This window comes from Bacillus sp. GBSW19 (assembly GCF_002998655.1).
In the GTDB taxonomy this organism is placed as follows: Bacteria; Bacillota; Bacilli; order Bacillales; family Bacillaceae; genus Bacillus.
Genome location: NZ_PVRF01000001.1, coordinates 115111 through 172781, shown reverse-complemented (window position 1 = coordinate 172781; position 57671 = coordinate 115111). Strand labels below are relative to the sequence as shown.

Here is a 57671-nt window from a genome sequence, read left to right as displayed (position 1 = left end):
GCATGGCATCATTCAAAAGCAAACACAACAAATTATGATGCTTGAAAAAAGGCTTAACGAACTTCAGCAGGAAATGCAAATGATCAAAGATAAACCGACAACGACGATTGAACGGATTGATTATCAATTTGATCAACTGAAAATCGAGCGGCTTGAAGGCACACTGAACATCGGCCTCAATCCATCTGATCCAAACAGTGTTCAAAACTTTGAAGTGGGCCAAACAACAACCCCGGGTATTGGAATGATGCAGCAAGAAATGGCTGATCAATTTTTCAATCAAACACGCCAGCTTGTCGACGCATTCTTAAATGAAGAAGCGCCAGAACTTCTTGAAGAGCTAGAGCAGCGATATGAAGGGTCTCTTGATGAGAGCAACAAACACCACATCATTGAGGACATTCGCAAGCAAATTGACAGCAGAATCAAATACTATGCAGGACAGCTCCCGCACCGGGAAGATATGACCCCGCTGCAGCGTTCAGAGCAAATTGCTGAATATGTGAAGCATGATGTCAAACGAGCGATTGAGCATTTCTTAGCCCATATTCCAAATGAAACGAAAGGAGAGGAAAACGGATGAATTTCACAGTCGTCAACCGCAACATCGAGACCGGATGCATTAAAGTAGTTGGGGTTTCGTCCTCTTCCCTATTTATCATCGGGGACACAGATCATGTACAATTATCCTCCATTTTTGATACACCGCCAGAATCTCTTATCATTGGCCCGTTTGTTCCTCTGGCACCTCGATAATGATAAAGCGCACATCTCAAGTGAGTTTCACGAAGGTGAATTCTGTGGGGATTTCAAGTGTTGTTCAAATCGGTGATACGCAGGAGCTATGCCCGAAGGTTAAGGTGTTAGCTGTTCAACGAACCATTAGTTTGTTTTATGGCAATGAAGCAGAAAACTTAAATGCGAAAGAATTTGAAGTGTATTATGAGCCTATTCCATTGATGCTGCCGGAACGATCCGTCAGAACAGCATTTTACCATGAAAAGCCTGTGATTAAAGTGTCTTCAATACATGTAGAAGGGGTGTCTTCCTCCTCTGTGTTTCAAATTGGCTCTACGTGTGGAGTGAATGGCGTTGCAAGAGTGAAGCATATTCGAGAGTTATTTAGCAACGACGAAAGTCCGCCAAACTCACAAATGGACCTACCTACGCATATGATGGTGATATGACTTCGAATAAAGGATGTCGATTATGCCAGCAATTGTCGGACCCATTTACATTAACTCTATTTCTGGAGGCGTCGTAAACGTCGGTGACTCATTCTACCTGTCGCCTAAAAGTTCGTCAAAATCTGCTTTAGGCTCTGGAGCGGGAAATACCGGAGATTTCTTGATATTAAATAATGGCATCAGCGCCACCAACTATGTGGATCCTGACTTAAATGATCAGAATATGGTAGGCAATGCATAAAGCAGCTCCTCTACAGTCATTTCATTTAGAGGAGCGCTTTTTATGCTTATTTTTTTCTGCGTTGTCTCGATTTTTTTGTTTTAACCAGCTTGCTTGCCGGCTGTTTTCGAATCCATTTGATGTACGAAGCAAGCTTTTCATCCTGCCTTAGTGCATCAAGTGTGTTCAAGCGTGCGGCAAGCTCCTGGTTTGTAAAGAGTGCATGCACTTGTTTATGGCAGGGGATACACAGGAAGGCAGTCGCTAAAAAAGCCCCACCTTCTTCTCTTGGTGTTAAGTGGTGTTCTGTGAGCAGGACATTTTGTCTTCCGCACAGCTCACATAATCCAATGGTTTGCTTTGCCACCCTGTCATCACCTCAACAATTACATTAATTCCATTGAGACCGTTGTCCCTTTCCCGCTTGGATCTGCTGGATGGACAATCAGTTTCTTCGGCAGTCTCATTTTCAATTCTTCCACGTGGCTAATCACACCAACTGCTAAATTGTGAGACTGCAGTTTCTCTAATGCGGTAATGACCGTATCAAGCAAGTCTTGATCGAGCGTACCGAATCCTTCATCAAGGAAAAAGAATTGCAGCGGGAATTCACCTCTCAGCTGAATTTGTGCAGAAAGAGCAAGGGCAAGCGCCAGCGATGTCAGGAAGGTTTCCCCGCCGGACAAGCTGGACACAGGACGCCTGACACCACCATTTGCATCATCACGCATAACAAAGCCGCCTTCTGAGTCGACCTCAATCGCATATCTTTGTCTCGTCAACATACCCAAGCGGGCGGATGCATCACGACTGACACTTTCCAGCTGTTCTTCTGCTAAAAATTCAACAAACGTATTCCCTTTAAAAACGGTTTGCAGTTTATCGAGGCGATCAATTTCTTGCTGCAGTGCTTCCAAGCGTTCGTGAATACTTGCAAAGCGCTGATGATTTTCTTCAATCACACGCAGGTGTTCATGTGCGGACCCACTCATTGCTGTCGCTTCTTCCAATGCTTTTTCAGCTGCATCTTTTCTGTGCTGAATGTCAGTCCACTGCTTTTCATCCAGTGACTCTTCTTTCAGTAATTCAGAAATTCGCTTTAAGTTTGCGGCACATTCCTTTCTTTTATCCTCAAATTCCTCCATTTCCTGTTTGACCGATTGACGTACTGCCTGTTCCATTGAAGCAGACTCAATTTCCTGCGGCATATGAAAAGGAGAGGATTCTGTTTCTTTTTCCCATGCTGCTTCTGCTTCTTGTTTTCGCCGGTTCGCCTCTTGAAGCTGACGCTCACTGCTTGAAAAATGGCTTTGCGCCTCACTAAACAACTGCTGCGCGTGCTGCAATTGCTTGTACGATTGCTGTTCTTTTTCATTAAGAAGAGCAAGAGAATGTTCAACCTCAATAAGTTCATCAGAAATAGAGGCAGCTTTTAATGGATATCGGCCTAAATCTGTTTCATATTGATGGATAAGCTGATGCTGACTTTCTAGCTGATGCGCTAGTTTATCAAGTTCTTTCTCGACATTGTATATCGCTGTCTGCAGCTGCTCTTTTGCTAGCTGTTTTTCTTCCAAAAACGAAATGCTTTTCTCAATACGTTCTTTATAGCCTTCCGCTTGTTGGTCCTTTTCATCGATTTGCTTTTGCAGCTCTTGTACTTGATTCAATGTAAAATGAGGGAAGGCCTGTTCAAATTGAGTCGTTTGCTCTGAAAGCTCAGATTGAAGCTCTTTGATCAGCACCTCTAATTCTTCGATGCGCTGCTGTTCAAAAGTCATTTGCTCTTTCATCTTGCTCATCTCTGCTGCTTGATTATGCGTTTCATCCATTAAACGAGCTCGTTTACGTTCAACTTCTTGAATATCCTGCTTTATGCCTCTCCATTCTTGCATCAGATCCTGCAAAGACTGCGGATTTTGTACGGTTTCTACTGCTGCAGCTACTTCTGCTCCCGGGGCTTTCTGAGATAAGAAAGCGAATTGTTTCACTAATTGATTGGCATTCGTTTCGAGGAGCTGCTTTGCGGCATACATGTCTCTCGCATACTCCTCTGCCTGCTTGAGCTCTTTGTCCATCCGTTGAATGACTTCATCGACTTGTGCCACGGTTTCTTCATGGTCATTGGATTCCAAAGCCTTTGGATCATGATGAATTGATCCACAAACCGGACATGGCTCACCATCTACTAGCTCTGCCGCTAATTCTTTTCTTAATTCAGCCGCCCTTACAACATCACGCTGTTTTAATTTTTCGAGCTTCTGATGTTGTTCTTTTTTACTCCATTCTGTTAGAGCTCGTTCGAATTCACATACATAAAAATAGAGGTGTTCAATTGCTTGAAACGATTGGTCTATTTTTTCATGATGGTCGTTTTGCTGTTTTTGAAGCTTTTCATATGCTTCTGAAGTCTGTGAGGCTCGCTTTTTGAGCTCCTCCAGCTTTTGCTTTTCTTTTTGAATGCTGCGGTTTATTCTTTCAACATTTTCACTTAAACGTAAAGCATCCTGTACACTTTTCCGTTCTTTTACTGAGACTTGTAACTGCTCCAGCTCATGCTTCAGCTGTGTTTGTTTCGTCAGTGCACGCTCTAATAGAGATTGAAGATTGTCCGCTTCTTTTTTCTTTTGTATGAATTGCTGCGTTTTTTCATTTTTTTGCTGTTCTATTCCTGTCTTTTCCTGAAAAGCTGTCTCTTTTTTTCGTTCAATTTCCTTTAGATGAATCAGCTGCTCTTTCTTTTGGAGAAGTTCTGGCTCAGTCTCTATTTTCTTTTGCCGGGCTTGCTCATACTCATGCGTCATTTGATCATAGATCGTTCGTTGATGCAGCAGCTGTTTTTCTGCTTCCTGCTTCTCCTTTGATGCTTGAGAAAGCTGTTTTTCAGCCTTTGTTAATGCATCCGCATAGGGCTTTAGCGCCTCTGCCTGCTCTGCGATATTGAGCTTGGCCTTTTTCTCTTCCATTGATGGTGCCAGTAGATTCAGTTTGTTTTGTTCAGTCTCATAAGCTTCTTGTTCCTTTTGATACTGCCAGATCGCTTGCGCCTTTGTAAAAGCAGTGAACGCTTCGTCCCGCGCTTGTTTTTTCTCATGAAAAATGGCTTTTGCCTGCTCTGCTGCTTCCTTTGCTTTTGCCAGCGCCTCTGGGCCAGCTTCCCCTAAACCATTCAGTTCAGCCAGCAGTTCATTTTTTTGCCCATATTGATTCTGAGCTTTTGCACGCAAACGCTTGACGAGCTGATCCCCATACTTTTCCAAGTTAAACAACCGCTGAAGCATTTGACGTCTGTCTGCCCCTTTTAGGGAGAGAAATTCTGCAAATTTCCCTTGAGGTAAGACAACCGCTCGCGTAAAATCATCAATGGTTAATCCGAGTAATTCTTCTACTTTACGATTGACCTCACTCGCTTTATCTGCGAGAACGGTCTGCGTATCACCGATTTCAATCAGGCGGCATAATGTCGTTCTGACTTTCATTTCATCCGCTCGTTTGAAAGCACGTTCAACTTTATAAGAAATATGGTGTTCCTTTTGCAAAGCAAATGTAAAGGAAACCGACAGCTTTTCTTCCGCTTGGTTCAAAATACCATGTGTATTATTTAACGCACGTTCCACTTTGCCATAGAGTGCCAGGGTCATGGCGTCTAATATGGACGACTTTCCACTTCCTGTCGGTCCAAATATGCCAAACACACCTGCATCACATAATGAGCTAAAGTCAATTGTTTGTTCTTCTCTGAAGCTATGAAGTCCTTTAATGCTCAGCGTAATCGGCTTCAAGTCGCTTCCTCCTCTTGCATTTCATTGGCTAGCTCTAAAAACAGTTTGACTGTTTTTTCATCGGGTAGACCGCCACCTGTCTGGCGCTCATAAAATTTCACGAACCGCTCTTCGATCGAGAGCTTTTCCACTTGCTTTTGCTCTTCTATTTGCTGTAGTTCTTTGAACTTTGGTCGAATGTGAACAAACCCACTATGCTGCTTACGGAGCTGATGAATCTCTTCAATAGAGAGCTGGTCTGTTAAATGAATCTCTAAATCAATCCACGCCTGAAGATCACGTTTTTCATCCAGCCACTCGTGCACTTGACTCAGTCCCTCAGTCGCCTTCCATTTCACAAGTGGTTTTCCGCTTGATAAAAACACTTCTTTCCAGCTTGCCTTTTCATTAGGTTTTGCCTCTACAATTGTGACTGATTTGGCATAGCCTGATTCAGAAAAGCTATAAGCAAGAGGTGATCCAGAATACCGGGCAATCGTTTTGGCACGTTTGATCGTTTGCGGGCGGTGCAAATGACCAAGTGCAACATAGCAAGCTGCTTCTGGCAGGCTTTCAGCCGCAACGGTATATGCGCCGCCTACTTCAATCGGTCTTTCTGAATCTGTTTGACTTCCTCCTGCCACATAAATGTGGCTTGTTGCAATATTAACTGTATCCGGCTGGAATTGAGTACTTAAATGTTGAAACGCTTGTTGAATTTTTAAATTGTAATGATCACGAAGCACTTTCTCTTCAAATGTTTCAGCCAGCACCTCATTTAGTCTAGCCTCAGACGGATAAGCGAGTGCTGCAATGGATAAACGTTCACTCGAAGAAGGAACATCGACACGGATGATGTCATTTGTCGGATATCCAATTAAATGAATACCCTGATCATTTGTTAAAGGAGATGCGGCTGATAAGCGATCCGGATTATCGTGATTGCCTGAGATGACCACTACCTGCCGTTTTCCTTTATCAGATAAGGCAGATAGACTTTCATAAAAAAGCTGCTCTGCTCTAGCAGGCGGATTCACTGTATCAAAGGCATCACCGGCCATCACAATGACATCAATGTGTTCGTCTTTCACGATTTGATACAGTTCATCTAAAAACTGTGCTTGCTCATCAAGCCGGCTTCGACCTTCAAGGGTTTTCCCTAAATGCCAATCCGCTGTATGCAGAATCCTCATGTGATTCACCTCTCATTCCGATACATTTATAAAGAGATTTCTAAATTCCCATCGAAGAAATAGAGAATTTTCTCCTCTAATGTTCTGTTTGTCAAACGCTCTACTGCTTTTGCATATAACGCTATTTGGGTTTCATAGCGCTTTTTCAAGATAGGTTCAGCAGCGTCAAGTCCACCTGTATATCTGCCTTGCACTCTATCCGTTTTATAATCTAGTAAATATAGCTTTCCATCTGTTTCAAATAAACAGTCAATCATTCCTTGAATCAGAACAGGCTCTCCCTCAGTATCAATATGACTGTATACCTCTTTAACAGGTAACACCATACTAAATGATACCTCTCGTTTTACCCAGTCCGCTTTCAGCAGTTTTTGACCAATTGAAGTAGAGAAGAAAGCAGCAATTCCTTCTTGATCAATTGACTGGACTTGCTCATCTGTTAGCAAGTCTCGCTGCTGTAAGGATTCGAGCAGGTGCCTTATACGTGATTCATCATAGGGCTCCTCAGAAGGAAGCGTGATATGCTGCATGACTGTATGCATTGCGGTGCCTTGTTCTGCGGCAGTGAGTGTTTTTTTCTTCATGAAAGCCGGCCGGTCATACAATGTTGCACGAGCTTTTCGAATAGAAGAAGGAACACTGTACTCATCCTGTATTTCTTTCATCCTTTTTATCTCGGAAACAGACTGCTTTGTGCCGACTTGCGAGGCCGCTAGATATGGATATTTCCATGAAAGTCTCTCTGCCACCTTCTCATCAGCATCACCATATCCTTCAACAGGCAGACCATCCATCAATGCTTGTACTACCTCGTCTTGCTGCTTCTTTTCAAGTGACATATCTTCCTTTAGAAGATCAGAAGCTTGCGTAAACGAGATAGTGAATGTAGACGGATGCGAAAGAACAACATCGCCTGTTTCTTCTAAAACAGATGACATCGCTTGATGACGGATAAGGGCAGGGCCAATAAAATCTAAGTATGTTTTCGATTGATAACGTTCAAAATCAGGGAGCAGCCACTCTTCTCCAGTCGCGGCATTTTGCCATTTGCTTAATGCTTTCACCTGATTTTTGACAGAGCCGACCAGAAATAATTTTTCCTTAGCCCTTGTGAGCGCCACATATAAGACCCTCAGCTCTTCAGATAATAACTCTTTTCTCATCTTTTTTTTCATCGCCACAAGCGGTAATGTCGCATAACTAATTCTCAGCTCTGGATGGATATACTTGCTTCCAAAGCCTAGCTCTTTATCAAGTAAGTAGGACTGGTTTAAGTCCATCATATTAAAGTTCCTGCCGAGTCCTGCAGTAAAGACGACTGGAAATTCTAATCCTTTACTGCTGTGGATCGTCATCATGCGCACAACGTCCTCTGTTTCACTGAACGTTTTTGCCGCACCAAGATCATCTCCACGCTCCTGCATTCTTTCAATAAAACGAAGGAATCGAAATAGCCCTCTAAAGGCAGCTTTTTCATATTGCTTGGCTCGATCATAAAGGGCACGAAGATTCGCCTGCCGCTGCTTACCTCCAGGCATCCCGCCAACATAATCAAGATACTGCGTATCTCGGTATACTTCCCAAATTAATTCTGCCACCGAATGATTGATGGAGAAATCACGCCACTTACGCAGCAATTGGAAAAATCGCTCTAATTTTTTGCATGTAGGGTGATCAGAATGCGTCACACTCATGAATGCCTTTACAGCATCATAATAAGTGCCTTTTTTATCACTCGTTCGAATAAGTGCCATTTCATTTTCATCTAAATGAACAATAGGTGATCTTAAAACAGCTGCAAGCGGAATATCCTGATACGGATTATCGATGACTTTTAACAAAGAAAGAATGACAGACACCTCTGTTGCTTCAAAATAACCAGAGGAAAGATTCGCATATACTGGGATTCCCTGCTTCTTTAATTCTTCCATCATTTGCGGGGCCCACGGCATAGACCGAAGCAAAATGACAATGTCACGATACTGCAAGTTACGGGTCATTTGCTGTTTTGCATCGTACACTTGAAATGGCTGCTCCACCAATTCTCTTATTTTTTTAGCAATGATTCTCGCTTCAAATTGGACGGTCTCAAGTTCTTCTCGCTCTTCGCCGGTTTCTGCTTCCTGCTGATCTAAGTGGACAAGGAGCATTTCTGTCGTTGTATCTTTGCTTTCTGGATAACTCGCTCCAAGCTTTAATTCAGCTTGTTCATCATATTCAATTTCTCCAACTGTTTCCCCCATCAGCTGCTTGAACAAAAAGTTCGTACTATCTAAAACATCTGAACGGCTTCGGAAGTTTTTATTTAAATCAATTCTCTTCCCTGTTTCTTTGCCGTCTGGTTGAAAGTGTTTATATTTGTTTAAAAAGAGCATGGGCTCAGCCAGTCTAAAACGATAAATGGACTGCTTTACATCACCAACCATAAACAGATTGCCCTCTGCAGAATGTTCCCCTTTAGACACAAGCTTTAAAATCGTTTCTTGTACGAGGTTTGTATCCTGGTATTCATCAACGAGCACTTCTTCAAACTGCTGTTGATAGTACTTGGCAGCTTCTGTTTCGATCAAATGTCCTTCTGCATCCTGCTCCGCTAAAATGCGTAAGCAATAGTGCTCTAAATCCGAAAAGTCGACAATTGACTTTTCCTGCTTCGCTCTCTCGAAACGCTCACCAAATTGGATCACAAGCTCTACAAGCGTCTCCACAACTGGCTTCATTTCAGCTAAGCTTTTTAAATGCTGGGCAGGACTGCGCATGAAGTATTCATCTTTTAGTTTTTCTAATTGTTTTTTTGCTTGATTACGTGCATCAGTGGCTTTTTCTAATAAAGCAGGGTCATATTCGTCACCTTTGCACGTTTTGAGCCTTTTAAAATTGACGTTCGGCAAAAGCTCATAAAGCTTCTCAAAATCATCTTGATGACGGATTAATTCATTGACTTGCTCTAAATCATCTATAAAATTCGCTGCTCTCGGTGCTGGGCCATCCGGCTCTTTTGATAGCGAAAGAGCTCGTTCAAGCAGCTCCTGGCAGCTCCGGAGAACGAGAGAAAGATCTTCTTTGATATATGGATAAAACGGTAATTCTTCTACTTTTGTTTGTGCATCTACATCATAAAGTGAAAGGAATGCCCTCATCCATTGCTCAGGTAAAGGATGAGACCTAGAAAACTCATAAATTCTCTTCACAAGCCATTGCAAATCTAAGTCATGGCGGTCAGAAGTGTAACGATCAACCAGTTCAAAGAATGATGGCTTTCCAGCCTTATATTCATCCTCGAACAGTTCATCTAACACTTCATCTCCTAATAATTCTCCTTCTGTTTGATCTGCCAAACGAAAGCCTGGGTCAAGATCAATTTCATAGTAAAAGGTGCGCAAAACCTGCAAGCAAAAGGAGTGCAAGGTAGAAATATTGGCACGATTCATGAGGGACAGCTGCCTTCTCATATGAAGGGACCCAGGGTTTTTGGCTAATTCTTTTTCAAGTGCTTCTGTAATCCGATGCTTCATCTCTGCCGCAGATGCATTTGTGAAAGTCACAACGAGCAGACGGTCCACATCAACTGGATGTTCAGGCCGGGTCATTTTTCGAATCAGCCGTTCAACCAAAACAGCTGTTTTTCCTGACCCTGCCGCCGCCGCAACCAAGATATCTTGTCCTTCTGAAACGATGGCTTCCCATTGGTCATCCGTCCACGTACTGTTATTCGGTTTTGGTATTTGCATACTGATCCCCTTCTTTTTTGATCCGGTCTATCACAACATCATCTTTCTCAGAGGTGAGCACCCTAAAATCATTATCCTCTATTGATTCATCGAATTGGCAAATAGACTTGAATGAACAAAAGCGGCAAGGTGTTTGATCCTTCAATTTATATGGATTAATTGCGACCTCTCCATTTGTAATTCTTTCGCCTGCTTCTTCAAATGTGCGCCGAACGTGTTGTGTGAGTATATGGAAATGATCTTCACTTAAAACTGCAGAGTCAGAACGGAAAGACCCATCCTTTTTCAAGCCGGCTTGAATGACTTGTGATCTACCTGAATCAAGCGTTTGATCCATGAGTTTTACTGCTTCTACATCTTCAAGCAATAAACCCTTCATTTTAAATTTCTTGAATATTTCCTGCTCAATGTCATCCTCCGCAAGCGGAATAGGTGCTTGAATAAGCGGATCATGGATATGGAAATATAAAATGCCAGCAGGCGTCGCTTCAACCCCGAGCCACTCTTTCGAATACGTAATGGTCAGGTCTAAGTAAGTGAGCATTTGCAAGGCCAGCCCATAGTATACTTCTGCTAAGTCAAGACCTTTCTCACTGGATTTGTAGTCGACTATTCTCAAGAGCAGCCCTTTTGAACCTTCTGCTTTATCTACCCGGTCAATTCTTCCGACAAGCTCCATCGTGCAGCCATTCTTTAATTGAAAAGTAAACGGCGGCAATGGCCCTTGCCCCCCAAAACCTAACTCTAACCCTACTGGAGAAAATCCACTCACTTTGGCATGTTCACTTAATATAGAAGAGACTCGAATCAAGATTTTCTGGAGCTTTTCTTTAATATAAGCATGCCGATTAGAGCTTAATAGAATTTCCTTTTGAAGACGCGGAGCAAGCTGTTCAATCGCATGTTTTGAATAAGTGACACAATCTTCCTTCGTTAGGTTTTTCCAATCCTTTTTTTGTTCAACAAGCGTATCTGAAATATGTTTTAAAGCCGAGTGGAACAACTGGCCGATATCAGGTGCTTCCAATTTGTAAAATTGTCGATCCTTTAGTTTTAACCCATGGGAAGCAAAGTGAGAAAATGCACACGCATTGAATTTCTCCATTCTTGAAACACTGCCCTGAATATGATCACCATAAAGCTCTTTTGTGACATTAGGCTTTAATGGCTTCGCTCGATTTGTAAAAAACAAACTTGACATGATGTTTTTTGATACATCCCGATGAGGAGATGTCATTAAGTAGTTATAGACACTCCACCATACACCACTAATGGGATATTGATTGAGCCATTGCTGCAGCTGTGAGACGGTATACGATAACGAAACATGCTCATTCGCTACAAATTTTAATTGCTCCTCGTCATCCAGTTGTTCTGGATCTAACACATAAAGAGCCTGCTGATGATTTGGCATAAGCTCTTGGCAATACTTGATAAGTGTCGAAGGCAAAAGAGAACGTCCTTCTGCATCAGCAGCCGAATAGGATAGATACAAATGACGTGATGGACTCGATAACGCTTGGTAAATTAAAAATTGCTCATCTAGCAGCCGTTCCTTTCCTGTCTCTGCCAGCTCTGCTCCTGCTCGTTTTAACCATTCACGGTCATCCTCAGACAATACACTCTCATCAGAGGGGCGTGCGGGAATAACGCCATCATTTACACCAACGATAAACGTACACTTCACTTGATACATTCTCGATAAATCCATACTTCCAATAAATACTTGGTCGAGTGAAGGCGGAATCAAAGCGAATTTTAGAGAAGCTAATCCTGTATCCATCATTTGTTGGAATAAAGGAAATGAGAGCTCTTCTTCACCTAGCATTTCAACAAATTCATCCATTAATTGAATAACCGCATCCCATACTTGTCCGTGCTGCATTGCTTCAGCTAATCTACCTGCTTCTTCAGCCTCAAGCCTCGCTTTTTCAAGCTTATCTGGTACTTGTATCTCTTCTAAAAAGACATAGACAGCCTCTACCATGTCTCTTACCTTTTGCGCTTTTTTGAGCCTTTTCTGCAACTGGTAAAGCGGGGGCACGATCCATTCTTTGACGTCATTTAGCATTTGTTCCATTTCAATTTCTTGATCTGTTTGTCCAAAATCCTCATCTAATGATTGGAAGCGCCTGTAATGAAACCGGGAACCGTTTGTCCAGCGTTCTCCTTTTACACCATAAGCAATACAATAGTTTTCAAGCTGATCTGCCTGCTCTCTCGCTTTGTTCTTAGCGAGTTCAAGCGGAAATAAGAACTCTGTTTTCACGCAGCGAAATACCGCTTCATACCGCCAGTTTCCTTTTATGACATCCAAGCTCGAACGAATCAATTCAATGAGCGGATGATACTGCATCGATTCATTTCCATCAATAAAAAAAGGAATATCGTAATCTCGAAAAACCTCTTTTAATGTATCTTTATAGTCGTCTACATGTCGTGCAACAATCGAGATATCTCTCAATCTAAGTCCTTTTTCTCTCACTAAATCAAGTATATCTCTGGCTACACCCTCAATTTCAGCTCGTTTATTTGCACTTTTAGACACTGTGAGATGAGGGGTGTTTTCCTGATATGGCTGCACTGGTCTCTGCTCATATTGGTGTTCTAAATAAGCAAGATCTGGTGTATAAATGTGCCGTTTATTTCTTTCCAAAACGTTCTCAGAAATGTCAGCTCCGCACTCTCTAGCAAGCTGATAGAGCTGGAAATACGTTTTCCCTGTCATACGAAATAAATCAAGTTCATTTGGCTGCCTATCATGATAGGAGCGATCCACTGTGAAAGCAGCAGTTATTTTTGCTGCATGCAGCAGGAGCTGTTCAATGACAAGAAGCTGCTGCGGTGTAAATTGATAAAAACCATCTATATAAATGTGTGCTCCTTTTATTTCTTCAGATGAAGGAATTTGCTGCGTGAGAAGTGTCAAATAGTCTTCTGAGTGCACATATTCATCTTGTAAATGCTGCTCCATCTGCTGATAAAGAACATGCAGATCATGCAATTTTTCGGCTGCCCGTCTTTCTTCTGTATACTCTGAATACATGCTCGACATTGAAATTTTTTCAATATCCTCCGGCAACATACAATACCTTTTGAATTCAGCCATCGTCTTTTCAATTTGCTCCACAAATCCCGGCTTATCACTCGCTTTTTTGAACACTTTAAACTTTTCTTTCTGCTCTTCAATCACTTTTCTTAAAAGCATTTGAATTCCTGTGCTTGTCACAAATTGCCGGTTCGCTCCGCCAGTCTGCTGTAAAATAGACCAAGCAAGACGTGTGAAACTAAATACTTTGGCCCTGATCATTCCGCCAGCTTCAGACGTTTTTGCAAGCTCATATTCCATTAAAAATGTCATTTGATCCGGGACTAAAAAAATGATTGGCGGACCCAACGGATCAAGCCGAAGCTGTTCTTTGATTTCCTCTAAGATTGCAGTCGTTTTTCCACTCCCCGATCTGCCTGCTAAAAACTGAATCTCCACGTTCCACAACACCTTTCTTATGTACTCATATTCTAGCGAAAATAAAGGGAAATAGCTATTTTCCTATCACGTTCCCGTTCTCCTATCTGATTGAAATAACATAGGCACCTTTCCTCACTCTTTTCATATCATAAACCATCATGAACAAAAAGGAGGCTGGCAATATCATGTATTACGATTACTATGACTACTCGCCATATGACATGCGCCAAAACACAAGGATCATTTCAGACCTTGAGAAGGCGATCAATGGTGAATATTCTGCGATCCAATGCTACGAAAAACTTGCCCAAAAAGCAAAAAACCCTGAGGCGAAAAAGGTCATTCAAGAAATACGTCAGGATGAAGTCAGACACTATCAACTATTTTCAAAGCTATATTATTCTTTAACAGGTAGAAACCACAAACCAAGCGTAACAGAACCTTGTCCAGAACAATTCAGAGAAGGACTTATGTTTGCCTTTAAAGATGAACAAAAAACGGTCGATTTTTACTTAAGCGTATCAGACTATGTCCGTGACCAAGGAACAAAAGAGCTAATGAAACGTATCGCTCAAGATGAACAGCAGCATGCTGTATGGTTTTTATACCTTTTAACGCACCATGTGTCTTAGATAGTCCTATTTTAATAGGAGATCGTATGTTCCGTCAAAAAATGAAATCGATTTTTCGTTCCTTCAATATGTCAAAGTTAGCGCTAAATGCAGCAAAGTCTCACATCCCTTCCTCATTTTCAAACGAAAAAATGAGAATTTGACCATTAAAAAAACTCCTCTGCCACAAATGCAGAAGGAGTTTTTTCATGATCTTTTAATGAAATTTTGCTTCATTGCTTTGCTGCTGATGCTTGAGAACCCCATCAATTGACAGCAGCTTACTGCCGCTAAGTGTTAAATAAAGCGCCATGACGAGCAGCGAAAGTTCAAATTCATAACCGCCAACAAATCCTTTAGAAAAACCAACAGTAATAATCGCTACAGCCATAATTGGTACAAATAATGCTGCGAAAATACGTGTTCCTAGACCTAAAATCAAAGCGATACCCCCGACTAGCTCAATTGTCTTGACAATATAGGCCATAAATTCGGGTAAACCGATTTGCCCAAAGAATGCTGCTGTTCCTCCCAGTCCTCCTTGATATGCCTGAAGTCCATGTAAAAAGAAAATAATACCTAAAATAACGCGTACAAAAAGTGTTCCTATTTCTTGATTCGTTTTCATATAGTGAATTCCTCCTGTTTTTACACTACATAATGTAATGTTAATAAGTAAAAAAAATTAGTAATTTAAGTTGAGCATAATCATTAAGACCACCATCAGAATGGCTGATGTGACAATTGGAATAATTGGTACATTAAAAGGAATATTGTAAGTTGGATTTAAGATTTTTTGTATTCTTAAATTCAATGCCCGATCTCCAAAGGACACCGCAAACTTTGTTTGTTTTTGAAACTGGGTTTTCTTTTTAATCAGTTTCAAAAGGGCCTGCCCTACTCCAAGCTCAGTACCTGTCTGCTGAATGGCATAGTCATCTGCAATCACTTCGCGAAAAACAGAGTAGCTTTGTCTCATATGCTTTAACACTGGAATGTACCAAATGACTTTTGTGAGCATTGAGAACATGAAAGCTTTTAAGGGATCATAGCTGTATTTGTGATGCAATTCATGATGAACAACAGCGTCAATCTCCTCTTTATCCAGCATGTCCATGAGGGCTGTTGATAAATAAACCTTTGGGTGAAGCATCCCCATTGCAAAGGCAAGCGGTTCTTGACAGTGAAACACAATGATATCGTTTTGATATTTCTCTGACAGAAATTCGGTTGACTGTTGTTCGAATGCCAACATCATATGTCGTTTGAATTGAATGTACTTGCTGATTTGCTTTGCCATATAGAAAATTGCAAATCCCAATGTGTAGAGGACTAAGGCATCTAGAAAATACTTTAAAGGAGTGAATCCATAAAATTCGAGCACGGACTGGCATACATGGATCAGGTTATATGCTTGGTTCCAGCCAAAAAAGCTTGAAAGCACGTAATACCCCATCTGATAAAAAATGGCTAAACCAATCAATATACCGCCTAAAAACAGCAGACTCGACTTCATTTTATTCATTTTGCTGCTCCTCTTTTTTAGATGCTAGCCTTGCTTCTAGAACTTTGAGTAATTCAGGATCAGCACTTTCAATCGCATCCACCATATGATTCACTGCCAATGGACCGAAATCGTCCATCAATCCTTGCGTAATCCATTTTGTTTGCTCATTTAGAAATTCTTCTTTTGTTAAAATGGGATTATAAATAGATGAGCGCCCTTTTGTTTTTTTCTCCACAATTCCTTTTTCGGTTAAGCGGTTCAGCACAGTCATCACCGTGTTGAAATTAATCGGCTTTTCATCTGACAGCTTCTGCTGCACCTCTTTAATCGGCATATCCTCACCTTGATAAAGGATCTCCATAATTCTTCCCTCTAAAGGACCAAAAAAACGATTCAATCCCTTTTCATTATATTTAAAAGAAGGAATTTTCATGTTATCACCCCACACTAAGCATTGTAGTGTAATTGAAAATGATAGTCAACTGATAAGATAAATAGGGGAAAATCGTTGTATATTGACTTTGCTTTTGGTAAAAATTACTTCTTTCTTTATAAGAATTTGCTAACCATTTATTGATAAGATAATCTTATGAAAATGGTAAAAAAAATCGTATTTTATTTATAGAGACTTTTGTATTATAGTGAAGATAACAACATTTCACTTACTGAACAAACATATAGGAAGAAGGTTTACATGTGATGAAACAAGGAAACAGCCTTCGAACCGATCTCATTCTGATTGCGATAAGCGGTTTAGGTGGATTTCTTTTGTCTTTAACAGGAATGTCTATTGGCTGGATGGTTGGTACATTAATCACAGCAGCTTTTATTGCCATGCGCCGCCCCACCCTGTTTCAGCGTAAAGGAACCAGCACCTTACGTATTCACAGCAGATGGCTGCTCCTTGGTCAATTCATTCTCGGAATCGAACTCGGACAGAAAATGAATATGAAGGTCCTTCACATTTTCGCTGAAAATTGGCTCCCTGTGAGTTTCATGCTCGTCTTTTCTATTCTACTGGCGATGCTCTCAGGCTTTGTCTTATGGAAGCTGAGCAAAACAGATATGCTGACAAGCTTTGTCGGAACTGCCCCCGGCGGTTTATCCGCTATGCCGGGGATTGCCCAAGAGGTGGGAGCAAATACAGCTGTTGTGAGTCTCGTGCAAACGATACGTGTATTAATGGTTGTACTCACTATCCCTTTTACAGTGTTTTATTTAAATACAAAAAACGAAGCGGATGCGGTTGTAGCTACGCAAGGAAGTGCCTTCTCTTCGGGCGTTTTCACCCTGTCAAACATCTCTTGGACCGCTGCACTTATTTTAGGTGCCTGGCTCATGTCACGCCTGGCAGTTCGTCTTCATTTCCCTGCCCCTTGGCTGATCGGCAGCATGCTAGGCGTCGCAGCTCTTCAAGTTGGTGCGGGCGCACTCATAGGTTATGATTTGATTCCTTATTGGCCGGCACAAGCGAACATTGCGTCTCAAGTATTTCTAGGTGCAACCATCGGATCAAAAATGAATAAACAGATGTTTGTTGGACTAAAAAACACTCTCATTGTGGCTGTCGTCAGCTCAGCCGGGCTAATTGCTGCGACTGTCCTCAGCTCTATTGCCATTGCTGAGATCACAGGCATTTCTGTCATTACAGCCATTCTTGCCTTTTCGCCTGGCGGTATTGCAGAGATGGCAACAACAGCGGTCACACTTCACGAGGATTCTACCTTTGTTGTGGCTGTACAAGTCGTCAGAATTATTCTCGTCATTGCAATGCTGCCACCGTTTTTCCGGTTCTTACATCATGTCTGGGCAAAAAGGCAGCCTGATTATAAAGCCGCAAAATAAAAAAGAGACGCTTTGCATATGCAGAGCGCCTTTTTTATTCGCTGGTATTCCTTTTGACACCGACGACTTGATCCTTTGAAATGGTGCCAAAATGCCGGCTGTCAAAGCTATGTATTCGGTTATCTCCAACCACAAAGTAATGATTGTTTTTGATTTTATCGTCTCCTGTGATGGCTTTCAGCTGAAAATCTCCTGTCAGGACGTTCCCCATTTTATGTTTTTTCTGCTCTTTTAAATAAGGTTCCTTCTTTTTTTCACCATCGACAAATAACTGATCATCTTCATACTTGATCGTTTCTCCTGGGAGTCCAATGACCCGTTTGATCAAGATTTGATTTTTAGGTCCGTGAAATAACACATAATCAAACCGGCTAATTTTCGTGAGTTTTGGCGAGAACTTATTGATTAATAATTCTGTTCCATCTGTAAAAGTTGGGTCCATACTAACCCCTTCTACTTTGTACGTGACAAACATGAAATTCTTTACTTGGAACAATAAGACGATGCCTGTAATAATCATCAACCATAGCAATGGCTTCTTTTTCATTAAGAGCCTCCTTTGTCCTCACGCTTGCTCATTCGAATGTTCAACCTATTTTCTACTCTCTTTCCAACATACCATAATAACGCGATAACTAGAACCGCAAAAACACTTCTTAACGGATTCTTAACTAAAGCAGAAAGATCATAGCCAATAAAACTAATGATAAAAAGCATGACACACTTGCCAGATAAAGCAGCTAATGAGAATTGCCAAAAGCTAATTCTTGATAAACCCGCTACAACATTGACAGCAGCAGAGGGCGTGAAAGGAAAGCAAAGTAAAATAAATAACGGACCAAACCCTCGCTTCTCCACCCAAAGCATCAATTTTTTAATGGAAGGATGCCTACTGATAAAGTTGAGCATTCTCATCTGTCCAAATTTTCTGATCAGCAAAAAGACAAGAATAGACCCTGCACTTGCGCCAATCCAGGTCAATAAAAAGCCTTCCCAAAGGCCAAATGCATTTGCATTCGCTACAGCAAACGCAACGAGTGGTAAAAACGGAAGAAATGCTTCTATTAAGGGTAGCAATATGGCCACAATCGGTCCAAAGGCCTTGTAGCTTTCAAAAAATGATGTGATATTTTCATGAGTAAATAGGGAAAGAAATGATGTCAACTTCTTTGACTCCTTCAAGGTTTGTCTACTTTTCATTTTACATGGAAAACATAAAAATATACAAATGAATCCCCCCTGCCCCCTTGAGATTGGTTGACTCATCCGATATAATAAATAAGAACAGGTGTTCCATAAATAAAGAAAGCAGGCTTGGACATGACGAGACTATCAAGAATACAGCTTCAGATGATGGAACAGGCCATCTTTCTTCCAATGGTCATCTCCATCCTCAATCGTGATTTGACTCACTTAAAACAACATCAAACATTTAAACTAAATGAACCATACATTCAGCTTGTGACCTCTGCCTTAAAGGAAGCACAGAAAGCACTTTATGAACTGAAGCAGCATTTACGTAAAGAAAAAATGAAGGTACAGCAAATTGAACACGATGAAGGATTTACAACTTATCTATTTATCATAGATGGCTATGAAGAAAAGCATAAATACTTTAATCCACGTATACGCCACCGGGTAGAGGAACTGCTGACTCAGTATTTTCTTCATCAAGCGAACTGAATTTGCTTCATTGTCGCGCTTACCCATTCAAAGCAAAAAGCCTGCCACAGCGGCAGGCTCCTACTTATTTATGATAATTCAAGCTGTTCTCTCAGCTCTGTTCTCACTTCGTCTAATCCAGCGCCATCTAACTCAAAGTAATACACATTCCCAGGCTGATAATCATGGCCCTTCAGCTGAATGGTATCCACTGATTTCAATGAGCTCAATAACGGGAAAAGACCGATAAACTGCTTCATGGACAGATTGGTTGAAACATTATCACCAAGTGTATCAATGATGTTGTCATATGACGGGATCGAAGAAATAGATTTAGATTTTTCAAAGATGGCTTGAAGTGCTTCCATTTGGCGCTTCCCGCGCATGAGGTCACTGTCTGCCTTTCTCGTTCTCACAAAGGCTAATGCTTCTTCACCATTTAATGTATGGGTGCCTGTCTGCACATGAACTTTTCCCTTTGAATCCTTTTCCATTTGTTTTGCGATACCTTCATCTTCAATCGTGACGTCAATTCCATTTAACTCATCCACAATGTCTTGAAACGCCTTAAAGTTCCCTGAAATCACATAATCTACAGGAATGTTCAGCAAGTTTTCGACCGTTTTGACTGACAAATCTGCACTCCCAAACGCATGGGCGTGGGCGATTTTATCATATCCTCTTCCCGGTATATCAACATAAGAATCACGAGGAATACTGAGGAGCTTGATGGTTTTCTCTGTTCGGTTCACCGCCGCCAGTAAGACCGCATCACTTCTTGCTTCGTCTACCGTTTCACCTGGACGGCTGTCAATTCCAAGCAAGAGCACCGAGAAGCTGTCTTTTCCTGGATCAAAAGCTTTCACACGCTTTTGCGAGGTGTCTCCTCTTTCTAATGACACTTGCGCCTTATCCGACGCTTTTGAAATTTTATAGTAAGCATATCCTGTCACGGACACTGCCATCACCATGACAAAAGCCATGATAAACAGCACGGCTTTCACCCAAGGTCTCAGCCTTCTTTTTGATCTTGTTTTTTCCTTCATCCTTTCCGAACCCTCACTCTATCTTAGTCTATCAATGTAGGTTCCACTATAACATATTTTGATGAAAGTTTCCTGCACGCAACATATTTTTATGAATACAATAAAAAAGCCACTCAGTATGAGCAGCTTTTCTTCCATTATTTTTGGTCAATTCCTTGTTTTACTTCATCAATCATGGCAGTCAATGATTCAAGGCCGCCGCCAGATAAATACCACATGTCAGAGTTCAAATACACCACATGGTTGTTTTTGACCGCTTTGACTGATTTCACATAATCATTTTCAACAAGCTGTTTCGCAGAAGTTTCTTCTCCGATCGCTGCGCCTCGATCAATGACAAATAAGTAATCCGGATTCGTTTTGACCATGTACTCATATGAAATGCTTTGTCCGTGTTTGTCAGATGGCTCAAGCTTTTGATCTGCCGGCGTGATACCAAACACATCATGGATGAGTCCGTATCTTGACTTAGCACCAAAGGCTGTCATTTTACTGTCGTTGGCCATGATCATTAAACCATTCTGTTTCAACTCTTTTGCCTGTTTCTTTAATGCATCTACTTTTTGATCAATGGCTGCTAGTTCTTTTTTGACTTCGTCTTCCTTATCAAAAATTTCCCCTAACGTCGTGGCATTCTTTTTAAATGATTCCATATAGTTGGCAGTGTCTACATCCATCAAAATCGTAGGAGCAATTTCAGAAAATTCATCGAATGCATCTGATTGACGAGACTGAATAATAATCAAATCGGGCTTAATCTCTGCAATTTTTTCGAAGTTCGGCTCTTTTAAACCGCCGACATTCTCATATTTGTCACCTTCATATTTGGATAAATATTTAGGCACGACTTGTTTTGGTAAAGCTGTCACATCCACACCTAGTTTGTCCAGCGTATCAAGACTTCCCATATCAAACACGACGACTTTTTTCGGGTTTTTCTTGATCTTCACACCATCTTTATTCAGCATGTCTTTTACCGTGACGGTTTCCTCTTTTGTTCCTTCTGTTTTTCCTTGGTTCCCGCAGGCAGCGAGTACAACAATCGCTGTTAATACAGTCATCATCCATATCCATTTTTTCATACTTGATCACCTCTTCATTTTTTTAAGAAAAATATAAGCAAATACGCTCACCGTGAATGACTTCAATCGGTATGCGCATGTCATAAATTTGTTCAAGTGCATCTGTTTGAATCACTTCTTCTACTCCGCCTTCTTTGATCACCTGTCCATCTTTTAAAGCGACGATATGATCGGAATACACAGATGCAAAGTTAATATCATGGAGAACCACAACAATTGTTTTCCCAAGATCTTTGACGAGCTGCTTAAATAGCTTCATCATCTCAACAGAATGATTCATATCCAAGTTGTTTAAAGGCTCATCTAAGAAAATATAATCCGTATCCTGAGCCAGCACCATCGCAATAAAGGCTCTTTGCCTTTGTCCGCCGCTCAGTTCATCTACATATTGATGCTGGATATCGGCAAGCCTCATGTATTGAAGAGACACATCGATCATCTTCTCATCTTCTTTTGTCAGCTGGCCCTGTGAGTAAGGAAAACGGCCAAAGCTGACAAGCTCCCGTACGGTCAGGCGCACACTCATGTGATTGGCCTGCTTTAAAATGCTCATCTTTTTCGCTAGCTCCTGCGGAGGATACGCGCTATATGGTTTGTCCTGTAAATAAGCTGCACCTGTGTCTGGCTGAATCAAGCGGCTCATGATGGACAAAAGAGTGCTCTTACCCGCACCATTTGGACCAATGAGAGAGGTCAGCTGTCCTTTTTTCACACTGACAGTTGTTTTGTGAAGCACTGTTTTTCCGTTATATGTCTTACTGACTCCCTTCATTACGACCATGAACGACTCTCCTTTAAAAGTAAGTAAATAAAATACAATCCGCCTACTAAATCAATCAGGACACTCAGCGGCGTTTGAAAAGTAAATACCTTTTCTACAAGAAACTCCCCGCCTACAAGGGCAATCACACTGATGAAAAAAGAGCCTAGCAGCAAGTATGTATGCCGGTACGTCCGAAAGAGCTCTCGTGCGACGTTCACGACGAGTAAGCCAAGGAACGTAATCGGTCCGACAAGTGCTGTTGCGATGGACACAAGAACGGCTATCACGATCAGCATCTTTTTTGTGATGCTGTCATAGTCAATTCCCAGATTCACCGCATGCTCCTTCCCAAGTGACATGACATCTAATTTGGAGCGGAATGTCCAAATGTAAAGGCACAGCGCCGCAAATAAAACAGAAGCAATGAGTAAGATATCTGTGTTCATGTGATTAAAGCTTGCAAAGGATTTATCTTGTACGACCTGGTATTCATTTGGATCAATCAGCATTTCCATAAAAGAAGAAAGGCTTTTGAACAATGTCCCAAAGACAATACCAACAAGCAGAAGCAAGAAAATGTGTTTATTTTTCCGTTTGAACATCACCGTATATAACAGCACAGAAAATAGAATCATCAGCCCAACGCAAAGGAAAAAATTCAGGTTTTTATTGACGATCATAAAATTGGTCGAGCCAAACAGATAAATAATCGCTGTTTGCAAAAACAAGTACAGTGCGTCTAAACCTAGTATGCTCGGCGTTAAGATTCGATTGTTGGTCAAGGTTTGGAAGACAACAGATGAAAAGGCAATCGCGCCTCCCGTCAATGTCATCGCCAGCACTTTCTTTAAACGACTTGGCACTGTGTACGGCCAGTACCCCATTTGAAAGGTAATGAAAATCACGATCAGCACGGCTGCAATGGCTGCAATCAGGCATAATGTACGTTTCTTATGCATAGCGTTTCCTCCTTAATAACATGTACAGGAAGATCGCACTTCCGACGATGCCTACCATGAGCCCAACTGAAATTTCATATGGATAAATGATCACCCTTCCGAGCACATCACAAATCAGAACAAAAATGGCTCCTAGTAAGGCTGTATGCGGAAGGCTCTTTTTCAAGTGATCGCCGCGGTAGATCGATACAATATTCGGAATGATTAAGCCTAGGAATGGCAACATTCCGACAGTTAATATGGTGACAGATGTAATCATCGAAACGATCACCAAACCAACCGCCATCACACGTTTATACGTTAAACCTAAGTTGATGGCAAAGCTCTCACCCATACCCGCCACTGTAAAGCGGTCAGCATATAAATACGCGATGATCAATAGTGGAACACTCACATAGAGCAGTTCATAACGCCCCTGAACAATAAGAGAAAAATCCCCTTGAAGCCATGCAGATACGTTTTGGATCAGATCATATTTATAGGCTATAAACGTAGATATTGAACTGACAATCCCGCCAAACATTAAGCCGACTAACGGTACATAGATCGTATCGTTCACCTTAATATGCCGCAGGATTTTTAAGAAAAGAAGATTCCCAGCTAAAGTAAATAGAAACGCGATTCCCATTTTCATGAGCGGGCTCGCATGTGTAAAAACAAGCATTGCTGCTAAAATACCAAGCTTCGCCCAATCCATCGTTCCTGCAGTGGTTGGTGAAACAAATTTATTCCTCGTCATGCTTTGCATAATAAAGCCGCATAAACTAAGGCTCATGCCAGCAAGCACAATACTCATGAGACGCGGGATGCGACTTGAAACTAACGTATGTAATTGTTCATCTGTTAAATGAAACATCTGTAAAATGGACAGATCCTGTACACCGACAAACAGTGATACACATGCCAAACATACAAATAATAAACTTAATTGATACAACTTCATACTGGTTTCTCTCTTTCTATCAAGCTCTTTCCGCTAAAAATGATTATCATTATCAATTAAGCGACAGTTCATATATTATCATATCTAGTAAAATATTCAATAGCAGATTGAGAAAGACGGAAACTCATGAAAAAACAGCCTGCGGCAGCGGCTGCTTTTTCACCATTATTGAATGCTCACTTGAAATTGTCCTTTCAATTCCTCTTCTGCTTCTTGAAATAACTGCCTTACGCTTTCTGCATACTCGCCAAGAGCGTCTTTGCTCGTTTCAAAATTTACCCATGTCAGCTCTATTGGAAGATTTACTTCTCCTGTCAAACAGTCCCATAGGGCATCAAGATTTTTCCCGTAATAGTCAGGAAGGTGTAAAACTGTTTTTAGTTGGTCATGAAGCTCTTCTTGCGACCTGCACGATGCGCCGTCCAGCTGCACTTTTTTCATGTCATCTTCCCCTCTCATGCCTTTATTTTAAACGAACAGAAGGAAAAAGAGAAAGCGGGACTCCTCACTTTTGTTTCTGTCTGACACTTGAGATCAAAAGGATGAGGCAAGCAGCCAAAACGACCAAGAAAAAGACGGTTAACACCATCTGGGTCCCGTACAGATCAGCAAAAAGACCGATAAAAACACTCGGAATACCCAGGCCTAAATAGGCAAACAAGTAAAACCCTGCAACGGCTCTAGCTGCCTCCTTTTTCCCCCGTTCGACAATAAGCTGAAGACCACCTAAATAAGTAAATCCATAGCAGGCAGTACCCGCAAGCATCGTTCCGGCAAGCACAAGAAGGATGGACCCGCTATTTGCTCCAAATAGCAAAAGGCCGTATCCGCATGGAAGACAGATAAACCCGGCAAAGAGCGCTACTGTGCTATTCATCTTGCGAACAAAAGGCTGCATCAGGACACCTGCCATATTAATCAAAAAGAGTGCCGGCCCTACCCATAATTCATATCCATTCAATTTAAGCTGTGCTGGCAAAACCGAAATGACGAGGCCGCACACCGACCACGCGATGGCAATCGCTGCATTCGCCGGCATTGTTCCTTTTGGAAATGTTGGCATGTTCATCATCGGTTTACCTGAATCTCCTTGTACAGGCGGAACGAAAAAGAAGACACCCACGATGGTTAGGATTAAAAGGCCCAGCACAATCCAATAGCTAAGAGGCGCAAGCGACATACGCTGAAAAGAAAGCAGTGCCGTAAAAAGAGCACCGCCCCCAAAGCCAACCGAACTGCATAACGCAATAAAAGTTGGAATCCAGCTTGATTTTTCTGGATATAAAGCAATCAAATAAGCGGTGCATGTGCCAACACTCAGACCAAGCCCCACCCCTTGCAGCAGCCGGGCTGCAAAGAGCATTTGTATGGTAGGGTGCACGATCATCAATAGGGTAGCACATAACGAAAAGCTTAGCGCGACCAATAAAACCGGTTTGCGTCCAGCCCGATCAGATATGCCGCCAAGAAAAAGCAAGACTGGAATCAGTCCGAAGACATATGCAGCAAATACAAGTGCTGTAGCCGCCTTTCCGTACCCTGCTTGTTCCGCATACAACGTATAAAGGGGCACTTGCAGATTCACTGCGGTCGTAATCATAAAAAGACCAAATAAAACGAATATAAATGGAATGATGGATAGGTGTGCTGTTTCTTCTTTAGATGCAGGGATCATTTGACTCTCTCCTCTATGTCATAAGCATATGAGAACAGTGTACACACCTTTTGGCTTACTTCCTATATCCAAAAATGATGCTATTGACCACTCCATAATTCCGTGTCATCATCAAGTTATATGTGACAATGAGAGAAGGTGTCCGATGTATATTTATTTAGACCGCTCAAGTACAACCCCGCTCTGGCAGCAAATCGTGACTGGGATCATTCAACAAATTCATTCACAAAAACTGAATCCTGACGATCAGTTAACACCAACACGGGTATTAGCACAGGAGCTCAATGTATCAAGATCAACTATACAGCTTGCCTATGATGAACTGCTGGCAAGAGGATATGTCAGCACATCTAGAAGAGGCGGTACAAAGGTCATTTCGAGTGACCACTATGCAGCCTCCACTCCCCATCAAAGTGAGCCGCCTTTCCCTCTTCCGGTAAGACCACACTTTCAAGAGGCGGAGAAACAAATGGACCACTGGCTGTCGGCCAATCAATTTCATGAGAAACTCGATATTGATTTTCGACATCAGGAGCCAGCCATCGATGAACATTTTCAAAATATATGGAAACGGTCGCTCACGAAAGCATTACAGCGATTAGATATGAAAGATTGGGGCTATTCCTCCCCGCACGGATTATGGGAAGTACGTTCAGAAATACGCCAATACTTATCTGTAGAACGCGGAATCGATGTAGAAGAAGATCAAATGGTGTTAACAGGTGGCACGCAGCAAGCCATTGATTTGATTTCACAGGTATTGCTTAAAAAAGGAGATACAGTAGCTGTTGAAGATCCAGGCTTTCCTGGGGCAAGGCTTTCATTTATGCATCGTGAAATGAACATTTATCCCGCACCCGTCGATGAAGAAGGAATCATGGTGAATACATTGCCACGGCAAACAAAGCTGATTGCGGTGACGCCCTCCCATCAGCGTCCAACCGGTGTATGTATGAGTGTCAACAGAAGGCAGCAGCTGCTGAAATTTGCTGTCAGCCATCAGTCTTATATACTAGAGGATGATTTTGATGGAGATTATCGTTATCATGGCGGACCGCTTCCTTCATTATTTTCAGAAGCACCCGACCATGTGATTTACATCTTAAGCTTCTCCAAGGTGCTGACTCCCGGCATCCGCCTTGCTGCCATTATCGGCTCCAAAGCGGTCATAAAAGAAATCGCTTCCCTGCAATCACTCATTCAAAGACAGCTGCCCATTATGGAACAGATCACACTCGCTTCTTTTTTCAGAGAAGGAGAATTCACGCGATATGTCAGGCGAATGAGACAGCTGTATAAAAAAAGACAGGCTGCTATGATGGATGCCCTTTTGACACAACACTTTGACAAGCACTTTCATATCTATGGAACCGATACGGGTCTTCATGTCTTTTTAGAAGGAGCGCCAGACTTTGACGAAAAAGGCAGTATTGAAGCAGCCAAAGCAGCGGGCGTTGGCATTTATCCATTAAGTCCTTATTGTTTTGAGAGCAATCGAAAGGGATTACTGCTAGGCTTCGCCTGTACGGACGAAAACATGATTCAAGAGGGTGTCCGCCGCTTAAAGCAAATACTTTATATGTAAAAAAAGCCTGGAAGTCCGCCTTCCAAGCTTTTTTACGTTGATTGCTGAATGCGGCCTACTTCTTCAATAAATGCAGCTGTCTGCTGCAATCCATCTTGCAGATGATGGGTAGCGGAAATAAACAGCTTTTCTTGACCTGGGTGCTTTAATAGCTGCTCCACCTGACCGATTCCTTTTTCAAATGAATGAAGACCTGTCTTTAATTGTTGATCCGCCTTTTGATAAGCGGCTGGAACTTCTTGATGAGCAAGCCCCTTTTGAATCACACGATCAAAGGCTTTCGTCGCTTTTTTCAATTTTTTATTTACTTGGATCTTTCCATGTCCATCTGAAATAAATTGGTCGGTCATGTTTTCATAAGCTTCATTTAACTCATCCATATAACGCTGAACCCATTGTTCATACGCAGCTTCTTTTGTGTCTTGTTTTGAAGGCGATTGACCTGCTTGCTGACAGGCTGCTAGTAATATCACTGTCAAGGTGAATAACAGCATCAAATGCGATTGTTTTTTCATACAGAGCCTCCATTTCTTATTCCCATTCGTTCATATCGGTCAAAATAGGAGTATCCTTTACCACATACGAACACTTTGCAAGAAATGATTTCTTTTATTGTAACAGACGGCTCGTGTCACTTCTGCGATTTATGAGTAAATGGATGAAAATACGTCTAAGGATCCACATTTTCCTGTCATTTGATTGACAGTCTACCGATACACTTAATAGACGACTGGATATATGGATTTGGTTTCAATAAGTTCATGGTGGATGTTTTCTAATGAAAAGAAATACTTCGTTCGTGTCATCATGATGATGCCAAACGAAGTCGCCTTGTATTTTCCAAGTCTTAAATTATACATCCTGTTGATTTATTGAAGTTTACCTTTACAAGCAATCTCAAGCTCTTCGACTACTTCACCATCTTGAATGAGATATGCTTTTTCATGGAGATTGACAGCGGGACAAATATGATTTGGAATGATTTGCACCTTCTCACCGATCTGGACAGTCTGACGGAAGCCTTCGTGATAGATGATGGCATGCTCATCAAATACACTTGAAACAAATACATCATCATAGTCTTTTACTTTGCCTAGTCCTTTTGTTTTCGTCAGCCCTTTTGTACGGGTTTGAGCCGTGAGCCCTTTGGCTCCAACATCTGTAATGACACGGGCCTTTGTTGGCTTACTGATCACCGTCGTCAGCACAGCTGCCGCACAATGTGAAAAAGTGCCGATCACATTGGATTGAGAGGCATCCATGAAGATGTAAGTGCCTGGTCTGATTTCGGTGACTCCCTTTGGAATATCAAATTGAAATAAGAACGGCGGTGTTGATCCTATGCTCACTACCTCTAGCAGCATGCCTGTTTCTTTCGCAATCTGTGCAAACTGAAGCGTGCGATTCACAGCGTCTTCGTATAATGTGTGACAATGCGCTTTACTTTCCGCCTTATATGTATGTCCATCATGAGAAAAAATCCCCTTTAAATGAACGAAGTCACATGTTTGAATCGCCTGCAAGATTTGACGGAAATCACTCTCTTCAATGACACCAGATCTTTCTTCTCCAACTTCTATCTCAATTAGAACCTCCGCTTTTTTCTCTGCTCCACGAAAGACATGTTCAATTTGATGCACATGCTCTACACAATCTATTCCAAATGAAATTTGTATCGACTCTGCCAGCTTTCGAATTCGCTTGAGCTTTGTCTCGCCTACAATTTGATTGGCGATAAAGATATCTGTCAGCCCATGCGCCGCCATTACTTCCGCTTCTCCTACTTTCGCTACAGTTAAGCCAGATGCGCCCATCTCCTCCTGCACCTTCGCAAGACTAGGTGTTTTATGTGTTTTCGTATGAGGACGCAGTTTGACTTGCTGACGGTCCGCATACTGCTGCATAGCAGCTAGATTCTCCATCATTACCCGTTTATCAATTAATAGCGCCGGTGTATCTAGTTCATCATAAGTCATTATCATATCCCCTTTCACTGCTGCTCGTTATATAAATTTTTATACGTTATAGTTGAATTATATAATTTTTTATATAATTATCAATGTTTTTTTCTTCGAGAAAGAAAGACGATATGCTAAACCCTCGCTTCATAAGGAGTCCAGCGGCTGTCCTGCCGCTGGTTTTAGTTAATATCTGTTCCGAAGCTCCCTTAATATAAAATCGTATACAAGGTTGAGCTGTTGTTCCTTTGGATACAGCATAAATTCTTGTTTTTTAGGAAGACCTCCATCAAGGCGATCTTGAAATTTCGTTCGGAGATACGCTGTTCTGTGCACCTGACTCTCAAATGATTTATATGAGACATCGAGTTCGACGGTTTGCTCATTTGTAAAGATGACCACCGTGTCTCCGAGGGATGATTCCTGGAAGGTATGAATGTATTTGTGGGAGATCCAGCCGCACTGAGGACGGTTGGATGAATAGGTTGGGAAGAAATACAAATGATTGGATGAGTCAATCACAATTGGAGGCTTGTGAGATATTCCTGTTACTTCATATGTTCCCGCTTTTCTGCCCGCATAGCTTGAGCCGAAGAATCTGCAACTGCGTTCAATAATTTGCAGGGGCTTTAATTCAACGTAAAAGCTTGTCTCTCTTTCTATGACTTTTGAATATACTCTTTTTCCTTCTTCAACCGGAAGGACCGCCATTGTTGTTTGATTAATGACGTATGAATCTAAAGGTGTTTCACTAATTCCTGACACTTCATTTCCTCCTGTGTTAATTTTTGGTTATTTTAGATACTATTAATCTATCACCAACATATAAGAAACGACAGGATTTTTTCAAAATTTATTAAAAATCATCTTTTTATCGTATTTTTTAGTCCATTCGATCTATCGAAAAGCCTTTTTTAATGATATATCACATCCTGTCGATCGGACAAGAGATGTCGATTTCGCTCAAAAATAAATTGTCTAAAAATTATAAATTCTTGTTGATTTTTTCTCCGCCAATCCATATACTATAAAAAAGGCATCGGGGGGATTCTTTATGAAAGAGAAAAAAACGTATGCTGAGCTCATGAAGTCCCGCAACACCCAAAAAACCGAAGAAAACGGCGTCACTATTTTAGACATCTATATTCAAATGGTTTTAGATGAGGCGCTTTATAAACAGCGCTTAACCTTCCTTAGAGAAGAGATTGATAAGGCGCTGGATCAGCGTGATGTAAAGCGATTCAACGACCTGTCAGCTCAATATGCAGAACACTGCTTACATCAATCATGATGATTTTACTTGCGGCAAAGAGACAGCAACTCGTCTCTTTACCGCAAGTTTTTTGTTTATCCATTTAAAATGGTTCCGCCATTTACATGCAGGATTTGTCCATTCATATAAGAGGAGTCTTCGCTCGCTAAAAACAAATAGCTCGGCGCAAGCTCTACTGGCTCACCAGGACGTTCCATTGGAACATCTCCGCCAAATTCTGAGACTTCCTTTTCCGTAAAGGTCGATGGAATGAGCGGTGTCCAAATAGGCCCTGGGGCTACCCCATTCACTCTGATCCCCTGTTTAATGAGCGATAAAGATAATGATCTCGTAAATGTCACGACTGCCCCTTTTGTAGATGAATAGTCGATCAAGGTTTCATGCCCTTTATAGGCTGTAACAGATGTGGTATTAATGATACTGCTTCCTTTCTTTAAATGAGGAAGAACCGCTTTTGTTAAATAAAACATGGCAAAAATATTCGTTTGAAATGTTCGAAGAAGCTGATGCGAGGTAATCTGTTCAATGCTTTTTTGCGGATGCTGTTCCCCGGCGTTGTTCACCAAAATATCGATGGAACCGAAAGCATCTTTCGTTTTTTTGACGACCTCGTTTGAAAACGCCTCATCTCCTAAATCACCTGCAATTAAAATGGCGCGGCCTCCCGCCTTTTCAATATAGTCCTTCGTTTCCTCTGCATCGCGGTGTTCACTCAAGTAAACAATAGCGACATTGGCTCCTTCCTTCGCAAACAAGACCGAGACTGCTCTTCCGATCCCGCTGTCTCCACCTGTCACAATGGCTGTTTTCCCTGCTAACTTTTTATCCGGCACCTCTCGATCAAAAACAGGTCTAGGGTTCATTTTATATTCCAGACCTGGACGTTCATTTTGATGCTGAGGCGGCAATGTTTTCTTCGGCTGCTTTGTTGACACGTCTGTCCACTCCTTCCTTTTATCTTGTTTATTTTTATGTGTTGGCTATTTTTTTATGTATGTCAAACTAGTTTCCTTACGAATGTATGATTTTCATCATTGTGGAAAAATTATACACAACAAGTCACTAACTGGAGGCGACAATATGGAGCAAGAACATAAAGGATCGGAACAGGCAAAATCGTTATGGATAGCAGAAAGTCAGAAGCATTCTTTTCCTGCTGTACATGAGGATCTCACAGCAGATGTCATCATTGTTGGCGGCGGCATTACCGGTATCGCTACTGCGTTTGAAATGACAGAGCGCGGGCTGGATGTCATCATCATTGATGCCGATCAACTGCTGCAAGGTACGACCGGACATACGACAGCTAAGATTACCTCACAGCACGATGTGTACTACCATGAGCTGATTCAGCAAATTGGCATGCCCAAAGCTCGATTGTATGTAGAAGCAAACGAGAAAGCAAAAGAGCTGATTCAAGCTCGTGTCAAAGAGTACGACATCGATTGTCAGCTAGAGATAAAAGATGCTTACCTTTATACAAAGGAAGAAAGCGGTGTAAAAAAGTTAAAGAAGGAATTAGATGCCTACAAACAGCTTGGGATTGACCGAGAATGGAAAACAGCGCTTCCTTTTGATGCTGACATCAAAGCTGCCCTAGCAATGACGCAGCAGGCACAGTTTCATCCCCTTCATTATCTAAATGCACTAATCGACCAGCTCCTAGAGCGAGGTGTACGTATTTATGAACAGACAACTGCTGTTGACGTGAAAGAAGGAAACCGGCCTGCTGTCGTCACACAAGACGGCCATCACCTGACAGGACGCTATATCATTTCCTGTTCGCACTTCCCTTTTTATGACGGGAAAGGACTTTATTTCACACGAATTCACCCAGAACAATCTTATGTGGTAGCAGCCAAAACAACGAAGCCGCTTCCAGACGGGATGTATTTAGGAATCGACCAGCCTGCTCATTCTTTAAGAACCGCAGAATGGCATGGTGAGGAAGTGGTTCTCATCGGAGGAGAAGGCCATAAAACTGGACAAGGCGGGGTTGAATCTGCTCACTATGAAGGATTAGAAAGGTTTGGAGACGCCACCCTTGGAATTGAAGAGGTGCTGTATCGCTGGTCGACACACGATATGGTCACAATGGATCAAATCCCTTACATTGGCCGCCTGACCAAACACCACCAAAATATCTTCGTTGCGACCGGTTTTAGAAAATGGGGCATGACGACAAGCCATGTCGCAGCCACTCTTATCGGTGATTTGATTGAGGGAAAATCGAATCCATACGAATCGATTTTTACGCCATCAAGACCTGTTTCTGACTCTTTCGTCAAAGATTTTATTAAAGAAAACAGCAATGTCGCTGCCAAGCTGATCAGTGGTAAATTAAAACGAACCGATCAAACAATTGATGATTTAAAGCCAGGTGAAGGCGGTATTGTATCTTACGAACATAAAAAATGCGGCGCCTTTAAATCAGAGGACGGGAATATCTTTCTTGTGGATACAACGTGTACTCACCTAGGCTGTGAAGTCGCTTGGAATAATAGCGACCGCACTTGGGATTGCCCGTGTCACGGCTCACGTTTTTCCATTACTGGAGAGGTAGTAGAAGGCCCAGCAAAGAAACCACTAAAAAGGTCTTATAAAGAACAGTAAAATTTTACTGATTCCCTTTAAAAAATCCAATATTATCCGATAAATAATATAAAGTCTGATAATTTGTGATGATTATGGGGGGACCAAAACATTGTTATTTAAAAAAGAGACGAAAAGAAAAAACACTGCTTTTTTCACACAGCAGGATGATGGGATAAAACGAATCAACTTTTTAAACAATACGGATATCGCGAAACAAATCAAAATGATAGACCTGACGCAGCATGACCTCTTTATTCTAAAACAGCTCAATCCAATTGTTCAGGAGGATATTGCACATATCGTTGATAAATTTTATAAAAATTTAGAAGTCGAATCTTCCTTGATGCATATCATTCAAGATAATAGTTCTGTCGAACGTTTGAAAAAAACACTCCGCATTCATATTAGTGAAATGTTTGCAGGTGTGGTTGATGAAGCCTATGTGGCAAAACGAATTAAAATTGCGCAAGTTCATTTACGGATTGGCCTCCAGCCTAAATGGTATATGGCAGCATTCCAGGATCTTCTGCTATCGATTATGGATTTATTTGCTCAGCATATCCAAGATTTCAAAGAATATCAGACAGCAGTCAAAGCGACGACGAAAATCTTAAATTTAGAGCAGCAGCTTGTCCTGGATACATTCCAAAATGAATATTCTAAAATTCGTGATGAAGCAGAACAGCAGCAGCAGGAGCTTCATACAAAAATCACAGAAACATCAAATTCGCTTGCTTCTCTCTTCTCAAACACAACAAATGCAGTGGACAAGCTTGTATCAAAATCTGATGAGATGGCGGACATGTCGCAAGCTGGAACGCAAATTTCAGCACAGGTCGAGGAAAAATCGATCGGCGGTAAAAAAGAATTAGAAATTCAACAAACACAAATGAACCAAATTGATGGCAGCATGACAAAGATTGAAACAGAAATTAAGCGTTTAGAAGAAATCGCCAAACAGATTGAACAAATCTTTGGGATTGTCACAGGCATTGCAGAGCAGACGAATTTGTTATCTTTAAATGCCTCAATCGAATCTGCACGAGCTGGTGAACATGGTAAAGGCTTTGCTGTCGTCGCAAACGAGGTTCGTAAATTGTCAGAGGACACAAAGAAAACGGTTTCAACCGTGTCTGAACTCGTCAACAATACCAATTCACAAATCTCCATTGTGTCTCAGCACATTGGGGACGTGAATTTACTCGTGACAGACAGTAAAGAAAAAATGACTCAAATCAATTCGCTCTTCGATGATATCGTCAGCAGCATGAACTTAAGTAAAAACCAAAATGGAAAAATTGAAATCGACCTTCAAACCTTCCTTAACGAATTGAAGGAAGTCAAACAAACGGTGTCCCAAGTTGCCAGCTCAGTCGAATCCTTAACAAGTCTCACAAATCGCTGATCCAGTCTTTTTTTTTCTGCTTTAGTATAATAGAAGAAAAGATAGAAAAGGCGGGATTTGCTTGACAACAATTTGCCTAGTCAGACACGGGGAAACAGATTGGAATGCAGCGAAACGAATTCAAGGACGAACAGATATCCCTTTAAACGACACTGGTAAATGGCAGGCTGAACAAACGGGACTTTACTTAAAGAATGTCCATTGGGATGTTGTCATTTCCAGTCCACTCACAAGGGCAAAAGAAACGGCTCACTTGATTTTAAAACATGTAGATGCGCCTCTTGTCATCATGGATGATTTCATTGAACGTGATTATGGTGACGCTGAAGGCATGTCGCTTGAGGAGCGCCAAAAGCTGTTTCCAGATAAACAGTATCCAAACATGGAGCCGCTTGAGGCGATTCAAGATCGAATGGTAGAAGGCATTGAGAAAGTCAGAGCAGCCTATCCAAATCAACAAGTCCTGATCGTGGCACACGGCGCTGCTATCCATGCTTTACTTACCACCTTAGCGGATGAACATCTGGGTCTAGAGAACACGAGACTTGTCAATGCTTGCTTAAATTATGTGGAATGGAAAGATGGTGAATGGAAGGTCCTTGATTACAACGTGGTCAGCCATTTAACTCAATCCTCCCCTTCTTAAAGAACCTGTTATTGTAACAGGTTCTTTTTAAACGACAAAAACAAAATAAAATAATATTTTTTTATATCGAAATTCGAAATAGATGCTAGACGTTTCTACCTATTTTAAGGCTTTTCGGGTATCGAATATTTGTCCGAAAATGGATCATAAGAAAAAAAGCACACTTCCTTTTTAATAGATAACCGCTGAAACAGTAGAACAAACATATTTTCCCAACGTTTCCAAGTGACTTAATTCCCCAATTTTCGCTAGGACTTTCACAAAAATTCGGGTCTACTCTTATTTGCCTACTTCCCTTAAACTGAATATACAGAATAATCAAACGAATCATTCTTATAGACTACGAATGATTATTCTGAAATAAGAAAAAAGGGATGTGGATTGTGCGTGAAAAAGAAAAATGTAATGACAAGTGTTTTATTGACTGTCCCTCTTCTGTTTTCAGCAGGGTTTGGAGGCTCCATGGCAAATGCCGAGACGGTCTCAAAGTCAGATAGTGAAAAGAGCTATATTGTTGGCTTTAAAGCCTCTGCCACCACAAACAGCTCTAAGAAACAAGCCGTCACTCAAAATGGCGGAAAACTAGAAAAGCAATATCGTCTTATTAATGCCGCACAAGTAAAGATGTCCGAACAAGCCGCAAAAAAACTTGAACATGACCCTAGCATTGCTTACGTAGAAGAAGACCACAAAGCAGAAGCATATGCACAAACCGTCCCTTATGGAATCCCTCAAATCAAAGCTCCAGCTGTACACGCTCAAGGTTATAAAGGTGCTAATGTCAAAGTAGCTGTCCTTGATACTGGAATCCACGCTGCACATCCTGACTTAAATGTTGCAGGCGGTGCCAGCTTCGTCCCTTCAGAGCCAAATGCCACCCAAGACTTTCAATCACATGGAACTCACGTAGCCGGAACCATTGCTGCCCTTGATAACACAATTGGTGTTCTTGGGGTCGCTCCAAGTGCTTCCCTATATGCTGTTAAAGTATTAGACCGCAATGGCGACGGACAATACAGCTGGATCATTAGCGGTATTGAATGGGCTGTAGCCAATAACATGGATGTCATCAATATGAGCTTAGGTGGACCAAACGGTTCAACAGCGCTTAAAAATGCCGTTGATACAGCAAATAACCGCGGAGTCGTTGTTGTGGCGGCCGCAGGTAATTCAGGTTCCACTGGCTCTACAAGTACAGTTGGCTATCCAGCAAAATATGATTCTACAATTGCCGTTGCCAATGTAAACAGCAGCAATGTCAGAAACTCGTCTTCCAGCGCAGGTCCTGAATTAGATGTTTCTGCACCTGGTACTTCTATTTTAAGTACAGTACCAAGCAGTGGATACACATCTTATACTGGAACTTCTATGGCGTCTCCTCATGTAGCAGGAGCAGCAGCGCTTATTCTTTCTAAAAATCCGAACCTATCAAATTCACAGGTTCGCCAGCGCTTAGAAAACACGGCAACACCGCTTGGTAACTCCTTCTATTACGGCAAAGGGTTAATCAACGCTCAAGCGGCTTCTAACTAAACAAGCGCGAAAAAAAACCGGCTGATCCAGCCGGTTTTTTTATTTATTGCTTCCTCGACGTTTCCTCTTTTTCCGCTGCATTTTCCATCTCCATGATTCTCTCCATCATGGTTGGGTGTCCATAGCGGAAGACCTTCACTAAAAGCGGTGGATTCACCTGAGACAGCCCTGATTTTGCAAGCTTTTGAAAAGACGTCACCCCTGCCTCTCCGTCTTTTGTCAGGTTTACCGCATATTCGTCAGCTGCTCGTTCTTGATGTCTTGAAACTGCATTTGTAAAAGGTGAAGCTGCAAATGACAGCATCGATACGATAATGAGAAGAAGCGGAAGAGCAGCGATGTCGTTTGACACCCTCAGCCGAAATGGAACTGCTCCCTTTTGATAAAAATAAAAATAGAGACGGTCAATCGCAAAAAATCCGGCAAGTGACAGCACTAGATATCCTGCTAATCCTATATAGACATGCTTCATGACGTAATGTCCCATTTCATGTGCCATAATAAATAAAATTTCGCGATCTTTCAGCTTTTGCAGTGTCGTATCCCATAACACAATACGCTTATTTTCACCAATCCCTGTGACATAAGCATTCATTGTATTCGTTTTCTCAGACATATTGACCTCATATACATGATCTGCCGGGATATGTGCTTTGTCTGCAAGCGTTAAGATCTTGTTCTCAAGAGCTTGATCCTTTAGTGGATAAAAATTGTTATATAACGGATCAATGACGACCGGCTGTATAAAGAAGAGAAATAGCGTGAAGGGGACTGTCAAACACCAAGCATACAGCCACCAACGCTTTCTTCTTTTTTGAATGAGCCAAAAGAATACAATAGCACATAGGGCAAGAAGTGGATATTGAATCCAGAAATCCAGTATTTGATCTTTAAACCAGCTTGCCGTACTTTGAGCAGATACTCCGTAGTGCAAAGACAGCTGATAGCCAATCCACTTAATGGGCAATGAAATCAGCATTGTCAAAAGCGACAACACAAACACATATACAAGTTTGCTTAAAAATGTGAAACGAGCTGCTGCCAGGCTCCAGTCTGCTATTTTTCGTGAAAACCCTGAAATGAGCAGAAGAAAAAAAACATACCAATCTAATGGAATTGTCATGAAATACAGCAGATTACGTATGTTCGAGAAATTCTCGCTGATGACAAGTTCATGGCTTGTCATAAAGGTATGCGGATCTGCACTTGTTCCTTTTACACTTTCAGGAACCGATGAATCCCCAAATAGAAACAAATAAGAATAAATAAAAAGACCGTACAATATGTAAGCTACCGTTGCAAGAGCTACCCATTTACGTACTCGCACTGGTCAGCCTCCTTTCCATCCCTCTCTCTATTCTAATCAACCATTTTTTTGTTTAGAACCTGTCTCATGTGGCTCCATCATAGCATGCCCCATCTGAAAAAGCTTTCGCGAAAAAAATGATTATGCTACTCGAAAATCGGAGATGCTACATATAAAACAGAGAGTTGGAGGATTAAAATGAAGAAAATCCTTGCAGGAGTTGTGATCTTTGGACTTTTACTCATTACCTTCTTTTATGTGTTCAGCCGGACGAGCGAAATCTTTGATGAGAATCGAGCAGAAAAATTGCTGCTTTCACCTGCAAACGAGTCCACTTCTTATGAAATAGATGATAAGGACACAGCAGAAGATTTAATAGAAGAATTAAACAAAGGCAAACAAACAAGCAATCATCTTAAGAAAAATTTAAAGGAACCAGATTATATCGCCAAGGTGATGTACGGCCGAACAAACGGCACCACCTTTCAGCTCTGGACGAGCCGATCACAGGTCGTTTTTTTAGTAGATGGGACTTATTATGAACTGAATCAAAAACAGTCTAATTCTTTTCAGAAACAGCTAAAAGAAGCGATTCAAAAGAGCTAAAATTTTATTTTAGCCCTTTGTCTTCTTTTCAGCGTGATAGAAAACCTTTTCAGACCTGAATGCGAGGGTTTGTCTAAACGCTGAGGGAGCCTCCTCATAAGAGACTCCCTTTTTTTATTTACTTTCTTCTGCTTGATACTTTTCCTTTAGTGCTCTTCTTAAAATTTTACCTGTTGTGTTCTTTGGAATATCATCTATGAAATGGATCGTTTGGGGCTGCTTATATTTCGCTAAAAAGCGTGAACAATGTGTGATGATGTCTTCTTGATTGATGTGAGCATGTTTCTTAGGGGAAATGTAACAGACGACAGCTTCTCCGGTGTTCGGATCTGGCACACCGATGACGACGGCTTCTGCTACAGCTTCATGTTGATAAAGCACTTCTTCTACTTCTCTTGGATAAACATTATACCCGCCAACGAGAATCATATCCTTTTTCCGATCGACAATATAAATGTATCCTTCTTCATCTCTTCTCGCTAAATCACCGGTATACAGCCAGCCGCCTCTTAGTGCAGCTTCAGTATCTTCTGGCATTTGATAATAGCCTTTCATAATGTTTGGTCCTTTTGCTATCAGCTCTCCGACTTCATTTGGACCGACTTCTTCTCCCAGTTCATTCACGATCTTATTCTTCACATTCATAATGTCGGTCCCAACTGAACCGGGTTTTCTTTTTCCATCAAGAGGATTGAATGCAGTTACTGGAGAAGCCTCTGATAATCCGTAACCCTCCAGCACCGTGACACCAAATTTTTTCTCAAAACCGTGAAGTAAGGCAACAGGCATTGAGGCACCGCCAGATATACAAATCCTCACTGAGGACATCGCTTCCTCGTGCCCTTCCTGGCGGTACAAATAGTTATACATAGTCGGAACACCAACAAATAACGTTGGCTTCTCTTTTTCCATCATACGCAAAAGCTCCGATGGGCTGAAATGCGGCATGACATAAATGGTCGCGCCATGAATCAATGGTGCATTCATACAAACTGTTAAACAAAATACGTGGAACATCGGCAAAGCGGCGATGACTTTGTCCTTTTCATCAATGGATAGGTACTCAGCGACGTCTCTGGCATTTGAATAAAGGTTGAAATGAGTCAGCATCGCACCCTTTGGTTTTCCTGTCGTGCCAGATGTAAATAGAATAACTGCCGTATCGTCCTGATGAATAGAAGGATGCACGTTCTCTTTCGCATGACCAGACACAAGCTTTCCAAAGAAGACAAGACGATCAGATACTTCCTTAAAACTTGATCTGCATGCAGATTCATTTTCTGCACAAATAATCACTCGTTCAATAGACGGAAGCTGTTCGTACACCTGCTCGTACACTGGCAGTAGCTGTTCAGGGGCAACAATGCCTTTTACATCACCTGTAATCAGCATATAGCCAATTTCACTAGGCGTGTATGTTGGATTGACTGGTACTACGACAAGTCCTGCCTTTAAGGCACCAAAAAAAGAAATGACAAAATGCGGTGAATTTCCTAAAATAAGCGCGATATGGTCCCCAGCTTGAAACCCTTCGTTGACTAATCCATCTGCAAATCGCTCGATACTTGTCATCAGCTCTCGATAGGTCCACTTATTTCCTTCAAAGATCAGTGCGATATTTTCTCCTTTCGTCATCGCCGTCTGCTCTAGATTTTTGATCAAATCCATTCTCCCACCCCTTACATGTCATCAATGAATGAATAGCCATTCATTTTATGGCCAAACATTCCTCCTTTCTATTATAATAGACAATCGAAAAAATCCACAAGATCAAATGTGAATCGCTTTCATTTCTTTCAATCAAAAAAGCACCGCTATCTCTAGCCGTGCTTGTCCCTTTTAATAAATCAAATCAAGAAAATCCTCTTTTGATACGTTGCCGAAGTAGTGGCGCATATCCATATCTTCTAATACGTCGCTGATCGTTTTGCGATCATATTGCTGCCCAATGAGTCTTTTTTCAATATCAGCAATATCCCCTACACCAAAGAAATCACCAAAGATTTTGCAGTCTTGGATGATGCCTTTTTTCACTTCTAATCGAAGATCAATGGAGCCTGCTGGGAATCTTTTAGAATGCTGTAAATTAAATTTCGGTGAACGGCCGTAGTTCCATTCCCATTTTTGATATCGATCCCGAGAAATTTCGTGAATCTTTTCCCAATCCTTCTCAGTCAACTGATATTGAGGGACATCCCCATTCGTATCGAAAATGTAGCTTAAAAGAATTTTTCTAAATTCTTCTGTTGTCATCTTTTGATCCATCAATTCACTAATATTGGCAACCCTGCTTCTAATGGATTTAATGCCTTTTGATTCAATCTTTTCTTTTTTCACATTTAAAGCCGAAACGACATGTTCGATTTCTGAATCAAATAGCAGCGTGCCATGGCTGAAAATACGTCCTCTTGTAGCGAACTGGGCATTTCCAGAAATTTTTCGTCCATCTGCCATAATGTCATTTCTCCCGCTTAATTCCGCTTTGACACCAAGCTTTTCAAGCGCTTTGATGACTGGCTCGGTGAACTTTTTGAAGTTATGGAAGCTGTCCCCATCATCTTTTGTGATAAAACTGAAGTTTAAGTTTCCTTTGTCATGGTAAACTGCACCACCACCGGACAGGCGGCGGACAACTTTGATGCCGTTGTCTTCCACATACTTCGTATTGATTTCTTCTATTGTATTTTGGTTCTTTCCAATAATAATCGACGGCTGATTGATGTAAAACAGCAAATACGTTTCATCAGGATCTAAATATTTTAAGCAATACTCTTCTATTGCCAAATTAATCATTGGATCATAATGTTGTTCGTTATCGATAAACAGCATCTCTATCTTCCTTCCTTGTTCCATCTAAGCCCTGAATGGGCAAGCTGTATATTGCCAGTATATAACGCCTGTGCTTCATTGACTAGGTCTTTATGACGACCAAAATGGGGCAAATGCGTGATGATGAGTTCCCCAACATTTGCTTCCCTTGCAAGCTTGCCCGCCTCTGTACTGTTCATATGTCCTGCACCCGATCCGTCCTGTCCAGCATAAAAATTGCTTTCAGCAATCAGTAGATCTGCATCCTTGCTAAATGGGATAAATGCGTCCTGATAACTTGAGTCTGCTGTATACACCACCACAGCATCCCCTGCCTGAATTCTCATAGCATAGCATTCTGCCGGATGAACCGTTTTCAAAAAATCAATTTGAAATGGACCAATTTGAATACCCTCTTCTGGCTGATAAGCCTCTGCCTTAGTATGTACATCATCCGCAAGTCGCCCAAATGCTTTTTGATCACCCGTATGTCCATAGATCGGAAGCGGACCGCTGCTTTTTCCTAAATGATATCCCACTAGCTTCGCATATTGGAGTGGTCCGATATCCGCAATATGATCGTGGTGATAATGAGAAAGGAGAACAGCATCTAGTTCTTCTATATCCATGTATTGCTGCAGTTTGGAAAGAACACCGCTCCCGCAGTCTACAAGCAGACGAAATCCATCTGATTCAAAAAGGTACCCTGACGTCGCTTCACCAGCGGCCGGAAACCCTCCGTAGCATCCAATGACAGTTAATTTCATCGTCATTTCTCCCTCCTTTTCTAAAAATCCCCTTCTTACAATATACCCATTTTTCATGAAAAAAGCATTCTTCTTGCCTGTTGTTGCAAAACAGATTGACAATTATCAATCTGTTATAATACAATAATAGCAACAAAATGTATTGGAGGATGACAAATGCTAGGAAAAATCACTGAGTTTTTTAGAAATTTGCCCTCAAAGAAATGCACAAAATGTGGAAATGATTTAATGGAACAACACGAGTGTTACGGTAATGAATGTGAGGAATGCTCACAAGTAAGTTATCTTAAATAAGGTAAAAAATTGAATTAAAAAGCACTTTTTTCCTCCATCGTCAGTTGGAGTCAAAAGTGCTTTTTATTTTTTCTAAAAAATAGGTAAAAAGGTAAAACCCTTGTCCTAAAAGGGTTTTTTAGTATTTTCATATGATGAGTTTTAGTTCTGAAGACACTTTTTATTGACTTGAATCAATAAAGGAGGTTCTAAATGTTCATTTTTTCAAACAATTTTGTATTTTCTTAATATAATTTAATCGTGGACGAGCCTCTTTAATTTTAGTTATACTTTAATTCATATATTAAAACTTAATATGATGGGAATATTCCTTTAATGAATATGTTAGGGAGGAAATCTATGAAAAAATTAAAATTTGGATTAGCTACACAAATCCTAATCGGTCTTATTCTCGGTGTCGTTGTTGGGGCAATCTTTTTCGGTAACCCAGGCGTTGAGACTTATTTAAAACCAATTGGAGACTTCTTCTTAAGACTCATTAAGATGATTGTTATACCAATTGTCGTATCTAGCTTAATTTTAGGTGTTGCAGGTGCCGGTGATGGTAAAAAAGTAGGGAAACTTGGTTTTAGAACTATTCTTTATTTTGAAATTATCACAACATTTGCGATTATTCTTGGTCTTGCGCTTGCAAACTTTGTTCAACCTGGTGCAGGCGTTGACTTTGGAAATACGGAAAAACAAGATATTAGCCAGTATGTTGAAACGGAAAAAGAGCAAAGCAGCAAATCAGTTGCTGATACGTTCCTTCATATCGTTCCAACGAACTTCTTCCAATCATTGGCGGAAGGTGATTTGCTTGCGATTATTTTCTTCACTGTGTTATTTGCTCTTGGCGTTTCAGCCATTGGTGAACGCGGCAAACCAGTGCTCGCCTTCTTCGAAGGTGTATCACACGCCATGTTCCATGTCGTCAATGTTGTGATGAAAGCCGCACCATTTGGTGTCTTCGCACTCATTGGTGTGACTGTATCAAAATTTGGTCTTGAATCTCTTATTTCATTAGGTAAGCTTGTAGGTCTTGTTTATTTTGCGCTCGCTCTCTTCCTTATCGTTGTATTCGGAATTATTGGAAAGATGATTGGCGTCAATATTTTCAGATTTCTTGCTTACATGAAAGACGAAATGCTTCTTGCCTTTAGTACATCCAGCTCTGAAACAGTTTTACCAAGAGTCATGGATAAAATGGAACGCATTGGATGTCCGAAGGGAATTGTTTCTTTCGTTATCCCAATCGGTTATACGTTTAACCTAGACGGCTCCGTACTGTATCAAGCTATTGCTGCGCTTTTCCTTGCACAGGTATATGGCATTGACCTCACGATCGTCCAGCAGCTCACACTTGTTCTTGTACTGATGGTGACATCTAAAGGAATGGCTGCCGTTCCTGGCACTTCCTTTGTTGTATTACTCGCAACATTAGGAACGATCGGTGTACCTGCTGAAGGTCTTGCATTTATTGCAGGTGTGGATCGTATCATGGATATGGCGCGAACAGTTGTTAACTTAACAGGAAATGCACTTGCAGCTGTTGTGATGTCTAAATGGGAAGGACAATATGACCCTGAAAAAGGACATCGCGTGATGACTGGACAAGAAGTACCTGAACCGACACAGCTTTCAAGCTAACGAAAAAAGAACCCCATCTATCGGGGTTCTTTTTTCGTGATTAATTCTGATTGAACATAGTGATAAAGGAGATTCGCTGTATGGACGAGAGAATCTTCATGTGTTCGTTCAAATGCATGCGAGGAATCTATGCCAGGACCAATCAGTCCATGAATGATATCATATCCTGCTCTAATGGCTGCTGATGCATCAGAGCCGTAATAAGGGTAAATATCTAGACGGTAATCAATATTGTTCTCCTCTGCTAACGCGGCTAAATGCTTGCGTAATCCATAATGATAAGGACCGCTTGAGTCCTTCACACAAATAGACACACTGTATTCATCTGTTGATTGACCATCGCCGATAGCTCCCATATCGACAGCGAGGTATTCCACCGTTTCTTCTGGAATATTGGAATTTCCACCGTAGCCAATCTCTTCATTATTGGAAATTAAGAAGTGCGTCGTATGCGGCAATGTGATGTTTTCCTTTTGAATGCGGTGGATGAGTCGCAGCAAGAGCGCCACACTTGCCTTGTCATCAAGGTGTCTTGATTTAATAAAACCTGAAGACGTCACTTCCACTCTAGGATCAAATGAGATAAAGTCCCCTACTTGAATGCCAAGTGCTTTGACATCGTCTGCATTTTGCACCTTTTCATCGAGTCGGATCTCCATATTCTCTTGGTTTCGTTTTGCTTTTCCCGCATCCGCATAGACATGAACTGACGTTTGATGCATGAGAATGGTTCCTGTGTATGTATGGCCTGAAGCGGTTTCAATTTCACAGTATTCACCTTCGATTGAGTTATACTGAAAGCCTCCAATGAGTGCAAGACGAAGCCGTCCATTTGATTTAATCTCCTTTACCATCGCACCAAGCGTATCGACATGTGCTGTCAGCATGCGGTGTTCCTTATCATCGGTTCCTTTAATAGTGGCAATTAAGCCGCCCTTTCGATTTCGTTTTGTCTCAATATTTACATCCTGTAAAAAGCGTTCAACAAAGCCAATCACCTTTTCTGTATTCCCTGACGGACTTGGGATCGATACGAGCTTTTGAATCAGCTGAACGGTTTCGTTTACTTCAGTTGTCATTCGGCATTTCCTCCTTTGTCTGAAAGCAATTCCTTCCATGTATGCCTTTTATAGCATCTCTTCTTAAAATATATCGCTTCGGGTTCAAGATGTCTAATTTCAAATCAAAAATCCTTCCTCTATAAAGAGAAAGGATTTCTTGATTAAGCTTCGTCTTGTTTCATTTTTCTTACGTTCCAAGCAAAGTAAGCTGTTGTTGCCGCCATCATGATGATCGCAACTGTTCCAAGAATCGCTGCTTGGTGCCATAAATAGCTGTCATCACCGCTTGCAATGATCGTTCTAAATCCATTGATTGTATACGTCATTGGAAGCAGACTATGAATGACTTGGAAGAATTTAGGTACAAGCTCAAGCGGGAATGTACCAGCACTTGCTGCGAGCTGAAGAACTAAGATAATGACGGCAATGAAGCGTCCTGGGTTCCCCATTGTTGTCGCTAGCAGCTGAATGATCGCTAAGAATGTCAGACTGACGATGATTGCAAAGAGATAGAAGCGCCAGAGGCTTTCCACCTCAAGACCAAGCCCAAAGATGAGCATCGTACTTGCAATGACTGCTTGCAGGATACCGACAAGCAGAAGCACGCTATATTTGCTGACAAACCATTCAAACGCATTTCTAGGGCGTCCAGCAGGGTCTTTCATTGGGAATACAACGGTGAGCATCAGAGCCCCAACAAAGAGTCCCATGGATAAAATATAAGGCGTGAGCCCTGTTCCATAATTATCAATCTTTTTCGCTGTATCATTCTCTGTTTTAACAGGGCTTGCAATCATATTGTAATTGTCTTGATTTGCATCAATTTCCCCTGTTTCATCAGCGGCGCTTTTCAATTTATTGGACAGCTTACCTGTACCGCTCTTTAAATCTCCCAATCCTTTATCAAGCGATTTTGAGCCTTCGGCAAGCTTAGATGTATTGCTTTGGATATTTGTTGAACCACTTTCCAGCTTATTTAACGCTGCGCTAAGCTGGCTTGATCCATTTGCAAGCTTATCCGCTCCGCTTTTCGCCGTATCAAGCTTTCCATTTGCTGTTTGCAGGCCATCTTGTAATTGGCCTTGACCTGTTTGAAGCTTCAATGCACCTTGATACAATTTATTTGTACCAGATGTCATTTGGTCGATCGCATTTTGTATCGCGACTGTAGACGTGTACAGCTGTTCTGTTTTCTTTGGCAGCTGTTTGACTTGCTGCAGCTGAGCTTTTGCAGATGCAACCGCAGACTGTACCTCACTTGCATCAGGCAGTTCCTGCAAGGCCGCTAAGCTTTGTTCGAGTCCAGACAGATCAGGCAGTTCGATTTTAGGCAGACTGTTCAGCTGATCCATTGCCGCCTTTTTCTCTTCATCTGTCATGGAGCTGTTTTGGATAATGCTTTTTACTTTAGCATCTCGATTTGATAATGCTTCTTTTAATGAAGCAAGTTTTGTACTGAACGTTTTTGCGTCTTTTTTCACCTGATCGAGTTTAGGCGCCATCTTTTCAAGATTCGCTAATTCTGGTGACGATAAGACTTTTTCTACTGCTGCAATTTTTTCTGAAAAGGATTGTGCTTTATTGTTTAGCTGCTCAATGCCCGCTGTGAATTGCGGCATTTTAGAAGCGAGCTGCTGATGTCCTTCACGGCTTGTGTTTAATCCTTCGGTTAATGTATCAATTCCTGTACCAAGATCTCCAAATTTCTGATCAATGGTTTGATAGCCTGTTAAGAGCTGACCGAGCCCATTGTCTAGAGACTGTATGCCTGTGTTCAGTTCACCCATTTTCCCTGCGAACTGATGAACACCTTCGCTATAGGTTAACGTACCTTCAGCCAATTTGGCTAAGTTGTCTTTTAACTTTGTACTGCCATCTTTTGCGCTTTTTGTTCCGTCATCAATTTTCTTCGCGCCATCGCTTGCTTGATCTAATCCTTTTGCAATCGTTTTGAAGTTATCAAAGATGACCTCGGCGTAATTTTTTGTGACTTCCTTTGAAACCGAATCTTTTAATTTGATAATGGCATTATTCGCAATTTGTGACGCCGCATAGTTTGCGCCTGGATTCGTATAATATTTCAGATTCGATTTTTTCGGATGTTTATCTAACACTGTACTTGCATTTTTCGAGAAGTCTTTTGGTATTTCCACAACGAGATAATAATCCTCGTTATTTAATCCCTTTACGGCCTTTTCTTCACTATCGACAAAATTCCATTTGAAATTATCGTTTTTCTTTAATTCCTTCACTAAATCATCGCCGACATGAAGAGTTTTCCCGTCATAATGACTGCCTTCATCCAAGTTGACAACCGCTACAGGCAGTTGATCAACTGTACCATATGGATCCCAATATGCTTTTAAAAATACACCACTGTAAATCAGCGGAATAAATAAGACAGCTAAAATCGGGATCAGTAGTTTTTTGCTCGTTACAATGTCTTTCCATTGATTCCGAATTAAATTCATTGCTGTTTTCCTCCCATAGATGAATGACTAAATATAAAATTTGGTCATATGAACTCAAAAAAAATTATGTTGTTGCAGATAGTCCTTTTAAGACATAAAGCTCCAGCGATTCGGCTACCTCTTCTTTTGTTAAAGGCTCGTATCGCTTTTCCCAATCAAAAATCAGTGCAATATATAGTTTCACCATCACAAATGCAGTCAATTCAGGATCACAAGGCTTAATGTCGCCTTTATCCATCGCTTCTTGTACTTTCATTTTGATATAGCGAATGATCATCTGCTCCATCTTTTCGATCATTTCCTTGACCGCTGACGTGCCAAGCTCCGCATTTTCCTGAAAAATCTTAATTGTGAGCTGGTGGTTTTTTCGAAATTCTAAAATTGCAAAGAGTGCTAAGTGAAGGTTTTCAGAGAAACTATTCTTCTCATCAATCGCCTCATCCGCAATTTTCCTCATCTCTAGTAAAAGGGATGTGAAAATTTCATCGAACAACTCTTCTTTGTTTTTGAAAAATGTATAAATGGTACCTTTCCCGACGTTGGCAAGCTTCGCCACGAGGTCCATTGTGGTCGCTTTATACCCGAATTGAGTAAATGCCTTCGTCGCACCATCTAAAATCATTTGTCTCCTATCAACACTCATGATCTCACTCCCGAAATGACTATTTGAACGTTTTGGTCATTAAGTACAGAAAGTAATATACCATATCCCTTTCCCCGGATGCAACAACTTTGTTCACATTTATGATTCCCAACTCTTTTCGAATGATTCGAACATGAAAAACTCCCTTTCCATGACAGAAAAGGGAGTTGTTTTTTATGAAAATAGATACGATACAGCTTCTGAGATGGCGGCTTTTCCTTGATCAATACAATCAGGGATTCCAACACCTTCAAAAGCAGCACCTGTGATATAAACACCAGGATATGATTGCTTAAACGTTTCTCGCATGTTCGAAATAGCTTTTTGATGACCGACGTGATATTGCGGCATACTGGTCTTCCAGCGAGTCACTGTCGTCAATTCTGGATCTGCTTTAATATCCATGATTCTCTTTAAATCTTCAAGCACGATGCTGACGATTTGACTGTCTGACTGCTCGACAATCGATTCGTCGCCAGCTTTTCCGACATACGCACGCAATAGCGTTTTTCCTTTCGGAGCTGTATGCGGCCATTTTTTGTTTGTCCATGTACAGGCCGTAATAGAGAAATCACTGTTTCTTGAGATGACAAAACCAGTGCCGTCATATTCATTATGAACATCCTCTTCTTTAAAACCGAGTGCTACCGTTGCAACAGAAGTAGAGGTCATGTCATGCAAATACTCAAGCCCTGCTTCTTTAGGAAACATGGAATAGATCGATTGATGCGGAGTCGTGACAATGGTTGAATCGGCAAAAAGCGTTTGACCGCTGTCTAATTGCACACCATAGCCTCCCTCTGATTTTTCAATCTGCTTCACTTTTGTCCCTTTATACACCGTTGTCAGCTTGAGCTTACTTTCTACTGCTTCCACAAGCGACTGCAGTCCTTGATTGATCGTTTGGAACTGTCCTTGTTTTTTCGCAGTCACTTGCTGTGCTTTCGCATGCTGCTGTGATTTTTTCATCCCAAGAATCAAACTGCGATGCTGCTGTTCTGTTTGATAAAATTGCGGGAAGGTGGACATTAAGCTCAGGCGGTCAATATCCCCTGCGTAAATGCCTGATAGAAGCGGCTCGATTAAATTCTCAACGACCTCATCACCCACACGTCTTCTAAAAAATTCACCAAGCGACTGATCTTCGGTCTGCTTGCTTTTTGGCAACACGAAATCCATCGCCGCTCTCGCTTTTCCCGCAACTGAAAAAAGACCAGTTGTAATAAATGGGCTGATTTGAGTTGGAATACCCATCACAGCACCCTTTGGCATCGGATGAAGGGTTTCGTTGACTAGTACATACGCTTGCCCAGTTTCATTATTGACGAGCTGATCGGACAGACCGACATCCTTAGCCAGCTGCGGTCCACTGACTTTTCTTTCTAAAAATGAATCAGGTCCACGTTCGATGATGTAGCCGTCTTTATATAATGTTTGTATTTTTCCACCTAGCCTAGGGCTCGCTTCAATAAGAGATATTTGAATCGGAAGACCTTTTTCTTCGACTTCCTTTTCCAAATAGAAGGCGGCGGCTAAACCAGTGATGCCACCGCCAATGATGACAAGGTGTTTTTGATTGTCATGCATAGGATCGCCTTCTTTTATATGATTACTTGCTTTCGTCAAGCTTCTTTAATACGACTGTTGCCAGAGCATCAATAAATGCTGGTTTCGCATTTGGCATTTCTGGACGATAGTAGGCTGCACCAATTTCATCTGTCACGACTTTACATTCATAATCGTTGTCGTATAACACTTCAAGATGATCAGCGACAAAACCAACAGGCACATACACGAATGTTTGATAGCCTTTTTGTTCAAATAAATCCCGCGTTAAGTCTTGCACGTCTGGTCCAAGCCATGGATCCGGCGTGTTGCCTTCACTTTGCCAGCCAATTTCATAGTGTTCAATTCCCGCACCTTCCGCAATCATTTTGGCCGATTGTGCGAGCTGATCAGGATATGGATCTCCTGCTGCAATAATTTTTTCAGGCAGACTGTGTGCAGACACAATAAGTACCGCGGAATCTCGTTCCTCTTGACTCATTGATGCATACGTATCCTTCACTTGTTTCACCCAATAGTCCACAAACTTCGGCTCATCGTACCAGCTTTCAACAGACGTAATCTGTAAATTGCCCAGCTTGTCTGCCTCATCTTGTGCACGTTTGTTATACGATTTCACACTAAAGGTTGAGAAATGCGGCGCAAGAACGATACTCACAGCTTCTGTAATGCCGTCCTTGTGCATTTCAGCAACTGCATCCTCAATGAAAGGCTCGATATGTTTTAAGCCAATGTAGACATGAAATTCAATGTCGTCTTGAATGTCATTCAAGTGCTCACACAAACCATTTGCCTGCTGCTCTGTAATTTTTGATAAAGGAGAAATACCGCCGATTGCCTTGTAGCGATCCTTTAAATCTTGCAGCATTTCTGGCTCCGGCTTTCTGCCTCTACGAATATGTGTATAATAACGCTCAATGTCTTCTTCTTTATATGGGGTGCCATATGCCATGACAAGAAGCCCCATTTTCTTTTTCTCCACAACCAACACTCCTTCAGATCATTTGAAATAGTTTAGATGGATGTTTTTTTATGTTTAGCTGAATAGTCGTGAATAAAATCGGTCAGCTTCTTTAACGTATCTGGTGAAACATCTGGAAATACCCCATGACCTAAGTTAAAGATGAAGTGATCTGATTTCATCCCTTGATCTAAAATATCTTTTGCTCTCTCTTCAATGACTTCCCAAGGAGAAAGTAAGATCGTTGGATCAAGATTCCCTTGTAACGTTTTTGTGAGCCCTTCTTTTCGAGCCTCGTCTACACTCATACGCCAATCCAGTCCAACGACATCTAGCGGCAGGTCATGCCAATCTTTCACCAGATGGCTTGCCCCAACTCCGTACATGATCATTGGTACATTTTCACTCTTCAACTCTGTGAAAATTCGCTGCATGACAGGTTTAATGAATGTCCGGTAATCTGCTGCATTTAAAGCACCAACCCATGAGTCAAAGATTTGAAACGCACTGATCCCTGCTTTTACCTGCGCACGTATGTACGTGATCGTCATATCAGCTAATTTGTTCATGAGCAGCATCCATGTCTCAGGCTCACTGTACATCAGCGCTTTTGTTTTATGATAGTTTTTAGATGGGCCGCCTTCAATCATATAGCTTGCCATCGTAAATGGTGCACCGGCAAAACCAATGAGCGGTACATTCAGCTGCTCCTTCGTTAAAAGCTGAATGGTATCAAGCACATATGGCAGGTCTTCTTCAGGATGAAGCTCCCCAAGACGTTCAATATCTGCTTTTGTCCGAATCGGTGAATCAATCACAGGTCCAATTCCATTTTTAATTTCAACGTCCACTCCAATAGCCGGAAGCGGGGTCATAATATCTTTATATAAAATAGCGGCATCTACACCATATTGTTCTACAGGAAGTCTTGTTACATAAGCACATAACTCTGGCTGATGCGTAATTTCAAATAGCCCGTATTTTTCTTTAAGGGCACGATATTCAGGCTGTGAGCGTCCTGCCTGTCTCATATACCAAACTGGTACATGGTCTGTTTTTTCCCCTTTGCACGCCTTTAAGAACGTGTCATTAAAAGCCTTCGTTTTTCCCATTACCTTTCATTCCACCTTTCGCCTTACACGCTCTTTGTATAAGGCTCAAACACTGCTTTTACTATACCGCTTTTTCAAGGCACGGTATACTAAAGCGGCTCAATGTTCAAAAATTCGCCGAATATTAACGTCCAAAAGCCTCTGGCTTGACATACGGACTGCCTTCTCCTTCTTCTTGCGTTTGGGTATTATATGGAACAACCTTATACTCCGCATCTGAAAACACGTTGGCATACGGCATTGTGTAGCTGCCCACGCCTGTCACTGAATCGATCAGCGTCTCGTTTCCATTTCTCTTCTCATAAATACGGTATTCAACCCGTTTATCCTCCTGCTTGTCCCAAGAAAGCTCTAATGTAAACAATCCTTTGATTTTAAACGCATAGCGGGCTTCAAATCCTGAAAGTCCCTCTAAATGGATTGGCGATTGAAGTTCTTTAATTCCCTCTGGTTTTTCAAACGTTTCATTGGTGATTTGGGCTGTCGTTAAAATATCTTTAAACAGCTGCACTGGGTATTGACTGCCGCCAGTTAAATAGTGACTGTTATCGGTTGTGTCATACCCCATCCAGATCGCACCCGTTGTACTAGGCGTATAGCCGGCAAACCAAGCATCTTTTGTTGCACCTTTCACACCTGAATATGTGGTCGTGCCTGTTTTACCTGCTAAATCTCCAGCATATGAACCGCTCTGGGCTGTTCCGCCTTTGACGACTTGCTGCAGCATTCTTGTCATATTCCAAGCATTCTGCACGCTAAACACTCGTTCTGGCTTACTGCGATTCTTCTCTACCGTTTCTCCTTCATCATTGGTGATTTTTTGAATGAAGAAAGGCTTTTTATATACGCCTTCATTTGCAAATGTGTGGAAAGCTCCAGCGATTTGAAGTGGAGAAACCCCTTTTTCTAAGCCGCCAAGTGCCATGGCAAGTCCTTTATCCGAAATCTCCATTCCCATTTTCTCGAGATATGATTTCGAGGTATCAATACCAAGCTCGCTTAATGTCCACACCGCAGCTGTATTCTTACTTTTCATGAGCGCATCCACCATTGTGACCCTGCCTTCATACTGCCCATCGTAATTCTTTGGTGAATAGCCGTCATAGCTTTTTTCTTTGTCTTCAAGCAGGGAATAAGGTCGGAATTTTTTCTCCTGCATTGCCGGACCATATACCGCGATCGGCTTGAAAACAGATCCAGGCTGTCTAACAGCGGTCACCCTGTTATAGCCCCTTGCTTGATATTCTCGTCCTCCAATCGCTGCTTTTACTCCGCCAGACTCATTATCAATAAAGATGGCACTGCTTTCAGGAGAACCGCTTTTTCCCGGGAAATAACGGTTGTTTTTCATCGCATCGTAAGCGACCTTTTGCAGATTCATATCGATCGGAACTGTAATGGTATAACCACCTTGAAGCAATTGCTCATGTGAAATGGCATACTCTGATTCTGCCTCCTTAATGATGAGATCGACATAGCTGTCGACCCAAGGCGTTTCTGATTTCTTTTTCAAATGAATGCCTAGTGTTCTCCCTTTTGCTTCTACTGTTTCTGTTGATGATAAATATCCTTGCTCATTCATTAAATTAAGGATGGTGTCCCGCCTTTGTTTATTTTTATCAGGGTGTAAAACAGGCGAGTAAGTAGACGGCGCTTTTGGCATCGCAGCGAGTGTAGCCCCTTCGCTGACAGTTAAATCTTTCACATCTTTACTAAAGTAATAATTGGCTGCTGCCTGAATACCGTAGACGCCATGACCGAAGTAAAGCTGATTCAGATACATCTCGAGCAGTTTATCCTTTGAATAATCTCTTTCTAAATTAATGGCAATAATGACTTCTTTTGTTTTTCGAAGAAAGGTTTTGTCATTTGTGAGAAAAATATTTTTTGCGAGCTGCTGAGTGATTGTACTGCCGCCCTCTACCTTTCCTCCTGCTAATATATCTCGATAAACCGCCCTTGAAATTGACTGTGCATCAATACCATGATGCTCATAAAATCGTTTGTCCTCGACAGCCACAAAAGCTTTCGCTACTTTATCAGGTACCTCCTTTAATGAGACAGGGTCCCGATTTTCTGAATACATACTTGTAAGTTCTTTTCCATTCTGATCAATGATTTGGGATGAAGCGTGAAAAACAAGCTTCTTTTCATCTATGACATAATGTCCTAAAAATAAAATGGTCAGATAGCCAATAAATGAAAGTACGATGGTACTTCCTGCAATGACTAATGGAATGATTATCTTCTTTTTCTTCAAATTAGGTCACCTCATTCCTTTATACGGATAGTATGGGATGTATTGCTTCATAATATGTTTTATGGATTGACTACCAAAGAATTATATATCATTCTTTTGTTATACTATCAAGCAGGAGGCGGTTTAGATGAATGTCTATATCACATATGGAACAGCAGAATTCTTGCATAAAATCGCAAAGAAACACGATCAGGAAAATCTGCTTTATATGGTCGGAAAAGAACAAGCAGCTCTTTTCCATGAGACGGAGGGCGAGACTGTTTTTAAAGCCCCTCATGCCTATGATGTGATTTATGCAAAAGGTGAGCTATTCCAATCTGGCTTCGTCACCTTGAATCATATCCCTGTGAAGCTTGAAAGCAGAGCACTTTTTGAATCTACTTTTCAGAAGAAGACGAACATCTCAGAACATCAGCGGGGCTTCCAGGCTCTTCGAGTGTTAAGACCGAAAAAAGATGAAGAAGTGTATTTGATTATGACACTTTGGGAATCAGAGGACTTATTTGAAGACTTTCAAGAATCAGAAGCGTTCTTTCAGCCAAACGAGGATACTGGCTCCATCTTCTCTCGTCCTGCTTTTCTCACATCCTATCATGCCGTTACAGACAATTAAGGAAGTGCTGAAAGCAGCACTTCTTTTTTTCATGAAAAAAAGCCCAATAGCTGGGCTTTTCATTTTATCGTCGTGATGTCAGCTCGTACCGATGAATGATCGGCTGAAGCACATAGAAATTCAATAGTATCCATCCTAATAAGATCGGCCACTTCAACATAGGTGAAGCACCTTTCAATTGAATGAGCATCACCAATAGCGGAATCAAGCAGATCATGAAAAAACTCATCTTGGAGACAAAGGTTTCTTTGACTTGATGACGACAGCTTGGACACATCATCATTTTCGTATGTGATAATTGAAACTTTTCAACGAAAGAAAATGCTTTTGAACAATTTGGACAGCTTCCCAACACGATTCCTCCCTTTCCCCGCTTCATATCAACTTCGACTTTTATGTAAAATCACCTTTTGATGCAGCATGCGAAATCCTCTTCTGTTGAAAGATTCTAACAATTACCATACAATCAGTAAAAGAGCATGAAGGAGGTTTTCGACTCAATGACAATATCCACTTTACAAAAAAGCATTAATGAACGTCTTGATGAACATTATGAGGAAATGGTTGAAATTAGACGCCATCTCCACATGAATCCTGAACTTTCTTTCCAGGAAGAAGAAACAGCCGCTTTCATCGCCAACTACTATGACACATTACATATACCAACACGTACACAGGTGGGCGGCCATGGTGTACTCGCCTTTATCGAAGGAGCTTCTCCGGGGCCGACGATTGCCCTCAGGGCTGATTTTGATGCACTTCCCATCCATGATGAAAAGGAAGTGCCTTACAAATCAACAAAGCCAGGTGTGATGCATGCATGCGGGCACGATGGGCACACAGCGACACTACTTGTCTTAGCGAAAATCTTGAATGAGCACCGCGATCAATTAAAAGGGAAAATCGTCCTCATTCATCAGCACGCAGAAGAATATGCGCCAGGCGGTGCAAAACCAATGATTGAAGACGGCTGCTTAGACGGTGTCGATGTCATATTCGGTACGCACCTTTGGTCTCCAGAGCCTTGTGGCACCGTTCTTTATAAAAGCGGGAACTTTATGGCAGCCGCCGACCGCTTCTCTATTCGAGTTCAGGGGAAAGGCGGACACGGCGCACAGCCTCACTTAACGAAAGATGCCGTACTCATCGGTTCACAAATCGTCGCAAACCTGCAGCAAGTCGTTGCCCGTAAAGTCAATCCAGTTGATTCTGCTGTTGTATCTGTTGGAGGTTTTGTGGCAGAGAATGCTTTTAACGTCATTGCAGATTCAGCTGTTTTAACTGGTACTGCACGATCCTTTGAAGAAAGTGCACGACACACCATCGAACGAGAAATTGAACAGGTCGTGAAAGGGGTGTGCGACATGCATGATGCCGACTACACATATGAATATGTGAGAGGATATCCTGCTGTTAAAAATCATCCAAAGCCAACTGAATATATTGCTAACATCGCAAAACAGACAGAAGGTGTCACAGAAGTAAAAGAAGCGGAAACCCAAATGGGTGGAGAAGATTTTGCTTACTACCTTCAGCATGTCCCTGGTACCTTCTTTTACACAGGCGCCATGCCTGAAAACAGCCAAGACGTGTATCCCCATCATCACCCAAAATTTGATATCAACGAAAAAGCAATGCCTGTCGCAGCAAAGGTACTCGCCCGTGCCGTCCTTTCCTACGATGAATGAAAAAAAAGCCGCTGTCGCCAGCGGCTTTAGATTATTGACAAAGGGCTAAAATGATTTTTATTTTAGCCCTTTGTCTTCTTTTCAGTGTGATAGAAAACCTTTGAAGTCTAGGAAGGACGAGTACCGGAGCGGAGCGAATTGAACATTCGTGAGCACCGGAACGCAGCCCTGACAACGAATGCGAGGGTTTGTCTACACGCTGATGCCGCTGTCGCCAGCGGCTTTTCTATTTCATTTCTTTCAACACTCGTAAGTGAAACACATGACGAGCGACATCTCCGAGCTGTCCTGTCAGCTGATGATTTGCCACACCGCCAACAGCGGCTCCGACGATCGGCATTAATTGAAATAGCTTCACTAGGTCAATGTAATCTCGATACTCCTGCTGAAAGCTGTACCAATCCATTTCCTCGCAGCTCGTTTCCCAATCATCTATGATGTTCATCATTTTTTGACGATGTGCACTGCCGGAAAAGGCGAGTTGAAATATACAGAGCAAAAAGAGTCTTTCTTCTTTTTGAGACAAATCAAAGCCATAAATACATGCCAGCTCATAAAGACATTTCATCTTAATGCTAAGCAGCAGCGGAAAGTCTGCCATACCGAGCAATATACCACCTGCACCTGTTCCAATTCCTTCGATCGCAGCTGCCTTTTGATAGTACTTCACTTTCTCCTTTGCCAGTTCATTTCGCTCGATGATAGATAATTGCTCATCAATCACCGAAAATGAAGTGAAGTGCGATCCTGATACGGTGGATTCAACCATTGTTTTGACCGCACTTGTGATGACTTGATGAAATCGAGCAGGGATTCGGCGGTTCACCTGCTGCTGAACTCCTTTTGAAAACCGTTCGATCTTCGAAGGTTTTCTTAAAAAACGCGTTTGAAAAAAAATGGCTTCTTCATACAACTCCCGTTCAGCTGCATTCATCCGGACCCCTCCTTGATGTCATCATACGCTTGCTGTCAGAAACATATCTCCGCTTATCTCATCTTTTTTAATCGACTGAGTACGTAAGGCTTGAAGAGGACAAGTACAAATGCCAGCGAAATCAGAAGGGCAAGTCCACTTCCCTGCCATCCTCCTGCCGGGAGTACTGCACAGCTCAGCAATATCGATTGAATAATAAGCACATTACGAACGAGAACAAAAAAGCTCCGATCCTTTTCTTGCTGAGCAACTGGATAAAGTGCCTGTAATGAAAGATGGGAAAAGTGCTTCGTTAACGGCACA

At 41.6% G+C, this 57671-nt stretch carries 53 protein-coding genes and 1 pseudogene (2 of these 54 only partly in view); 19 read left to right on the top strand and 35 right to left on the bottom strand.

Going from position 1 to position 57671, the window contains the following annotated elements; genetic code table 11:
* The 4 genes in view from C6344_RS00940 to C6344_RS00925 are tightly spaced (at most 22 nt apart) and all read left to right on the top strand, a layout consistent with a single transcriptional unit that may run on beyond the window.
* On the top strand, positions 1-583 hold the 3' portion of the coding sequence (locus C6344_RS00940) for a spore germination protein GerPC (RefSeq protein ID WP_066031066.1). The gene continues 32 nt to the left of window position 1, outside the view; 583 of the gene's 615 nt are visible here — the last part of the coding sequence; its start codon lies off the left edge, out of view; the stop codon is at positions 581-583.
* Entirely contained in the window at positions 580-756 is a 177-nt protein-coding gene (locus C6344_RS00935; RefSeq protein ID WP_060595956.1) for a hypothetical protein, read from the top strand. The genes C6344_RS00940 and C6344_RS00935 overlap by 4 nt, the downstream gene beginning before the upstream one ends.
* Positions 756-1187 carry a spore germination protein GerPE gene (locus C6344_RS00930; RefSeq protein WP_060595955.1) on the top strand — a complete coding sequence of 144 codons (432 nt, stop codon included), beginning with the start codon at positions 756-758 and terminating at the stop codon, positions 1185-1187. Before C6344_RS00935 ends, C6344_RS00930 begins: the two co-directional genes overlap by 1 nt.
* 22 nt (positions 1188-1209) lie before the next feature.
* Positions 1210-1428, top strand: coding sequence for a spore germination protein (locus C6344_RS00925; RefSeq protein WP_003211468.1), 219 nt, complete (start codon positions 1210-1212; stop codon positions 1426-1428).
* 46 nt (positions 1429-1474) lie between these two features.
* On the opposite strand, the gene C6344_RS00920 is transcribed toward C6344_RS00925, so the two are convergent.
* The 5 genes from C6344_RS00920 to addB are packed head-to-tail and all read right to left on the bottom strand — an operon-like array spanning position 1475 to position 13579.
* Positions 1475-1774 carry a hypothetical protein gene (locus C6344_RS00920; protein ID WP_060595954.1) on the bottom strand — a complete coding sequence of 100 codons (300 nt, stop codon included), beginning with the start codon at positions 1772-1774 and terminating at the stop codon, positions 1475-1477.
* Between the two features lie 19 nt (positions 1775-1793).
* Positions 1794-5189, bottom strand: coding sequence for an exonuclease subunit SbcC (gene sbcC / locus C6344_RS00915; RefSeq protein ID WP_106072649.1), 3396 nt, complete (start codon positions 5187-5189; stop codon positions 1794-1796).
* Complete coding sequence (sbcD, locus tag C6344_RS00910) at positions 5186-6361, bottom strand: exonuclease subunit SbcD (RefSeq protein ID WP_060595952.1); 1176 nt, start codon at positions 6359-6361, stop codon at positions 5186-5188. Before sbcD ends, sbcC begins: the two co-directional genes overlap by 4 nt.
* Before the next feature lie 26 nt (positions 6362-6387).
* On the bottom strand, positions 6388-10092 hold the full coding sequence (gene addA, locus C6344_RS00905; protein WP_106031476.1) for a helicase-exonuclease AddAB subunit AddA: 3705 nt from the start codon (positions 10090-10092) through the stop codon (positions 6388-6390).
* Entirely contained in the window at positions 10070-13579 is a 3510-nt protein-coding gene (addB, locus tag C6344_RS00900; protein WP_066031070.1) for a helicase-exonuclease AddAB subunit AddB, read from the bottom strand. Before addB ends, addA begins: the two co-directional genes overlap by 23 nt.
* 167 nt (positions 13580-13746) lie before the next feature.
* Between addB and C6344_RS00895 the strand changes: the two genes are divergently transcribed.
* Positions 13747-14193, top strand: a complete 447-nt coding sequence (locus C6344_RS00895; protein WP_034663474.1) for a ferritin-like domain-containing protein — start codon at positions 13747-13749, stop codon at positions 14191-14193.
* Between the two features lie 196 nt (positions 14194-14389).
* Here the strand turns inward: C6344_RS00895 and C6344_RS00890 are convergent, their stop codons facing one another.
* From C6344_RS00890 to C6344_RS00880, 3 genes are read right to left on the bottom strand one after another with little or no spacing between them, the layout of a single operon-like run.
* A complete protein-coding gene (locus tag C6344_RS00890; RefSeq protein WP_034663477.1) occupies positions 14390-14800 on the bottom strand; it encodes a DoxX family protein in 411 nt (136 codons plus the stop codon).
* A gap of 57 nt (positions 14801-14857) precedes the next feature.
* Positions 14858-15697: a M56 family metallopeptidase gene (locus C6344_RS00885; protein ID WP_066031071.1), complete on the bottom strand. Its 840-nt coding sequence runs from the start codon at positions 15695-15697 to the stop codon at positions 14858-14860.
* Positions 15690-16112, bottom strand: coding sequence for a BlaI/MecI/CopY family transcriptional regulator (locus C6344_RS00880; protein WP_024425495.1), 423 nt, complete (start codon positions 16110-16112; stop codon positions 15690-15692). Before C6344_RS00880 ends, C6344_RS00885 begins: the two co-directional genes overlap by 8 nt.
* A gap of 266 nt (positions 16113-16378) precedes the next feature.
* Here C6344_RS00880 and C6344_RS00875 point away from each other — a divergent pair, with 266 nt between their 5' ends.
* A complete protein-coding gene (locus C6344_RS00875; RefSeq protein WP_060595948.1) occupies positions 16379-17524 on the top strand; it encodes an AbrB family transcriptional regulator in 1146 nt (381 codons plus the stop codon).
* Between the two features lie 34 nt (positions 17525-17558).
* On the opposite strand, the gene lepB is transcribed toward C6344_RS00875, so the two are convergent.
* Both lepB and C6344_RS00865 read right to left on the bottom strand, forming a co-directional pair.
* Positions 17559-18071: a signal peptidase I gene (gene lepB / locus C6344_RS00870; protein WP_034663490.1), complete on the bottom strand. Its 513-nt coding sequence runs from the start codon at positions 18069-18071 to the stop codon at positions 17559-17561.
* A complete protein-coding gene (locus C6344_RS00865; RefSeq protein ID WP_034663493.1) occupies positions 18071-18688 on the bottom strand; it encodes a TVP38/TMEM64 family protein in 618 nt (205 codons plus the stop codon). The genes lepB and C6344_RS00865 overlap by 1 nt, the downstream gene beginning before the upstream one ends.
* Before the next feature lie 156 nt (positions 18689-18844).
* Here C6344_RS00865 and C6344_RS00860 point away from each other — a divergent pair, with 156 nt between their 5' ends.
* Positions 18845-19207 (top strand): YhjD family protein, encoded by a 363-nt coding sequence (locus C6344_RS00860; RefSeq protein ID WP_060595947.1) that lies wholly within the window; start codon positions 18845-18847, stop codon positions 19205-19207.
* A gap of 68 nt (positions 19208-19275) precedes the next feature.
* Here the strand turns inward: C6344_RS00860 and C6344_RS00855 are convergent, their stop codons facing one another.
* The 7 genes from C6344_RS00855 to C6344_RS00825 all read right to left on the bottom strand — a co-directional run bounded on the left by C6344_RS00855 (position 19276) and on the right by C6344_RS00825 (position 25654).
* Positions 19276-20232, bottom strand: a complete 957-nt coding sequence (locus tag C6344_RS00855; protein WP_066031072.1) for an LCP family protein — start codon at positions 20230-20232, stop codon at positions 19276-19278.
* Between the two features lie 137 nt (positions 20233-20369).
* Positions 20370-21314 (bottom strand): siderophore ABC transporter substrate-binding protein, encoded by a 945-nt coding sequence (locus C6344_RS00850; RefSeq protein ID WP_034663500.1) that lies wholly within the window; start codon positions 21312-21314, stop codon positions 20370-20372.
* Positions 21315-21336: 22 nt separating this feature from the next.
* Positions 21337-22095 carry an iron ABC transporter ATP-binding protein gene (locus C6344_RS00845; protein WP_060595945.1) on the bottom strand — a complete coding sequence of 253 codons (759 nt, stop codon included), beginning with the start codon at positions 22093-22095 and terminating at the stop codon, positions 21337-21339.
* The gene (locus C6344_RS00840; RefSeq protein WP_044140714.1) at positions 22086-23036 is read right to left on the bottom strand and encodes an iron chelate uptake ABC transporter family permease subunit; all 951 of its coding nucleotides are present in this window, start codon (positions 23034-23036) and stop codon (positions 22086-22088) included. Before C6344_RS00840 ends, C6344_RS00845 begins: the two co-directional genes overlap by 10 nt.
* Positions 23029-23979 (bottom strand): ABC transporter permease, encoded by a 951-nt coding sequence (locus C6344_RS00835; RefSeq protein ID WP_066031073.1) that lies wholly within the window; start codon positions 23977-23979, stop codon positions 23029-23031. The genes C6344_RS00840 and C6344_RS00835 overlap by 8 nt, the downstream gene beginning before the upstream one ends.
* A 165-nt stretch (positions 23980-24144) precedes the next feature.
* Positions 24145-24420 (bottom strand): barstar family protein, encoded by a 276-nt coding sequence (locus C6344_RS00830; protein WP_060595943.1) that lies wholly within the window; start codon positions 24418-24420, stop codon positions 24145-24147.
* A 64-nt stretch (positions 24421-24484) separates the two neighbouring features.
* On the bottom strand, positions 24485-25654 hold the full coding sequence (locus C6344_RS00825; protein ID WP_034663515.1) for an MFS transporter: 1170 nt from the start codon (positions 25652-25654) through the stop codon (positions 24485-24487).
* A 145-nt stretch (positions 25655-25799) separates the two neighbouring features.
* Here C6344_RS00825 and pdxR point away from each other — a divergent pair, with 145 nt between their 5' ends.
* Positions 25800-27239 carry a MocR-like pyridoxine biosynthesis transcription factor PdxR gene (gene pdxR, locus C6344_RS00820; protein WP_066031074.1) on the top strand — a complete coding sequence of 480 codons (1440 nt, stop codon included), beginning with the start codon at positions 25800-25802 and terminating at the stop codon, positions 27237-27239.
* A gap of 32 nt (positions 27240-27271) precedes the next feature.
* On the opposite strand, the gene C6344_RS00815 is transcribed toward pdxR, so the two are convergent.
* The 3 genes from C6344_RS00815 to C6344_RS00805 all read right to left on the bottom strand — a co-directional run bounded on the left by C6344_RS00815 (position 27272) and on the right by C6344_RS00805 (position 29962).
* Complete coding sequence (locus tag C6344_RS00815) at positions 27272-27754, bottom strand: hypothetical protein (protein ID WP_066031075.1); 483 nt, start codon at positions 27752-27754, stop codon at positions 27272-27274.
* Positions 27755-28108: 354 nt separating this feature from the next.
* Positions 28109-29215, bottom strand: a complete 1107-nt coding sequence (locus C6344_RS00810; RefSeq protein ID WP_066031076.1) for a D-TA family PLP-dependent enzyme — start codon at positions 29213-29215, stop codon at positions 28109-28111.
* A 168-nt stretch (positions 29216-29383) separates the two neighbouring features.
* Positions 29384-29962 (bottom strand): competence protein ComK, encoded by a 579-nt coding sequence (locus C6344_RS00805; protein WP_034663525.1) that lies wholly within the window; start codon positions 29960-29962, stop codon positions 29384-29386.
* 289 nt (positions 29963-30251) lie between these two features.
* Between C6344_RS00805 and C6344_RS00800 the strand changes: the two genes are divergently transcribed.
* A complete protein-coding gene (locus C6344_RS00800; RefSeq protein WP_060595937.1) occupies positions 30252-30488 on the top strand; it encodes an IDEAL domain-containing protein in 237 nt (78 codons plus the stop codon).
* Positions 30489-30544: 56 nt separating this feature from the next.
* On the opposite strand, the gene C6344_RS00795 is transcribed toward C6344_RS00800, so the two are convergent.
* Positions 30545-31405, bottom strand: coding sequence for an SDR family oxidoreductase (locus tag C6344_RS00795; protein WP_060595936.1), 861 nt, complete (start codon positions 31403-31405; stop codon positions 30545-30547).
* A 145-nt stretch (positions 31406-31550) separates the two neighbouring features.
* On the opposite strand from C6344_RS00795, the gene C6344_RS00790 reads away from it, so the two are divergent.
* The 5 genes and pseudogenes from C6344_RS00790 (at position 31551) to C6344_RS00775 (ending at position 36649) form a co-directional block, all read left to right on the top strand.
* Positions 31551-33083, top strand: coding sequence for an FAD-dependent oxidoreductase (locus C6344_RS00790; RefSeq protein WP_060595935.1), 1533 nt, complete (start codon positions 31551-31553; stop codon positions 33081-33083).
* Positions 33084-33174: 91 nt separating this feature from the next.
* Positions 33175-33714, top strand: a pseudogene (locus C6344_RS19165) (protoglobin family protein); the annotation flags it as partial.
* Positions 33715-33858: 144 nt separating this feature from the next.
* Positions 33859-34470: a methyl-accepting chemotaxis protein gene (locus C6344_RS19160; protein WP_404841025.1), complete on the top strand. Its 612-nt coding sequence runs from the start codon at positions 33859-33861 to the stop codon at positions 34468-34470.
* 61 nt (positions 34471-34531) lie between these two features.
* Positions 34532-35116, top strand: coding sequence for a histidine phosphatase family protein (locus C6344_RS00780; protein WP_066031078.1), 585 nt, complete (start codon positions 34532-34534; stop codon positions 35114-35116).
* Between the two features lie 387 nt (positions 35117-35503).
* Positions 35504-36649, top strand: a complete 1146-nt coding sequence (locus tag C6344_RS00775; RefSeq protein ID WP_066031079.1) for a serine alkaline protease SapB — start codon at positions 35504-35506, stop codon at positions 36647-36649.
* Positions 36650-36692: 43 nt separating this feature from the next.
* Here C6344_RS00775 and C6344_RS00770 read toward each other — a convergent pair whose 3' ends face one another.
* Positions 36693-37976 carry a M48 family metallopeptidase gene (locus C6344_RS00770; RefSeq protein WP_034663538.1) on the bottom strand — a complete coding sequence of 428 codons (1284 nt, stop codon included), beginning with the start codon at positions 37974-37976 and terminating at the stop codon, positions 36693-36695.
* 177 nt (positions 37977-38153) lie between these two features.
* Between C6344_RS00770 and C6344_RS00765 the strand changes: the two genes are divergently transcribed.
* Positions 38154-38561: a YhfM domain-containing protein gene (locus tag C6344_RS00765; protein ID WP_066031080.1), complete on the top strand. Its 408-nt coding sequence runs from the start codon at positions 38154-38156 to the stop codon at positions 38559-38561.
* 114 nt (positions 38562-38675) lie between these two features.
* On the opposite strand, the gene C6344_RS00760 is transcribed toward C6344_RS00765, so the two are convergent.
* From C6344_RS00760 to C6344_RS00750, 3 genes are all read right to left on the bottom strand, one after another.
* The gene (locus tag C6344_RS00760) at positions 38676-40229 is read right to left on the bottom strand and encodes a fatty acid--CoA ligase family protein (protein WP_106072648.1); all 1554 of its coding nucleotides are present in this window, start codon (positions 40227-40229) and stop codon (positions 38676-38678) included.
* Positions 40230-40400: 171 nt separating this feature from the next.
* On the bottom strand, positions 40401-41390 hold the full coding sequence (gene lplA / locus C6344_RS00755) for a lipoate--protein ligase (RefSeq protein WP_060595930.1): 990 nt from the start codon (positions 41388-41390) through the stop codon (positions 40401-40403).
* Between the two features lie 2 nt (positions 41391-41392).
* On the bottom strand, positions 41393-42136 hold the full coding sequence (locus C6344_RS00750; RefSeq protein ID WP_181185453.1) for an MBL fold metallo-hydrolase: 744 nt from the start codon (positions 42134-42136) through the stop codon (positions 41393-41395).
* Between the two features lie 156 nt (positions 42137-42292).
* On the opposite strand from C6344_RS00750, the gene yhfH reads away from it, so the two are divergent.
* Both yhfH and gltT read left to right on the top strand, forming a co-directional pair.
* Positions 42293-42430, top strand: a complete 138-nt coding sequence (gene yhfH, locus C6344_RS00745) for a protein YhfH (RefSeq protein WP_008359029.1) — start codon at positions 42293-42295, stop codon at positions 42428-42430.
* A 339-nt stretch (positions 42431-42769) separates the two neighbouring features.
* The gene (gene gltT, locus C6344_RS00740; protein WP_034663550.1) at positions 42770-44059 is read left to right on the top strand and encodes a glutamate/proton symporter GltT; all 1290 of its coding nucleotides are present in this window, start codon (positions 42770-42772) and stop codon (positions 44057-44059) included.
* Positions 44060-44076: 17 nt separating this feature from the next.
* Here gltT and C6344_RS00735 read toward each other — a convergent pair whose 3' ends face one another.
* From C6344_RS00735 to C6344_RS00705, 7 genes are all read right to left on the bottom strand, one after another.
* Entirely contained in the window at positions 44077-45138 is a 1062-nt protein-coding gene (locus tag C6344_RS00735; RefSeq protein ID WP_066031081.1) for a M42 family metallopeptidase, read from the bottom strand.
* Between the two features lie 143 nt (positions 45139-45281).
* A complete protein-coding gene (locus tag C6344_RS00730; protein WP_106072647.1) occupies positions 45282-47591 on the bottom strand; it encodes a YhgE/Pip domain-containing protein in 2310 nt (769 codons plus the stop codon).
* Between the two features lie 64 nt (positions 47592-47655).
* Positions 47656-48234 (bottom strand): TetR/AcrR family transcriptional regulator, encoded by a 579-nt coding sequence (locus C6344_RS00725; protein ID WP_034620016.1) that lies wholly within the window; start codon positions 48232-48234, stop codon positions 47656-47658.
* A 174-nt stretch (positions 48235-48408) separates the two neighbouring features.
* Positions 48409-49821, bottom strand: coding sequence for a protoporphyrinogen oxidase (hemY, locus tag C6344_RS00720; protein ID WP_106072646.1), 1413 nt, complete (start codon positions 49819-49821; stop codon positions 48409-48411).
* Positions 49822-49843: 22 nt separating this feature from the next.
* Complete coding sequence (gene hemH, locus C6344_RS00715; RefSeq protein ID WP_034663560.1) at positions 49844-50782, bottom strand: ferrochelatase; 939 nt, start codon at positions 50780-50782, stop codon at positions 49844-49846.
* A gap of 32 nt (positions 50783-50814) precedes the next feature.
* Complete coding sequence (hemE, locus tag C6344_RS00710) at positions 50815-51873, bottom strand: uroporphyrinogen decarboxylase (protein ID WP_060595926.1); 1059 nt, start codon at positions 51871-51873, stop codon at positions 50815-50817.
* Positions 51874-51997: 124 nt separating this feature from the next.
* Positions 51998-54133 (bottom strand): transglycosylase domain-containing protein, encoded by a 2136-nt coding sequence (locus C6344_RS00705; RefSeq protein ID WP_060595925.1) that lies wholly within the window; start codon positions 54131-54133, stop codon positions 51998-52000.
* A gap of 127 nt (positions 54134-54260) precedes the next feature.
* Here C6344_RS00705 and C6344_RS00700 point away from each other — a divergent pair, with 127 nt between their 5' ends.
* Positions 54261-54746: an antibiotic biosynthesis monooxygenase family protein gene (locus C6344_RS00700; protein ID WP_106031634.1), complete on the top strand. Its 486-nt coding sequence runs from the start codon at positions 54261-54263 to the stop codon at positions 54744-54746.
* A gap of 64 nt (positions 54747-54810) precedes the next feature.
* Here C6344_RS00700 and C6344_RS18925 read toward each other — a convergent pair whose 3' ends face one another.
* Positions 54811-54963: a hypothetical protein gene (locus C6344_RS18925; protein ID WP_223249501.1), complete on the bottom strand. Its 153-nt coding sequence runs from the start codon at positions 54961-54963 to the stop codon at positions 54811-54813.
* A gap of 283 nt (positions 54964-55246) precedes the next feature.
* Between C6344_RS18925 and C6344_RS00690 the strand changes: the two genes are divergently transcribed.
* On the top strand, positions 55247-56434 hold the full coding sequence (locus C6344_RS00690; RefSeq protein ID WP_106072645.1) for a M20 family metallopeptidase: 1188 nt from the start codon (positions 55247-55249) through the stop codon (positions 56432-56434).
* Between the two features lie 226 nt (positions 56435-56660).
* Here C6344_RS00690 and C6344_RS00685 read toward each other — a convergent pair whose 3' ends face one another.
* Both C6344_RS00685 and C6344_RS00680 read right to left on the bottom strand, forming a co-directional pair.
* A complete protein-coding gene (locus tag C6344_RS00685; protein ID WP_060595922.1) occupies positions 56661-57368 on the bottom strand; it encodes an EcsC family protein in 708 nt (235 codons plus the stop codon).
* A gap of 53 nt (positions 57369-57421) precedes the next feature.
* Positions 57422-57671: the 3' portion of an ABC transporter permease gene (locus C6344_RS00680; protein WP_060595920.1), read on the bottom strand. It continues 971 nt past the right edge of the window; only the last 250 of its 1221 coding nucleotides appear in the window; its start codon lies beyond the right edge, outside the window — the gene reads right to left on this strand; the stop codon is at positions 57422-57424.

Coding starts and splice junctions, on each gene's coding strand:
- C6344_RS00765 (WP_066031080.1), top strand. CDS start 38,154: ATGAAGAAAATCCTTGCAGGAGTTGTGATCTTTGGACTTTTACTCATT.
- gltT (WP_034663550.1), top strand. CDS start 42,770: ATGAAAAAATTAAAATTTGGATTAGCTACACAAATCCTAATCGGTCTT.
- C6344_RS00825 (WP_034663515.1), bottom strand. CDS start 25,654: ATGATCCCTGCATCTAAAGAAGAAACAGCACACCTATCCATCATTCCA.
- C6344_RS00735 (WP_066031081.1), bottom strand. CDS start 45,138: ATGACAACTGAAGTAAACGAAACCGTTCAGCTGATTCAAAAGCTCGTA.
- sbcD (WP_060595952.1), bottom strand. CDS start 6,361: ATGAGGATTCTGCATACAGCGGATTGGCATTTAGGGAAAACCCTTGAA.
- C6344_RS00835 (WP_066031073.1), bottom strand. CDS start 23,979: ATGAAGTTGTATCAATTAAGTTTATTATTTGTATGTTTGGCATGTGTA.
- hemE (WP_060595926.1), bottom strand. CDS start 51,873: ATGGGAAAAACGAAGGCTTTTAATGACACGTTCTTAAAGGCGTGCAAA.
- C6344_RS00935 (WP_060595956.1), top strand. CDS start 580: ATGAATTTCACAGTCGTCAACCGCAACATCGAGACCGGATGCATTAAA.
- C6344_RS00860 (WP_060595947.1), top strand. CDS start 18,845: ATGACGAGACTATCAAGAATACAGCTTCAGATGATGGAACAGGCCATC.
- C6344_RS00830 (WP_060595943.1), bottom strand. CDS start 24,420: ATGAAAAAAGTGCAGCTGGACGGCGCATCGTGCAGGTCGCAAGAAGAG.
- C6344_RS00885 (WP_066031071.1), bottom strand. CDS start 15,697: ATGAATAAAATGAAGTCGAGTCTGCTGTTTTTAGGCGGTATATTGATT.
- C6344_RS00815 (WP_066031075.1), bottom strand. CDS start 27,754: ATGAAAAAACAATCGCATTTGATGCTGTTATTCACCTTGACAGTGATA.
- C6344_RS00810 (WP_066031076.1), bottom strand. CDS start 29,215: ATGACTTATGATGAACTAGATACACCGGCGCTATTAATTGATAAACGG.
- C6344_RS00800 (WP_060595937.1), top strand. CDS start 30,252: ATGAAAGAGAAAAAAACGTATGCTGAGCTCATGAAGTCCCGCAACACC.
- C6344_RS00875 (WP_060595948.1), top strand. CDS start 16,379: ATGAAACAAGGAAACAGCCTTCGAACCGATCTCATTCTGATTGCGATA.
- C6344_RS00880 (WP_024425495.1), bottom strand. CDS start 16,112: ATGAAAATTCCTTCTTTTAAATATAATGAAAAGGGATTGAATCGTTTT.
- C6344_RS00850 (WP_034663500.1), bottom strand. CDS start 21,314: ATGAAAAAATGGATATGGATGATGACTGTATTAACAGCGATTGTTGTA.
- C6344_RS00925 (WP_003211468.1), top strand. CDS start 1,210: ATGCCAGCAATTGTCGGACCCATTTACATTAACTCTATTTCTGGAGGC.
- hemY (WP_106072646.1), bottom strand. CDS start 49,821: ATGCATGACAATCAAAAACACCTTGTCATCATTGGCGGTGGCATCACT.
- C6344_RS00685 (WP_060595922.1), bottom strand. CDS start 57,368: ATGAATGCAGCTGAACGGGAGTTGTATGAAGAAGCCATTTTTTTTCAA.
- lplA (WP_060595930.1), bottom strand. CDS start 41,390: ATGCTGTTTATCGATAACGAACAACATTATGATCCAATGATTAATTTG.
- addA (WP_106031476.1), bottom strand. CDS start 10,092: ATGCAAATACCAAAACCGAATAACAGTACGTGGACGGATGACCAATGG.
- C6344_RS00760 (WP_106072648.1), bottom strand. CDS start 40,229: ATGGATTTGATCAAAAATCTAGAGCAGACGGCGATGACGAAAGGAGAA.
- C6344_RS00855 (WP_066031072.1), bottom strand. CDS start 20,232: ATGAAGGAAAAAACAAGATCAAAAAGAAGGCTGAGACCTTGGGTGAAA.
- C6344_RS18925 (WP_223249501.1), bottom strand. CDS start 54,963: ATGATCTGCTTGATTCCGCTATTGGTGATGCTCATTCAATTGAAAGGT.
- C6344_RS19160 (WP_404841025.1), top strand. CDS start 33,859: ATGGCGGACATGTCGCAAGCTGGAACGCAAATTTCAGCACAGGTCGAG.
- yhfH (WP_008359029.1), top strand. CDS start 42,293: ATGCTAGGAAAAATCACTGAGTTTTTTAGAAATTTGCCCTCAAAGAAA.
- C6344_RS00930 (WP_060595955.1), top strand. CDS start 756: ATGATAAAGCGCACATCTCAAGTGAGTTTCACGAAGGTGAATTCTGTG.
- C6344_RS00790 (WP_060595935.1), top strand. CDS start 31,551: ATGGAGCAAGAACATAAAGGATCGGAACAGGCAAAATCGTTATGGATA.
- C6344_RS00690 (WP_106072645.1), top strand. CDS start 55,247: ATGACAATATCCACTTTACAAAAAAGCATTAATGAACGTCTTGATGAA.
- C6344_RS00895 (WP_034663474.1), top strand. CDS start 13,747: ATGTATTACGATTACTATGACTACTCGCCATATGACATGCGCCAAAAC.
- lepB (WP_034663490.1), bottom strand. CDS start 18,071: ATGAAAAAGAAGCCATTGCTATGGTTGATGATTATTACAGGCATCGTC.
- C6344_RS00725 (WP_034620016.1), bottom strand. CDS start 48,234: ATGAGTGTTGATAGGAGACAAATGATTTTAGATGGTGCGACGAAGGCA.
- C6344_RS00730 (WP_106072647.1), bottom strand. CDS start 47,591: ATGAATTTAATTCGGAATCAATGGAAAGACATTGTAACGAGCAAAAAA.
- C6344_RS00840 (WP_044140714.1), bottom strand. CDS start 23,036: ATGCATAAGAAACGTACATTATGCCTGATTGCAGCCATTGCAGCCGTG.
- C6344_RS00700 (WP_106031634.1), top strand. CDS start 54,261: ATGAATGTCTATATCACATATGGAACAGCAGAATTCTTGCATAAAATC.
- C6344_RS00845 (WP_060595945.1), bottom strand. CDS start 22,095: ATGGTCGTAATGAAGGGAGTCAGTAAGACATATAACGGAAAAACAGTG.
- pdxR (WP_066031074.1), top strand. CDS start 25,800: ATGTATATTTATTTAGACCGCTCAAGTACAACCCCGCTCTGGCAGCAA.
- C6344_RS00750 (WP_181185453.1), bottom strand. CDS start 42,136: ATGAAATTAACTGTCATTGGATGCTACGGAGGGTTTCCGGCCGCTGGT.
- C6344_RS00890 (WP_034663477.1), bottom strand. CDS start 14,800: ATGAAAACGAATCAAGAAATAGGAACACTTTTTGTACGCGTTATTTTA.